Annotated in this window: 52 protein-coding genes, 1 tRNA gene and 1 other RNA gene (1 of these 54 running past the window's edge); 33 read left to right on the forward strand and 21 right to left on the reverse strand. The window is 45.5% G+C overall.

Features of this window, described 5'->3' with window-relative positions; translation table 11 throughout:
• Positions 1-170 (reverse strand): transposase (locus L1D55_RS06890; RefSeq protein WP_239917014.1); only part of this gene is annotated, 170 nt, incomplete at its 3' end.
• A gap of 16 nt (positions 171-186) precedes the next feature.
• Between L1D55_RS06890 and L1D55_RS06895 the strand changes: the two genes are divergently transcribed.
• Positions 187-1,635 (forward strand): TnsD family transposase, encoded by a 1,449-nt coding sequence (locus tag L1D55_RS06895; RefSeq protein WP_239916952.1) that lies wholly within the window; start codon positions 187-189, stop codon positions 1,633-1,635.
• Entirely contained in the window at positions 1,593-3,191 is a 1,599-nt protein-coding gene (locus L1D55_RS06900; RefSeq protein ID WP_239916953.1) for a Tn7-like element transposition protein TnsE, read from the forward strand. Before L1D55_RS06895 ends, L1D55_RS06900 begins: the two co-directional genes overlap by 43 nt.
• Positions 3,192-3,411: 220 nt before the next feature.
• On the opposite strand, the gene L1D55_RS06905 is transcribed toward L1D55_RS06900, so the two are convergent.
• From L1D55_RS06905 to rpsU, 6 genes are all read right to left on the reverse strand, one after another.
• The gene (locus L1D55_RS06905) at positions 3,412-4,680 is read right to left on the reverse strand and encodes an O-acetylhomoserine aminocarboxypropyltransferase/cysteine synthase (RefSeq protein WP_239916954.1); all 1,269 of its coding nucleotides are present in this window, start codon (positions 4,678-4,680) and stop codon (positions 3,412-3,414) included.
• Between the two features lie 213 nt (positions 4,681-4,893).
• Positions 4,894-4,969, reverse strand: a tRNA-Ile gene (locus L1D55_RS06910).
• Between the two features lie 163 nt (positions 4,970-5,132).
• A complete protein-coding gene (gene rpoD, locus L1D55_RS06915; protein ID WP_004740789.1) occupies positions 5,133-6,977 on the reverse strand; it encodes an RNA polymerase sigma factor RpoD in 1,845 nt (614 codons plus the stop codon).
• A 99-nt stretch (positions 6,978-7,076) separates the two neighbouring features.
• Positions 7,077-8,828, reverse strand: coding sequence for a DNA primase (gene dnaG / locus L1D55_RS06920; protein WP_004740788.1), 1,752 nt, complete (start codon positions 8,826-8,828; stop codon positions 7,077-7,079).
• A gap of 119 nt (positions 8,829-8,947) precedes the next feature.
• Entirely contained in the window at positions 8,948-9,391 is a 444-nt protein-coding gene (locus L1D55_RS06925) for a GatB/YqeY domain-containing protein (RefSeq protein WP_239916955.1), read from the reverse strand.
• Positions 9,392-9,416: 25 nt separating this feature from the next.
• Positions 9,417-9,632, reverse strand: coding sequence for a 30S ribosomal protein S21 (gene rpsU, locus L1D55_RS06930; RefSeq protein WP_004396009.1), 216 nt, complete (start codon positions 9,630-9,632; stop codon positions 9,417-9,419).
• A gap of 255 nt (positions 9,633-9,887) precedes the next feature.
• Here rpsU and tsaD point away from each other — a divergent pair, with 255 nt between their 5' ends.
• Both tsaD and L1D55_RS06940 read left to right on the forward strand, forming a co-directional pair.
• Positions 9,888-10,904, forward strand: a complete 1,017-nt coding sequence (gene tsaD, locus L1D55_RS06935; RefSeq protein WP_239916956.1) for a tRNA (adenosine(37)-N6)-threonylcarbamoyltransferase complex transferase subunit TsaD — start codon at positions 9,888-9,890, stop codon at positions 10,902-10,904.
• A 105-nt stretch (positions 10,905-11,009) separates the two neighbouring features.
• Positions 11,010-11,825 (forward strand): alpha/beta hydrolase, encoded by an 816-nt coding sequence (locus tag L1D55_RS06940; RefSeq protein WP_239916957.1) that lies wholly within the window; start codon positions 11,010-11,012, stop codon positions 11,823-11,825.
• A 43-nt stretch (positions 11,826-11,868) separates the two neighbouring features.
• Here the strand turns inward: L1D55_RS06940 and plsY are convergent, their stop codons facing one another.
• Entirely contained in the window at positions 11,869-12,465 is a 597-nt protein-coding gene (gene plsY / locus L1D55_RS06945) for a glycerol-3-phosphate 1-O-acyltransferase PlsY (RefSeq protein WP_239916958.1), read from the reverse strand.
• 138 nt (positions 12,466-12,603) lie between these two features.
• Between plsY and folB the strand changes: the two genes are divergently transcribed.
• Genes folB through L1D55_RS06960 form a run of 3 tightly spaced genes read left to right on the forward strand, consistent with a single transcriptional unit; the run spans position 12,604 to position 14,261 of the window.
• The gene (gene folB / locus L1D55_RS06950; protein ID WP_102425838.1) at positions 12,604-12,963 is read left to right on the forward strand and encodes a dihydroneopterin aldolase; all 360 of its coding nucleotides are present in this window, start codon (positions 12,604-12,606) and stop codon (positions 12,961-12,963) included.
• Positions 12,960-13,442 (forward strand): 2-amino-4-hydroxy-6-hydroxymethyldihydropteridine diphosphokinase, encoded by a 483-nt coding sequence (folK, locus tag L1D55_RS06955; RefSeq protein WP_004740782.1) that lies wholly within the window; start codon positions 12,960-12,962, stop codon positions 13,440-13,442. The genes folB and folK overlap by 4 nt, the downstream gene beginning before the upstream one ends.
• Before the next feature lie 15 nt (positions 13,443-13,457).
• Positions 13,458-14,261, forward strand: coding sequence for an undecaprenyl-diphosphate phosphatase (locus L1D55_RS06960; protein ID WP_239916959.1), 804 nt, complete (start codon positions 13,458-13,460; stop codon positions 14,259-14,261).
• A gap of 87 nt (positions 14,262-14,348) precedes the next feature.
• On the opposite strand, the gene L1D55_RS06965 is transcribed toward L1D55_RS06960, so the two are convergent.
• Positions 14,349-15,665, reverse strand: a complete 1,317-nt coding sequence (locus L1D55_RS06965) for a multifunctional CCA addition/repair protein (RefSeq protein ID WP_239916960.1) — start codon at positions 15,663-15,665, stop codon at positions 14,349-14,351.
• Between the two features lie 36 nt (positions 15,666-15,701).
• Between L1D55_RS06965 and L1D55_RS06970 the strand changes: the two genes are divergently transcribed.
• Together L1D55_RS06970 and L1D55_RS06975 are read left to right on the forward strand one after the other, a co-directional pair.
• Positions 15,702-17,366: an ExeA family protein gene (locus L1D55_RS06970; RefSeq protein WP_239916961.1), complete on the forward strand. Its 1,665-nt coding sequence runs from the start codon at positions 15,702-15,704 to the stop codon at positions 17,364-17,366.
• Positions 17,366-18,286, forward strand: coding sequence for a general secretion pathway protein GspB (locus L1D55_RS06975; RefSeq protein WP_239916962.1), 921 nt, complete (start codon positions 17,366-17,368; stop codon positions 18,284-18,286). The genes L1D55_RS06970 and L1D55_RS06975 overlap by 1 nt, the downstream gene beginning before the upstream one ends.
• A 124-nt stretch (positions 18,287-18,410) precedes the next feature.
• Here L1D55_RS06975 and L1D55_RS06980 read toward each other — a convergent pair whose 3' ends face one another.
• The 3 genes from L1D55_RS06980 to L1D55_RS06990 form a co-directional block, all read right to left on the reverse strand.
• The gene (locus L1D55_RS06980) at positions 18,411-19,022 is read right to left on the reverse strand and encodes a TIGR04211 family SH3 domain-containing protein (protein WP_004740777.1); all 612 of its coding nucleotides are present in this window, start codon (positions 19,020-19,022) and stop codon (positions 18,411-18,413) included.
• 205 nt (positions 19,023-19,227) lie between these two features.
• The gene (locus tag L1D55_RS06985; protein ID WP_239916963.1) at positions 19,228-20,490 is read right to left on the reverse strand and encodes an inorganic phosphate transporter; all 1,263 of its coding nucleotides are present in this window, start codon (positions 20,488-20,490) and stop codon (positions 19,228-19,230) included.
• Positions 20,491-20,618: 128 nt separating this feature from the next.
• Positions 20,619-21,299: a TIGR00153 family protein gene (locus L1D55_RS06990; protein ID WP_008222549.1), complete on the reverse strand. Its 681-nt coding sequence runs from the start codon at positions 21,297-21,299 to the stop codon at positions 20,619-20,621.
• A gap of 207 nt (positions 21,300-21,506) precedes the next feature.
• Between L1D55_RS06990 and L1D55_RS06995 the strand changes: the two genes are divergently transcribed.
• Positions 21,507-23,024: an inorganic triphosphatase gene (locus tag L1D55_RS06995; protein ID WP_239916964.1), complete on the forward strand. Its 1,518-nt coding sequence runs from the start codon at positions 21,507-21,509 to the stop codon at positions 23,022-23,024.
• 39 nt (positions 23,025-23,063) lie between these two features.
• Here L1D55_RS06995 and L1D55_RS07000 read toward each other — a convergent pair whose 3' ends face one another.
• A complete protein-coding gene (locus tag L1D55_RS07000; RefSeq protein WP_239916965.1) occupies positions 23,064-23,813 on the reverse strand; it encodes a potassium channel family protein in 750 nt (249 codons plus the stop codon).
• 96 nt (positions 23,814-23,909) lie between these two features.
• Between L1D55_RS07000 and L1D55_RS07005 the strand changes: the two genes are divergently transcribed.
• The 3 genes from L1D55_RS07005 to hldE all read left to right on the forward strand — a co-directional run bounded on the left by L1D55_RS07005 (position 23,910) and on the right by hldE (position 29,778).
• Complete coding sequence (locus tag L1D55_RS07005) at positions 23,910-25,166, forward strand: methyl-accepting chemotaxis protein (RefSeq protein WP_239916966.1); 1,257 nt, start codon at positions 23,910-23,912, stop codon at positions 25,164-25,166.
• 211 nt (positions 25,167-25,377) lie between these two features.
• The gene (glnE, locus tag L1D55_RS07010) at positions 25,378-28,227 is read left to right on the forward strand and encodes a bifunctional [glutamate--ammonia ligase]-adenylyl-L-tyrosine phosphorylase/[glutamate--ammonia-ligase] adenylyltransferase (RefSeq protein ID WP_239916967.1); all 2,850 of its coding nucleotides are present in this window, start codon (positions 25,378-25,380) and stop codon (positions 28,225-28,227) included.
• A 120-nt stretch (positions 28,228-28,347) separates the two neighbouring features.
• Entirely contained in the window at positions 28,348-29,778 is a 1,431-nt protein-coding gene (gene hldE / locus L1D55_RS07015) for a bifunctional D-glycero-beta-D-manno-heptose-7-phosphate kinase/D-glycero-beta-D-manno-heptose 1-phosphate adenylyltransferase HldE (protein ID WP_048658013.1), read from the forward strand.
• Between the two features lie 89 nt (positions 29,779-29,867).
• Here the strand turns inward: hldE and tolC are convergent, their stop codons facing one another.
• Positions 29,868-31,187 carry an outer membrane channel protein TolC gene (gene tolC / locus L1D55_RS07020; RefSeq protein ID WP_239916968.1) on the reverse strand — a complete coding sequence of 440 codons (1,320 nt, stop codon included), beginning with the start codon at positions 31,185-31,187 and terminating at the stop codon, positions 29,868-29,870.
• Between the two features lie 227 nt (positions 31,188-31,414).
• On the opposite strand from tolC, the gene nudF reads away from it, so the two are divergent.
• From nudF to parC, 6 genes are all read left to right on the forward strand, one after another.
• A complete protein-coding gene (gene nudF / locus L1D55_RS07025) occupies positions 31,415-32,044 on the forward strand; it encodes an ADP-ribose diphosphatase (RefSeq protein WP_004740769.1) in 630 nt (209 codons plus the stop codon).
• A gap of 4 nt (positions 32,045-32,048) precedes the next feature.
• Positions 32,049-32,489: a DUF1249 family protein gene (locus tag L1D55_RS07030; RefSeq protein ID WP_004740768.1), complete on the forward strand. Its 441-nt coding sequence runs from the start codon at positions 32,049-32,051 to the stop codon at positions 32,487-32,489.
• Positions 32,490-32,548: 59 nt separating this feature from the next.
• On the forward strand, positions 32,549-33,373 hold the full coding sequence (gene cpdA, locus L1D55_RS07035; protein WP_239916969.1) for a 3',5'-cyclic-AMP phosphodiesterase: 825 nt from the start codon (positions 32,549-32,551) through the stop codon (positions 33,371-33,373).
• 15 nt (positions 33,374-33,388) lie between these two features.
• Positions 33,389-33,994 carry an esterase YqiA gene (gene yqiA / locus L1D55_RS07040; protein WP_128162709.1) on the forward strand — a complete coding sequence of 202 codons (606 nt, stop codon included), beginning with the start codon at positions 33,389-33,391 and terminating at the stop codon, positions 33,992-33,994.
• Between the two features lie 240 nt (positions 33,995-34,234).
• Positions 34,235-36,115 (forward strand): DNA topoisomerase IV subunit B, encoded by a 1,881-nt coding sequence (parE, locus tag L1D55_RS07045; RefSeq protein WP_239916970.1) that lies wholly within the window; start codon positions 34,235-34,237, stop codon positions 36,113-36,115.
• A 3-nt stretch (positions 36,116-36,118) separates the two neighbouring features.
• Positions 36,119-38,377 carry a DNA topoisomerase IV subunit A gene (gene parC, locus L1D55_RS07050; protein WP_239916971.1) on the forward strand — a complete coding sequence of 753 codons (2,259 nt, stop codon included), beginning with the start codon at positions 36,119-36,121 and terminating at the stop codon, positions 38,375-38,377.
• Positions 38,378-38,481: 104 nt separating this feature from the next.
• Here parC and degS read toward each other — a convergent pair whose 3' ends face one another.
• The 3 genes from degS to zapG all read right to left on the reverse strand — a co-directional run bounded on the left by degS (position 38,482) and on the right by zapG (position 41,645).
• On the reverse strand, positions 38,482-39,546 hold the full coding sequence (gene degS, locus L1D55_RS07055) for an outer membrane-stress sensor serine endopeptidase DegS (protein WP_128162050.1): 1,065 nt from the start codon (positions 39,544-39,546) through the stop codon (positions 38,482-38,484).
• A 160-nt stretch (positions 39,547-39,706) separates the two neighbouring features.
• Positions 39,707-41,062, reverse strand: a complete 1,356-nt coding sequence (locus L1D55_RS07060; protein WP_239917015.1) for a DegQ family serine endoprotease — start codon at positions 41,060-41,062, stop codon at positions 39,707-39,709.
• Between the two features lie 127 nt (positions 41,063-41,189).
• On the reverse strand, positions 41,190-41,645 hold the full coding sequence (gene zapG / locus L1D55_RS07065; protein ID WP_004740761.1) for a Z-ring associated protein ZapG: 456 nt from the start codon (positions 41,643-41,645) through the stop codon (positions 41,190-41,192).
• Between the two features lie 219 nt (positions 41,646-41,864).
• On the opposite strand from zapG, the gene zapE reads away from it, so the two are divergent.
• From zapE to sspB, 8 genes are all read left to right on the forward strand, one after another.
• Positions 41,865-42,968, forward strand: a complete 1,104-nt coding sequence (gene zapE, locus L1D55_RS07070; protein ID WP_171366900.1) for a cell division protein ZapE — start codon at positions 41,865-41,867, stop codon at positions 42,966-42,968.
• A gap of 247 nt (positions 42,969-43,215) precedes the next feature.
• A complete protein-coding gene (rplM, locus tag L1D55_RS07075; protein ID WP_004740759.1) occupies positions 43,216-43,644 on the forward strand; it encodes a 50S ribosomal protein L13 in 429 nt (142 codons plus the stop codon).
• A gap of 15 nt (positions 43,645-43,659) precedes the next feature.
• On the forward strand, positions 43,660-44,052 hold the full coding sequence (rpsI, locus tag L1D55_RS07080) for a 30S ribosomal protein S9 (RefSeq protein WP_004740758.1): 393 nt from the start codon (positions 43,660-43,662) through the stop codon (positions 44,050-44,052).
• A 330-nt stretch (positions 44,053-44,382) separates the two neighbouring features.
• Complete coding sequence (petA, locus tag L1D55_RS07085; RefSeq protein WP_004740757.1) at positions 44,383-44,973, forward strand: ubiquinol-cytochrome c reductase iron-sulfur subunit; 591 nt, start codon at positions 44,383-44,385, stop codon at positions 44,971-44,973.
• The gene (locus L1D55_RS07090) at positions 44,973-46,238 is read left to right on the forward strand and encodes a cytochrome bc complex cytochrome b subunit (RefSeq protein ID WP_128162044.1); all 1,266 of its coding nucleotides are present in this window, start codon (positions 44,973-44,975) and stop codon (positions 46,236-46,238) included. The genes petA and L1D55_RS07090 overlap by 1 nt, the downstream gene beginning before the upstream one ends.
• Complete coding sequence (locus tag L1D55_RS07095) at positions 46,235-46,972, forward strand: cytochrome c1 (RefSeq protein WP_128162042.1); 738 nt, start codon at positions 46,235-46,237, stop codon at positions 46,970-46,972. The genes L1D55_RS07090 and L1D55_RS07095 overlap by 4 nt, the downstream gene beginning before the upstream one ends.
• Positions 46,973-47,069: 97 nt before the next feature.
• Positions 47,070-47,705 carry a stringent starvation protein SspA gene (gene sspA, locus L1D55_RS07100; RefSeq protein ID WP_004740754.1) on the forward strand — a complete coding sequence of 212 codons (636 nt, stop codon included), beginning with the start codon at positions 47,070-47,072 and terminating at the stop codon, positions 47,703-47,705.
• A 5-nt stretch (positions 47,706-47,710) separates the two neighbouring features.
• Complete coding sequence (sspB, locus tag L1D55_RS07105) at positions 47,711-48,205, forward strand: ClpXP protease specificity-enhancing factor (RefSeq protein WP_275665265.1); 495 nt, start codon at positions 47,711-47,713, stop codon at positions 48,203-48,205.
• 99 nt (positions 48,206-48,304) lie between these two features.
• On the opposite strand, the gene L1D55_RS07110 is transcribed toward sspB, so the two are convergent.
• Genes L1D55_RS07110 through L1D55_RS07125 form a run of 4 tightly spaced genes read right to left on the reverse strand, consistent with a single transcriptional unit; the run spans position 48,305 to position 51,722 of the window.
• On the reverse strand, positions 48,305-48,910 hold the full coding sequence (locus tag L1D55_RS07110; RefSeq protein WP_239916973.1) for a BON domain-containing protein: 606 nt from the start codon (positions 48,908-48,910) through the stop codon (positions 48,305-48,307).
• A 16-nt stretch (positions 48,911-48,926) separates the two neighbouring features.
• Positions 48,927-49,517, reverse strand: a complete 591-nt coding sequence (locus L1D55_RS07115) for a phosphoheptose isomerase (protein ID WP_004729817.1) — start codon at positions 49,515-49,517, stop codon at positions 48,927-48,929.
• Positions 49,518-49,519: 2 nt separating this feature from the next.
• On the reverse strand, positions 49,520-49,918 hold the full coding sequence (locus L1D55_RS07120; protein WP_239916974.1) for a YraN family protein: 399 nt from the start codon (positions 49,916-49,918) through the stop codon (positions 49,520-49,522).
• Positions 49,905-51,722 (reverse strand): penicillin-binding protein activator, encoded by a 1,818-nt coding sequence (locus L1D55_RS07125; protein ID WP_239916975.1) that lies wholly within the window; start codon positions 51,720-51,722, stop codon positions 49,905-49,907. Before L1D55_RS07125 ends, L1D55_RS07120 begins: the two co-directional genes overlap by 14 nt.
• A 61-nt stretch (positions 51,723-51,783) precedes the next feature.
• On the opposite strand from L1D55_RS07125, the gene rsmI reads away from it, so the two are divergent.
• The 6 genes from rsmI to murE all read left to right on the forward strand — a co-directional run.
• The gene (gene rsmI / locus L1D55_RS07130; protein WP_239916976.1) at positions 51,784-52,650 is read left to right on the forward strand and encodes a 16S rRNA (cytidine(1402)-2'-O)-methyltransferase; all 867 of its coding nucleotides are present in this window, start codon (positions 51,784-51,786) and stop codon (positions 52,648-52,650) included.
• A gap of 229 nt (positions 52,651-52,879) precedes the next feature.
• Positions 52,880-53,319, forward strand: an RNA gene (gene rnpB / locus L1D55_RS07135) — RNase P RNA component class A.
• A 228-nt stretch (positions 53,320-53,547) separates the two neighbouring features.
• Positions 53,548-54,498 (forward strand): 16S rRNA (cytosine(1402)-N(4))-methyltransferase RsmH, encoded by a 951-nt coding sequence (gene rsmH, locus L1D55_RS07140; protein ID WP_239916977.1) that lies wholly within the window; start codon positions 53,548-53,550, stop codon positions 54,496-54,498.
• Positions 54,499-54,501: 3 nt separating this feature from the next.
• Positions 54,502-54,819 carry a cell division protein FtsL gene (gene ftsL, locus L1D55_RS07145; RefSeq protein WP_017062901.1) on the forward strand — a complete coding sequence of 106 codons (318 nt, stop codon included), beginning with the start codon at positions 54,502-54,504 and terminating at the stop codon, positions 54,817-54,819.
• Positions 54,816-56,573, forward strand: a complete 1,758-nt coding sequence (locus tag L1D55_RS07150; RefSeq protein ID WP_008223684.1) for a peptidoglycan glycosyltransferase FtsI — start codon at positions 54,816-54,818, stop codon at positions 56,571-56,573. The genes ftsL and L1D55_RS07150 overlap by 4 nt, the downstream gene beginning before the upstream one ends.
• An 18-nt stretch (positions 56,574-56,591) precedes the next feature.
• Positions 56,592-57,671, forward strand: the 5' portion of a protein-coding gene (gene murE, locus L1D55_RS07155) for a UDP-N-acetylmuramoyl-L-alanyl-D-glutamate--2,6-diaminopimelate ligase (RefSeq protein ID WP_239916978.1). Its footprint extends 405 nt past the window's final position; the window shows 1,080 of its 1,485 coding nt (coding positions 1-1,080); the start codon lies at positions 56,592-56,594; the stop codon falls past the right edge of the window.

Below are 57,671 nucleotides of genomic sequence, written 5' to 3' on the forward strand. Positions count from 1 at the left end.
GTCGTGATAGCTAAATCACTGAACCGACGCGGCCTCCCACGCTTATTCTGTTTGCTTTGCGCCCACCCGCTTATTGCTTCTTCATCAATCCAAAAGGTCAGAGAACCACGGTTAATGAGTGATTGGTTGTATTGCTTCCAGTTGGTTGTTTTGTAACGAGGCTTAGGCATAGGACTACGAGAGAGAGTGGAGGTAGCTGATCAGATCGTAGGTTCTGGATTTAGTTCCATTGAATTACGCAACAAAGCCCAAATTTCCGGGCAATATCCATCAGTTTTGAATATTACGGCTGCTTCACTGATATACCAGCACACGCTTTTCCCTATTTATGCGCCTTTTATTGAAGAAAGCAAAAGACAGGCCGGCATGCGCTGGATGGCAAATCAATCCAAAGGGCTCATACACTTGGTTTTCGGAATTGCTGCTTCAATTGTTAAGCAGCCGAAGTTACTCAGATATTGTCCCCAGTGTTTTGATGAGCAACTAGCCCAATATGGAGAGCGGTATTGGATACGTGGCTGGCAAGTGTCAGGAGCTACATGGTGCCAAAAACACTCCACCCCTTTGTATGAATTTTCTATTCAACCACGCTACGAACATCGGCATGAATTTTATGCAGCGGACACAACACCAGATGACAGACCATTAAGGCATCATAAAAAAGAAGCTTTACGCATTAGCCATGTTGTCGAACAACTTCTGCAAATGGAACCACAAACATCACCAACTTCTCATCAATGGAGCTGCTATTACCATGATTTAGTCGTGCTAGCCGGTTGTAACAGAGGTTCCAATGTAAAACATGATGAAGTTCGGGAGCGTATCCATTCGTTCTGGAGTAGAGGTTGGTTGTCGGATAACCAACTTACACTGACGAAGCGAGATACCTGCTGGTCCAGAACTATTTTACGAAAGCACCGAAAATCCTTCAGCTTTATACAACACCTGATCATTCAGTCCAGTTTACTAGACCGAGATATTTCACCATCTGACATCTTGGCTAATGTAAAGCGTTACCCGCAAAAGCAAAGAAATGTCCATCTAGTGGTTTTGCAGAAGCAGATTAATAGAGGCAAAAGAACTCAATGGCTGAAGCTGTTGAAAGGGTGCGGGTGCAAACATGCTCGATTACATGGTTCGCAAGGTTTGTATATGTGGTTGTACCGACATGATTACGAATGGCTGATGAAAATTAACCGACGCTATGAGCATCCGATCATTTATGAAGATAGGCGAGTAGATTGGCCTAAGAGAGATCGTTCGCTAGTTCGTCGATTATGTCAGTTACGACAGGAGTGTGAACAAGATGATTATTCTCCCCGTATGACGAGTACTTTCTTGCTGTCAAAACTAAAGCTGGGTGCAATGCCAGAGAGGAAATTTCGGTATCTACCTTTAACTAAGCAGTTTCTTGCCAAGTATTCTGAATCGGTTGCTCAATACCAAATTCGACGATTGAGCAATCAGTACATCTCACTCTATTTACAAAATATTCAGATTGAACGGTGGCGTTTACTGCGAGGCTCTGGACTGAGTAAAGAGCGTTTAACTCCACTGGCTAGATGTTTTTTAACAGGAATAACGGAAGGTATATGGGCGATTACAGATTTAAGCACATCCCAGAAGATGCGTTAGTGTTGGGCGTTGGTTCGCTGTTTAAGAAAAATAGCAATGTGTTTTGGGGAGTTAACCTCAGCTTTTCAAAAAAACTTGATCGTCCATCAATACCCATTGCTGGTGTTCCATTGATTCGACGCTACAAATCATTGAGTGCCAATCAGTCTAATCAGCTAAAAGGAAGACAGTTAACTTTTACCATTAGGGATGCTCAGCTGTGGGGAAGAAAGCGTTTAAGGGACTGCCCTGCTTTTCGTTCAATGGGGAACGGGCACAATTCTGAACAGTGGTGCTTTGAATTTGATGTGCCTGATGGTCCAACTGTTTTCCTACCTCAGCTTGAATTGGCACGTGTTCTTTTTCTACATGATAACTATATGTCCAGAATCTGTTTGGAACACGGAAAACTGTCATCAGATTTCAATATCACCAATATAAACGGGCATTGGCAGATTGATGTGATGCCAAGTTCTAGCTACCCGATTGCCGCTTTTAATGATGAACGTTCACGACGATTCTTAAGTTGGATATTGATGGACCCTGAGGCTCGAACTTCATTTGAAAGTATTCACCAGACAATGATGAGAGAGTATACATCCAATGGACAGTATAAATTTTGGGATTTCTCTTTTACACCTCCTTGCTTAAATAGAACAAAACTAGAAGTGTCAGGGTGGCATGATTGGAACAGTAACAGCTTTTTTATATGGGAAATTAGAAGGGTGGAAGGTTTGCCATCGAGTATGCCTGATGAGCTAGATTTTTATCACCCTGATTTCAAAAGGCAGGTAACTGGTCAAGGTGGCGGAGCTAATTCAGGTCGGCCTAAACGTCCGGAAGAGCACGAACTTGATGATAAGGAAGAGGCTGACCCCGATAAAAAACGTGTTGTTTTAGATACAGAATCAGTTGGCTTGTCATTTCGTAAGCCATTCAAGACTAATCGAGTAACTGATAAAACTCGGAAGGCTAATCGCGGAAAGCCCGATGATAGTGATTCCAATGAACAACTTCCCAATAAGTTATCTCCAAATGGTGATAATGCTACAGGTACAATTGCCGGTGCTGATTATGACGTTTTGAATGACGAAAGTGATGACGCTCATCTGTATGCAAGTAAATTTGAGACTTTCTTTCAGGTGATTGATCGTTTGGAATTTAATTACGGATGTCAAACGTACCGCCATCCGCTGAGAAAATTGCCTAAATTGGCACGATGTACCAAACACATGATGGCGGATGATGCTAATCCGAGGTGTATGGCTGTCGTCAAAGTTACTTATCATGGGCAGGTGTATCATTTTGTTGAAGTTGATACCTCTGATGCGAAGAATTCGATATCGACCATGGTATTAAAGTTAAAAGATAATGTAGCGTTGCTTGAGCAGATCGCTGAGTTAGAAGTTCGACTGCTCAAGAAGTCGCTTGCTTGGCCGCGCGATTATATCTCTCTAATTTGTGGAGATGGTAACTTCAAGGGAATCTCTCATCCTCCTTGTAAACACAAAGGTTGTATCGACCCTGCTGATATTGATAAATGGGCAGGATGGTTTATGGGATGGTTAGATTATTAGTATGATACTTTAATACTTCGATTTTTACGAAGTAGAGCCATTTCTTTCTATCTAGTATGATACTTTATTTTTTTACTAAAACCGCAACCTCATTGCACAATGCGGCTTTAGAAAATTTTTAGTATGAAACTTTATTCCTCTCTCACAAGACGAAAGCCCATCATCATGATGGGCTTTTTTGTGCGTGCTATTTAGTAAATCTACATTCAGATTATAATACTTAGGCGTTAAGAGCTTGCTCTAGGTCTGCGAGGATATCTTCGATGTGTTCAATACCGACTGATAAGCGAATCATCTCTGGTGATACTCCAGCTTGTTTCTGTTCAGCTTCGCTTAGCTGACGGTGCGTTGTCGAAGCTGGGTGACAAGCCAGAGATTTTGCATCCCCAATGTTTACCAAGCGTTTGAATATTTGTAGCGCGTCATAGAAGCGAACACCTGCTTCATATCCATCCTTTAAGCCAAAAGATAGAATCGCCGATGGCTTACCTTGCATGTACTTTTCAGCAAGCGGGTAGAACTCTGAACTAGGTAAGCCAGCGTAACTTACCCAGCTGACTTTCTCATGTTGGCTGAGATACTCCGCCACTTTCAATGCGTTCTCTGTATGGCGCTCCATACGTAACGACAACGTTTCTAAGCCTTGCATCAGCATGAAGGCATTAATTGGTGACAAGGCTGCACCAGTATTCCGCAATGGCACTGTTCGTGCTCGGCCAATAAAGGCGGCCTCACCAAAGGCTTCTGTGTACACCACACCGTGGTAAGAGGGCTCTGGCTGATTAAAGACCGGGAATCGATCTTTGTGCTCTGCCCAAGGGAACTTACCTGAATCGATAATCACACCACCCAATGTTGTACCGTGACCACCCACGTATTTTGTCAGCGAGTGCACCACGATATCAGCACCAAATTCAATAGGCTTACACAAAACCGGCGTCGCTACTGTGTTGTCGACAATCACAGGGACACCTTGCGCGTGGGCAAGCTCAGCAACACGCTCTAAATCGATGATATTACCTGCAGGGTTACCGATACTCTCACAGTAAACCGCTTTGGTTTTTTCATCGATTAGCTCAGCCAAGCTTTCTGGTTTGTCGTCTTTGGCAAAACGAACTTCAATCCCTTGGTTTGGCAGCATGTGAGCAAACAAAGTGTAAGTACCACCGTAAAGCTGAGGTGTTGAGACGATGTTGTCACCGATTTGCGCCAATGTCTGAATCGCATAGTTGATTGCCGCGCTGCCCGCACTCACAACCAAGCCTGCGATCCCGCCTTCTAGCGCAGCCATACGTTTTTCCAACACATCGTTGGTTGGGTTCATAATGCGGGTGTAAATATTGCCTGGTACTTCTAGGTTGAACAGATCAGCGCCATGCTGTGCATCGTCAAATTCATAGGCGACAGTTTGGTAGATAGGGGTAGCAACGGATTTCGTGGTTGGATCGGTTTCGTAGCCGAAGTGAATCGAGAGAGTTTCGTCTTTCATGTTTCTTCCCTGAATGATTGAGCGATTTATGTACAACCATATTGCCGATTTTTTTATAAAAGAAAAGTAAGCTTAGTCACAGAGAGGCAATTGGCATTGTGTACTGTGGAGTTCACTCATTCAGGGATGTATTGAAATGAGTAGGGCATAAAGAATAGCGAGCTTAGAAAAGCAAAAAGCCAGAGCAGCGGAACTGTTCTGGCTTTTCTAATTTGGTGGCCCCTCCCAGATTTGAACTGGGGACCGAACGATTATGAGTCGTGCGCTCTAACCACTGAGCTAAGGGGCCGTAGGGCATAGATTATAGGGGAAGCATTCAGTGGTGTCTAGACACTATGAGGGGCAATTCCGCTTACATCTTAGCCACTTAAATCACACAGGTACAAAAAAGGTGAGCCATAGCTCACCTTTTCTTAATTATGCTTAAAAGCTAATCACATCAATGCGTGTGATTACTCGTCTAGGAAGCTACGCAGAGTTTCTGAACGGCTTGGGTGACGTAGTTTACGTAGTGCTTTTGCTTCGATCTGACGGATACGTTCACGAGTTACGTCGAACTGCTTACCAACTTCTTCAAGAGTATGGTCAGTGTTCATGTCGATACCGAAACGCATACGCAGTACTTTAGCTTCACGAGGTGTTAGGCCTGCAAGAACGTCTTTAGTTGCACCGCGTAGGCTGGTTGCCGTTGCAGAGTCTAGAGGTAGTTCTAGCGTTGTATCCTCGATGAAATCACCTAGATGCGAATCTTCGTCGTCACCGATTGGTGTCTCCATAGAGATTGGCTCTTTAGCAATTTTCAGTACTTTACGGATCTTGTCTTCAGGCATTTGCATGCGCTCAGCCAGCTCTTCCGGAAGTGGTTCACGACCCATCTCTTGTAGCATTTGACGAGAGATACGGTTTAGTTTGTTGATCGTTTCGATCATGTGAACCGGAATACGGATAGTACGAGCTTGGTCGGCAATCGAACGAGTGATTGCTTGACGGATCCACCATGTAGCGTAAGTCGAGAACTTGTAACCACGACGGTATTCAAACTTATCAACCGCTTTCATCAGGCCGATGTTACCTTCTTGGATTAGATCCAGGAATTGTAGACCACGGTTTGTGTACTTCTTAGCAATCGAGATTACTAGACGTAAGTTCGCTTCAACCATCTCTTTCTTCGCACGACGAGCTTTCGCTTCACCGATAGACATACGACGGCTGATATCTTTGATGCTTTGAACAGTCAGAGAGGTCTCTTTCTCGATCATGTCCAGTTTCTGGATTGAACGACGAATATCACCTTCGTGACGTTTGATCTTTTCTGCGTATGGCTTATCAGAAGCAAGAACTTCATCTAACCATGCTTCGCTTGATTCGTTGCCAGTAAATAGAGCAATGAAAGATTTCTTCGGCATTTTGCCGTACTCAACCGTTTGACGCATGATTAGGCGTTCTTGAGTACGCACACGATCCATAGAGTTACGCAGTTCGTTTACTAGGTAATCAAACTGTTTTGGTGTTAGGCGGAACTCTTTGAATACGTCTTGCATCATTGTTGTTGCAAGCATTGCTTTCGGGCTTTCATGGCCGTATTCGTTGATCGCTAGCTGACGGTTTTGGTAGCTAGTACGAAGCGCTGTGAACTTCTCAAGAGCAAGCTCAGGGTCGATACCTGTATCTTCTTCTTCCTCTTCAGCTTCATCATCAACGTCTTCTGCGTCTTCGTCATCCAGATCAGTTTCAGCAAGTTCTGAACCGATGTGAGTTGCTGTTGGTGCAGCGGTGCCATCGTCATCTGGGTCAACGAAGCCGTTGATTAGGTCTGTTAAGCGAATCTCTTCTGCTTGTACACGGTCAAACTGTTCCAAGATGTATGGAATAGTACCTGGGTACTCAGCAACAGATAGTTGAACGGTGTTGATACCATCTTCAATGCGTTTCGCAATGTCGATTTCGCCTTCACGAGTCAGTAGTTCAACTGTACCCATTTCACGCATGTACATGCGAACTGGGTCAGTAGTACGGCCAATCTCGCTTTCTACGCTTGAAAGCGCAGCAGCTGCAGCTTCGGCTGCGTCTTCATCTATATTGGCATCATCATCATTAAGCGCTAGATCATCAGCATCAGGTGCAGTTTCAACTACTTTGATGCCCATGTCGTTAATCATTTGAATGATGTCTTCTACCTGTTCAGAATCCACGATTTCTGCAGGTAGGTGGTCGTTTACTTCGGCGTAGGTCAGATAGCCTTGTTCCTTGCCTTTAATAACAAGTAATTTAAGCTGTGACTGCGGATTTTGATCCATAGATGATATCCAACTTCAGGTCTGGTGAAGGACGTTGCATTCTCAAATGCAAACCAATTATGTTAACAAATTTATTAAATGCTGACTAATCAAACAGGGTTACGCTTTTAGATCTAGCATTAAAGCTAGTAGCTCCCTTTTTTCTTCGGCTGATAAACCGACACTTCTTGCTTTGGCCTGCAGGTTTTCAATTTGTTTTTCAACGCACTGGGCAAGTATTTTGTCCAATGAGTCTAAAAATATGTCTTCTTGATTGTCTTCGTCGAGGGGGATTTCCCAGCTCGCGAGACGAGACAGAAGAGCCTCATGTTTATTATCTCGCCAGTGCTCTAATAACTGGCCGGTGTTGATATGGGGATGCGCGTGGCATTTATCAAGTACTTCGACGAATAAACTTAGTCCAGGCAATGGTAAGCCTTTGACACTTGATAAATCCGGTACCATATCAGCATAGCTCGGATTTTGGATAAGCAAAGCGATAACTTCACGCATTGGAGTTCGCTTGAGCTCTTTATGCGGTTGAGGTGTCGGGTTCTGTGTATGAACACGAGCACGTCTCAGTTGGTTATCAAATCCAGTTCGTTCATCCAATAATTTTTCGAGCAACTCTTGGAAATAACTGTCAGGAATTTTATTAATTAAGGCGCTTGCGTGCGCACGCAGTGCCGATTTTCCTTCGGTTGTGCCCAAGTTAAGTTTGTGTATTTCTATCAGGTTGTCGAACAAATAGGTCGATAGTGGCGTTGCATTTTGGACGAGCTGCTCAAAAGCGGCTTTACCATGTTCTCTAATATAGCTATCTGGGTCTTCACCATCGGGCAAGAACAGAAACTTGAGTGTGTTACCTGTTTTCAGGTACTCAAGTGCATTTTCTAGAGCGCGCCATGCGGCCTCTTTACCAGCTCGGTCACCATCGTAGCAACAAACCACAGTGCTGGTTTGTCTAAACAGCATTTGAATGTGGTCACCGGTTGTTGAAGTGCCTAGTGAAGCCACCGAGTAATCTACACCATATTGCGCAAGCGCCACGACATCCATGTAACCTTCAACCACAAGGACTTGAGGCGGTTCACGGTATGCCTGCAATACTTCATAAAGGCCATACAGCTCTTTGCCTTTATGGAAGATAGGCGTCTCTGGTGAGTTTAGGTATTTTGGTGTGCCGTCTTCTAAGACACGACCACCAAAACCAATTACACGACCACGACGATCTCGAATCGGGAACATGACACGGCCACGGAATCGGTCGTATCGGTTACCTTTATCATTCTCGATCAACATGCCGCCGGTCACGAGCATGTCTTGGGCTTCTTTTTGTTGGCCGAAGTTCTTACGAACTAAGTCCCACTCATCGGCCACGTAACCAATGCCAAACTTCTGGACGATTTCGCCCGATAGGCCACGATTTTTAAGGTACTCAATCGCAGGTTTATTGGCTGCTATTTTTAGCTGAGAACGATAGAACTGGCTAATGCCGCCCATCAAATCATAGAGGTTACGTTTTTGTTCAGTGTTGGCTCTTGGTGCGGTAGAGATCTCACCGCTACGTTGTTCTCTTGGAACATCGAGCCCTAAGAAAGAGGCGAGCTCTTCAATAGCTTCAACGAATTCAAGACGTTCGAACTCCATAATGAAGTCGATGGCGTTGCCGTGTACGCCACAACCAAAACAGTGATAAAACTGTTTCTCTTGGCTTACGCTAAAAGAGGGGGTCTTTTCGTTATGAAACGGACAACAAGCGCCGTAGTTTTTGCCTTTTTTCTTAAGTTTCACGCGTGCGTCTATGATGTCGACAATGTCGAGACGTGCTAGGAGATCATCGATGAAACTGCGCGGGATGTGTCCTGCCATAAAACCTTAGAAAAATGCACTAACTGAGAGTGTGGATAATAATAGTTTGAATGGGTTACAGATACAAACAAGCCGTGCGTTCCGAAGGATTGCACGGCTTGTTGCAATTTGATTTGGGATTAAGCGAGTTTAGAACGAACTAAACCACTAACTTTACCCATATCTGCACGCCCTTGAATTTGTGGTTTCAAGATAGCCATTACTTTACCCATGTCTTGCATGCCCGCAGGTTGAGCTTCTGAAATTGCGCTATCAAGTAGTGCGATTACTTCTTCTTCAGTAAGCGGTTGAGGCATAAAGCCTTCAAGTACAGCAATTTCTGCTTGTTCCACGTCAGCAAGATCTTGACGACCAGCTGATTCATATTGAGCAACAGAATCGCGACGTTGTTTAACCATTTTTACTAGTACAGCAAGAATGTCGTCATCGCTCAGAGTAATCTGTTCGTCGACTTCACGTTGCTTTACAGCAGCAAGAGCTAAACGGATAGTGCCAAGGCGCGGTTTGTCCTTGGCTTTCATCGCTAATTTTTGCTCTTCTTTGAGTTGTTCAATAAGAGCCATAACTCAGTCCTTATGGATTAAGTTATTAGTACAGGCGAACGCGACGTGCGTTTTCGCGAGCTAGCTTCTTAGCGTGACGCTTTTGAGCTGCTGCTTTAGCGCGTTTGCGAACTGTAGTTGGCTTTTCGTAGTGCTCGCGACGGCGAACTTCAGAAAGGATACCTGCTTTTTCACAAGAGCGCTTGAAACGACGTAGTGCAACGTCGAACGGTTCGTTTTCACGTACTTTAACTATTGGCATATGCCTTTCACCTCAGGGGTTATTCATTATCGCTGGCTACTGATGACCAAATCAGAAAAATTATCCGTAGACAACTTTCGATTAAGTGTGGTCTCTAACCAGCTTGATCAAAAATGGTGCGGAATTTTAATCCGATCAGAGTGGCTTTGTAAAGCACTTTGTCGATTATAGTCTGTACAATATTTGTTTGAAGAGCTTAGGCAGGGTAATATTGCGCTAATTTCCCATTTTAGACGAAAGCGTGCCGAGAAAATTATGCGCATTATTGGTATTGAAACCTCTTGTGATGAAACAGGAATCGCAATTTATGATGATGAGCAGGGCCTGCTTTCTCATCAATTATACAGCCAAGTAAAGCTGCACGCCGATTACGGTGGTGTAGTACCTGAGCTGGCATCACGTGATCACGTGAAGAAAACAATTCCGCTAATCAAAGCGGCTCTTAAAGAGGCAAACCTAACCTCTAAAGACATCGATGGTGTTGCTTACACGGCTGGCCCTGGCCTTGTTGGTGCGCTGCTTGTTGGTGCAACCATTGGTCGCAGCATTGCTTACGCTTGGGACGTACCAGCTGTGCCAGTTCACCACATGGAAGGTCACCTTCTTGCGCCAATGCTAGAAGATAACCCACCGCCGTTCCCATTTGTCGCTCTGCTTGTTTCTGGTGGTCACACCATGATGGTCGAAGTGAAAGGCATTGGTGAATACAAGATCCTTGGTGAGTCGATTGATGATGCGGCAGGTGAAGCGTTTGATAAAACAGCGAAGCTGATGGGCTTAGATTACCCTGGCGGTCCTTTGCTATCTCGACTTGCAGAAAAAGGCACGCCTGGCCGTTTTAAGTTCCCGCGTCCAATGACGGATCGTCCGGGCTTGGATATGAGCTTTTCGGGCTTAAAAACCTTTGCTGCGAACACGATTCGTGACAATGACGATAGCGAACAAACTCGTGCCGACATCGCGTATGCGTTCCAAGAGGCGGTTTGTGGCACCTTGGTAATCAAGTGTAAGCGTGCCTTGGAACAGACGGGCATGAAACGTATAGTGATTGCTGGTGGCGTAAGTGCAAACAAACAACTGCGTGTTGAACTTGAAGCACTTGCTAAGAAGATTGGTGGCGAGGTGTACTACCCGCGCACTGAATTCTGTACTGATAACGGTGCGATGATCGCTTATGCCGGTATGCAGCGCCTGAAAAATGGTGAGACTGCAGATCTTTCAGTTCAAGCCACACCGCGTTGGCCGATTGACCAATTAGAGCCAATTGCGTAGACATCAAAATGTTTCGATAAACGGTCGCCTTGTGCGGCCGTTTTTATATCTTAGCTTACCGACTATATGTTGATAAATAATTGCTGATAGAGATTAGGGAAGAAGATGAACAAGTTCACTGTAGATAATCAATCGATGGCGTACCTAGATGAAGGCGAAGGCCCAGTTGTTGTTCTAGGACACAGCTACCTATGGGATAGTGGGATGTGGAAGCCTCAGGTTGAAGCATTAAAATCTCAGTACCGTTGTATTGTGCCTGAGCTTTGGTCTCATGGTGAGTCTCAAGCGGCACCGAACGCAATGCGCAACCTAAAAGACTACGCTCAACATGTTTTGGCACTGCTTGACCATTTGAACATCGAAGAGTTTTCTGTGGTGGGTTTATCGGTTGGTGGTATGTGGGGCACAGAGCTTGCGGAGCTAGCACCGTCACGTATCAAATCTTTGGTACTGATGGACACTTTCGTCGGCTTAGAGCCAGAAGTCGCACACGCGAAGTACTTCAGCATGCTAGATACGATTTCTCAAACTAAGATGGTTCCTCAACCGATTGTTGAAGCGGTTGTGCCACTGTTCTTTGCTAATGATGCACAAACTAACACGCCAGCTTTGGTTGAAGGCTTTACTCAACAGCTATCGGCATTACAGGGCGAGCAAGCAGAACAAGTCGCTCGAATTGGTCGTATGGTGTTTGGACGTCGTGACATGATTGAAACGATTGAGAACTTTGCGCTACCTGTATTGGTTGCTGTCGGGCAAGAAGACAAACCACGCCCAGTACTTGAATCTTACCTGATGCATGATTGTATTTCGGGTAGTGAATTAGTGGTGATCCCTGGCGCGGGACATATTAGCTCGCTAGAGCAGCCAGAGTTTGTAAATACTATGCTGAAAGAGTTTTTAGGTAAGCACCTGCTGTAGTTTACCTATCGCTCAAAATGGTCGGCTTAACTTTAAATTAAGGTTAAGCCGATTTTTTTTGTCCGAGTTTTGGTTCACTGCCGTCCAGTAGGCGGCGGATGTTCTGGTGATGACGCAGCACGATCAAGCAACACAGCATAGCTACGGGTAGGGTGTATTGAGGTTTGACTAACCAAGCGTAGAAAGGGGCAAGCAGCACGGTCACCAATGCAGCCAGAGACGAGTATCGAAACAAAAGTGCGACTACTAGCCAAGTTGCCATGATCATTCCGGTTAGGTCGAATCCAATTGGAGCGATAGCACCCAGTGCCGTTGCGACGCCTTTACCACCTCTAAAGTGGAAAAAGATCGGGTACATATGGCCAAGACAAGCTGCAATCGCAACGATACCTAAGATGATTGAGTCGATACCGAGAAAGTAACCAAGCCAGACTGGAATGGTGCCTTTTAACATGTCACAGAGTAATACTGCTGCTGCAGCGCCTTTGCCACCGACACGTAATACATTGGTCGCACCTGGGTTGTTGGAGCCCACTGTTCTGGGATCTGGCAGCCTTAAGACTCGGCATATCAAGACCGCACTAGAGATTGAACCTAGCAAATAGGCAGCAATGATCATGATAAGTGCCAATGGGGTCATGTCTGTCCTTTAACGGTTATACGCCTAACGATGGGAAAATAATGCTCAATCCAAGAGTAATTGATATCATATCTCGAATTACGCAAATAATACGTTTTTTTCCCAAATTTGGGTATCCGACCTCTAAAAGGACAAGTCATGGCACTGGATAAAGTTTTCATTGAGCAGCTAGAAGTAATTACAACGATCGGTGTTTACGATTGGGAGCAAGAGATCAAACAAAAACTGGTGCTTGATATTGAAATGGCTCATGACAACCGCCCAGCAGGCAAGAGTGATGATGTGGTTGATGCTTTGGATTATTCGAAAGTGAGCACTGCAGTACTTGATCACATTGCGAATGGCCGTTTTCTACTAGTAGAGCGTGTTGCTGAAGAAGTCGCAGAGCTTATTATGACTCAGTTCTCTGTTCCTTGGGTTAAAATCCACTTAGCGAAGCCTGGTGCGGTTCCTCAAGCAAAAGCGGTGGGTGTGATCATCGAACGAGGTCAAGCATGACCATCGCCTATGTTGGTGTTGGCACGAACATAGACCGCGACAAGCATGCAAGGGTGGCATGGACAGAGCTTCAATCGTTAGGGACTAACCTTAAATGCTCTAAAATCTATCACTGTGAGCCTGTTGGTTTTAATAGCCATCCATTTTATAACTTTGTGATAGAGCTCGACACGCCACTTTCATTGACTGAATTTTCACAAGAACTTCGTAAAATTGAGTATAAATGGGGGCGTGCGCAAGATGCACACAAACTTCAGGACCGAAATTTGGATCTTGATATTGTGCTGTTTGGCGATGAGATATCTGAGTCTGCTCCAGAGTTACCGCGCAGTGATATCTATAAATATCCTTTTGTAACACAACCACTTTATGATCTTTGTCCTGCGAGAGTGATCCCGCAAGACGGAAGAACCGTCAGTGAAATATGGCAGAAGATGCAGCAGCTAGACTCGCTCTCTGTCGTAGATATAAAACTATAATTTTAAAGGTAAGTAATGAGTTATTTTGAAGCGTTTATATTGGCGTTGGTGCAAGGCTTTACTGAGTTTTTACCTATTTCCAGTTCGGCACACTTGATCCTTCCATCTGCGGTTTTAGGATGGGAAGATCAGGGCTTGGCTTTTGATGTCGCGGTCCATGTCGGTACTCTGGCCGCGGTCGTGATCTACTTCCGTAAAGAAGTGATTTCGTTGTTGAGTGCATTCTTTGGCTCAGTGTTTAAGGGCGACCGCAGCAAAGAAGCTAAATTGGCATGGATGATCATCCTTGCGACGATTCCTGCATGTATATTTGGCCTGCTGATGAAGGACATTGTTGAGCTTTACCTGCGCAGTGCATGGGTGATTGCGACAACGACAATCGTGTTTGGTCTGTTGTTGTGGTGGGTAGATAAGAACTCAAGCCTACGTGATGATGAGTACCAGGCAGGTTGGAAAAAAGCGTTGTTCATTGGTCTTGCTCAAGCCATGGCAATCATTCCTGGTACCTCTCGTTCAGGCGCTACAATTACAGCAGCACTTTACCTTGGCTTTACTCGTGAAGCGGCAGCTCGATTCTCTTTCCTAATGTCTATCCCAATCATCACTTTAGCTGGTGGGTACTTGGGTCTTAAGCTGGTGACCAGCGGCGATCCAATCCATGTGGGCACATTGCTAACAGGTATTGCGGTGTCTTTCATCAGCGCTTACATCTGTATTCACTTCTTCTTGAAGCTTATCTCACGCATGGGCATGACACCGTTTGTTATCTACCGCCTAATCCTAGGTTGTGGTCTGTTTGTTTTCTTAATGATGCAGTAACAGGCGCTGATAACAGTCTCGTCGTAGAATTGAAAAAGCCCGCTTAACTGCGGGCTTTTTAATACGTGCTTACTAGCAGATTGAAGATCAACTATGAGTGAGTTCTGATAGCGCGCCTTCAATGGCTACTGCTCTGCGCTTCTCTTGCTCTTCTCGAATATCTTTACCTTTAAAGCCATCGGCAATGATTGCTTTTACTTCAACTTGCAGCGCCGCTTGATAGGCCGCTTCAAAACGAGCCTTTTGAGGGTAAGGCTGATCTTCTAACCCTTTGCGGCCTGCGTGGTCAGCTTGGCAGCATAGCAAGATGTCGTTAAGGCGATCTGGTTTGCGCCAAACATCGAACTTGTTGAGAACCTTGAGGAAGGTGGTTGGCTTTAGCTCAGCCGCACGATGAATGTTTGAGTGCTGCTCACATACTAATAGTGCGAGGTCTCTGAATTCATTAGGCACTCTCACTCGTTCACACAGTTTTTTTATGATCTTAACACCTGTGTGGCAGTGCATCTTATGGCTTGGCCATTCAGCTTGTGGTGTCACGCCTTTACCTAAGTCATGCACTTGAGCGGCAAAGCGTACCGGCAGCGATGGGCTTAATAGCGCAGCTTGCTGAGCCACCATCAGAGTATGGATACCCGTGTCGATCTCAGGGTGCCACTTTTCCGGTTGAGGAACACCAAATAGAGCGTCAATCTCTGGCAAAACAACCGCTAATGCACCGCACTCTCTCAACACTGATAGGAACACTTCCGGATGTGGCGTACTGAGTGATTTGTGCCACTCTTGCCACACTCGTTCAGCAGTAAGGTGAGCAAGTTCATCTGATTCAACGATCGTCGCCATCATGGCCATGGTTTCAGGTGCGACGGTAAAACCGAGATGGTGAAGCTTGGCTGCGAAGCGCGCAACTCGCAGTACTCGAAGTGGATCTTCGACAAAGGCATCGGACACGTGTCTAAGAATACGATCGGAGAGATCTTGCTGGCCGTGGTAAGGATCGTGAAGGTTGCCGGTATCATCTTGAGCGATGGCGTTGATCGTTAGATCGCGACGCATGAGATCTTCTTCTAGGCTAACATCTGGTGCGAAGTAACATTCGAAGCCTGTGTAACCAGATCCTGATTTTCTCTCTGTGCGCGCCAGTGCGTGCTCTTCCTTGGTTTTGGGGTGCAAGAATACAGGGAAGTCTTTACCCACTGCAGTGAAGCCAAGGCTTTCCATCTCTTGAGGGGTACTGCCAACGACTACCCAATCTTTATCGTAGCTATCAATATTGAGTAGCTTATCTCGCACCGCTCCACCGACTAGATAGCGCTGTAGCCCATTCTCTTTTGGTAGGCTATCGTATATTTGCAACTTATCACCTCGAAATGTTTTATCACTGCTGGACTTTACGGCAAGCAATGGTACTTTCCATTAATCGTAATTATAGGGCAGCACATGTATAAGGAATATTTTGGCTTCGTTGAGATGCCATTTTCGATTGTACCAAATTCTCGCTACTTGTTTTTGAGTCAGCGCCACCAAGAGGCGATGCAGAACCTACAAGCCGGTTTAGGCGAGGGTGGGGGCTTTGCAATGCTCACTGGTGAGGTGGGAACCGGTAAAACAACGGTCGCTAAGGCGATGTTGTCCTCCCTTGATAGCCACACTCAAGCTGGCCTTATACTCAACCCTACATTTTCCAATACTGATTTGCTTGAAGCTATCTGTGATGAGTTCGAGATCGACTATCCGCAGCAGGCATCACTCAAACAGCTGAGTCAGGCGATTCACTATTTCTTACTGGATAGCCATGCGGAAGGTATTCAAACCTTATTGGTGATAGATGAAGCTCAGCACTTAGCTGCCGATGTGTTGGAACAGCTACGACTTTTAACGAACTTGGAAACTGACAGCCGTAAGCTATTAAAAGTATTGCTGGTTGGTCAACCTGAATTACAACAGCACCTGCAGACCACGCAATTGCGTCAATTAGCGCAGCGTATTACTGGGCGTTACCATTTGTTGCCTCTCAACATTCAAGAGACCGGTAAGTACATCGCGTTTCGTTTAGAGACGGCTGGTGGCGGGCAGATGCTGTTTTCGAATCGTTCCGTTAAGTTGATCGCTCAATATACTCATGGTATTCCAAGGTTGATTAACTTGGTGTGTGATAAGGCGCTGCAGCTAGCGTTTCATGATGGAGAGCCAACACCGAGCAATGACACGGTCAACAAAGCGTGTCAGCAGATCATGGCGTTTCAAGCCGAGGTTTATCATGTCGAAAAGCCTCGAGTAGCGAGCGCGCTACCAAAACTAGTTAAATACGCGAGTGCTACTACCTTGAGTGTTGCGTTTGCGATGGCAACCTTTCACTTCGCTCCAACCTACATTGATTCGTGGCTAACAATCCAGCCCTCGAATGAAGCCCAAACACTAAGCTCAGTAAAAATGCAGCGTTCGTTAGTCGCCGATGAACCTAAGGTTGAGCTAGAAAAAGATAAGTTCGCACTGCCAGCACATATTCAGCAACACTTGATGCAAGGAACTAACCGTTCGCTAGCGATCAAGGACTTATATACGCTTTGGGGATACCAATCCTCCCTGCGTGACGGTTTATGTCTGAGTGAGCCACAAAGTGTGTTCGTATGTGAGCAACAACAAGCAAGTTTAGATGACCTTCTAGAGTTAGGCGTCCCTGTGGTATTGAACTTAAATATAGAGCAAGAGCCTGTGTTTGCTGTGCTCTATGGCGCATCACAAGACGCTGTCGAGTTACTGGTGAACGAAAAACTGTTAGTCATGCCGAAGCAATCTCTAGATAAGGTCTGGCACGGTGATTATGTCGCGATTTGGAAACAGCCATTGCGAGAAACGTTAAAAGAGGGTTATCAGGGGGAAGCTGTTGCTTTGCTTGATTTGTTGCTTTCTGAGGTTCTTGGAGAGGTTGTATCTGGTAGTGATGTATTTGATTACGAATTAAAAATGAAAGTCGAAGCATTTCAAACTTGGCAGGGCATGTCGGTCGACGGTATTGCTGGTCAACGAACTTTAGCAAGGTTACAAAGATTAGCTCAGCTAGACTCTCCGAAGTTAATGTCATTAAGCGGAGGAGCGAGCTAATGTCACGCATTATGCATGAGTTGAATCAGTCCTCAGACAAATCTAGCTTCAAGGGCTACCAAAACCATCAAGTGCCGAGTTCAGCAAAGGGTATAAGCAACAAGCGCGGTTCGTCGTTGGCTTTGGGGCTACTTGTTTTACTTGTGCCTTCTTTGTTGGTAGGCGGTGTCTTGGTGTATCAATCTTACCATCAACAGCAAACGGCTAACCAAGCTGCTATTAGTTCGAGTTCAGAATCAGAACCCCAGCCTGTTCAAGCCAAAGATGTCGAAACGGTTGATTTGAATGCCGAAGAAGAAGTCGAAGATGAACCTCTGTTTGTGGTGCGTCCAGCGCCGACCGGCAAGACGCTAAAATCGTTACCTCGCCAAGAGGTTTATGCTCAGGTTAATTCTGATAGAACTCAACTGTCTGGTGGAATAATTGTGCCGGTAACCAAAGCAGAGAGCAGTGCGCGAGCGGTCGATGATTCTGAATCGTCATTCGTTGAGCCGAAAGTTGAACCTGGTGTCAGCAATGAAAGTAATCATCAGCAATCAGACAGCGACCTATTGCAAGGGCTAGACTTGACCGAGTTACCGCCTGATTTGGCATTGAAGCTAGAAGCGATTATGGATCAGCAGCCAAATGAGCCTGAGCCAATGGATTCGCGACCAGCAAGTCAGATGGAGCCTCAAGTGATCGAGCTCGAAAATCACGTTAACAGTTTGTCAGGTGTATTACCTAAGCTCGACTTGCAAACCCATATGTATTCAAGCAGTGAGAACAAGCGTTGGGTTAAAGTGAATGGGCAAGAGGTGTCGCAGGGAGATTGGATCGACAACGATGTGCAATTGCTCGAGATAAAGCCGCAATCTGTAGTTGTTGAATTTAACCAGCAGAAGATAGAAATTCCTGCTTTGTATGAGTGGAAGGGCTAACCTAAGGCTGCAACAAGCACTTTAATAACATGCTGTGATAAATAAAAAGGAGCACTTAGGTGCTCCTTTTTGGTATTCGAGATTGAATTTAGTTTGCTCAACGCAAAACAGTCAAACGAAACGCTTACGCCCAGCCGTTTGGTGACTTTTTACGACGAGGAATGATGTGTGGCAGAACAAGGCCTAGAAGTAGACCGATACCAGCAACACCACCACCGTACATAAAGTATTTCAATAGTAGGTCATCTTTCTGCGTGTCTAGCTTAGCGCGTAGCTCACGGTTTTCTGTTTGAGAGCTTGTTAGCTGTTGGCTAATCTCGCTGTAGTTCTGCTCAAGTTCAGCAATCTGTTTATTACGAGAATCTAGAGAACTTGCTAGGCCTGCCTTTTCGCTGTCAGCTGTTTGACGTGCATTAGCCAGCTTAGTTTTCACTTCTGTCAGTTCTTTTTCAAGCTTAGGCATGCGCAGAGCCATGCTTTCTCTTGTGCTTACAAATTTGCTCTCAACCCAACCTTTACGGCCACGGTTGTCTTGGATCTGAGTGTAACCTGTGCTCTTGTTTGCTTGCAGGTAAGTGATCTTCTCACCAGCATCAACACTGCCGATGATACGGTAGGTGTTGTTTGGGCCAGAATGCATATAAGTAAATAGTTTGTCAGCAATATAACGGTCTTGTGCAAAGGCAGCTGGAGCCGCAAGCATTGCGAACAAAACTAAGCTAATCAGTTTTTTCACAGTAAATCCCTTAACGATTCAAGTTGGGTAGGCGGATGAGTCAGCCTCAATGAGCAAATAATATTTAGTTTCTTTATGCGGTGCAACAAAGAAGGGAGGCAAAGCCTCCCTTTCTGTGCGTTTGAGTCAATAATGACATGGCATTTACATATCGTTGCTGAAGCTCACACTATTCTGACGCTAGTCATCACTAACGCAGTCGCGATTACATAGTAAACGCAGCTTGAATTCCGTAGAAGAACACAACAGCAAGTAGAGCACCTGCAGGTAGTGTCACAATCCAAGAAGCTACGATATTACGTACAACGCCTAAGTTCAGTGCTGCGATACCGCGAGCAAAACCAACACCCAATACCGCACCAACAAGTGTTTGTGTCGTCGAGATTGGAAGGCCAGTACCTGAAGCTAGTACAACCGTACATGCAGTTGCAAGTTGTGCAGCAAAGCCACGGCTTGGTGTTAATTCTGTAATACCAGTACCAACGGTTGCCATTACTTTATGACCCATTGTTGCAAGACCAACAACGATACCGAAGCCACCTAGAGGAAGAATCCACCATGCGATAGTACTCTTACCTGTGATTTCACCCATGTGCTCAACCGTTGATACAACAGCAGACAGTGGACCAATCGCGTTTGCAACGTCGTTTGAGCCGTGTGCGAAAGCCATCGCACAAGCTGTGATAACCATTAGTACAGAGAAGATACCTTCAACGCCAGCAAAGCCGTGGTCTTCTTCGCGGTTAGCGAATTTCTTCTGGATGTATAGGTAACCACCAATCATTACAACAGCAGATACGCCTGCAGCCCAAACCCATGCTTCAGTGTTGCTTAGGTGAAGACCAACGTGCTTAAGACCTTTCTTGATTGTTACCAGTGCAATTACCATCGTTGTGATGAACATGTACACAGGCACGAAACGTTTAGCGTTGAATAGTGGGTTCTCAGTATCAAAGATCAGTCGCTGAGCACTCACAAAGATAACGTAAGCGAAGAAACCAGAGATGACAGGAGTAATAATCCAACTACCCACGATACCTTGAACGCTGCCCCAGTCTACCGCTTCAGTACCTACAGATACGCAAGCGAAACCGATGATTGCACCGATGATTGAGTGAGTAGTAGAAACAGGCCAGCCCATGTATGAAGCTAGAAGTAACCATGTACCAGCAGCAAGAAGCGCTGACATCATACCGAATACAAGTACGTCTGGTTGATGTGCGAATAGAGACGTCTCGATAACACCTTTACGGATCGTATCGGTAACTTCGCCACCGGCAAGATATGCACCAGCGAATTCAAAGATCATTGCGATAATGATCGCTTGTTTAACGGTTAGAGCTTTAGAGCCTACTGAGGTGCCCATTGCGTTCGCAACGTCATTTGCACCAATACCAATAGCCATCAAGAAACCGAAAGCTGCTGCAACAATAATCAGGACAGTGCCGTAGTTAGCAAGGATATCCATCGTAATACCTAGTTGTTTGATAACAAGCGGAACAAATTTAGACGCAAAAAACCGCTCAGCGAGAGAAATACTCAACGCATAAGTGGTTTGTTCAAAAAATGCTCTTCGTTATATGGTTAACGTATGATTTAAGATCGAGAAAGCATTACTTCAAGACGAGCGCCTACACGCTGTGCTTGATCTGCAATACCACCAACCCATTCAAGAATTTTGTATAAGAACATGATATCAACTGGATTCAGATCGCCTTCAATTGCCATTAGTTGTTGGCGTAGTTCAATCTGCATCGCATCCGTGTCATCTTCAATTACATCTAATTGATGAATCATTTCAGCAACGAGTGTTACTTCGCGGCCTTTAAAGCCAGTTTCAAGTAATTCGTCTAGTTCATTGATTACGTTTTGTGCTTGGTTCGCTGCATCTAGACAACGTTTAACGTAAGCGATGAAGTTTTCTTGTAGAGGAGCAGGAATGACAAGTTGACGACCATATACACGGCCAGCAATGTCTTTCGCTAGGTTTGCTAGTTTGTCTTGCTGAGTTAATAGCTCCAACATGTCGGTGCGATCAACAGGCATAAACAAACCACGAGGAAGTTTAAGGCGAATTTCACGTTTTAGTACGTCAGCTTCTTTCTCAAGGTGAGAAATCTGAGCTCGAATTTCAGCTGCTTTTTCCCAGTCACCCTTTGAAGAAACTTCAAAGAAATTAACCAGGTGAGAACAACATTCGTTCACGCATACTACGTGACGCTGCAAAGGTTTAATTGGGGACTTTGCAAATAACCCCATAATTGTATTTACTGGCATGGTCATCCAACCTAATAAATAATAACCTTAAAACAACATACACCATATTCATGGTGAAATGTTAAGCGATGGCTACAAAGTCGCGCATGTTAACCTAATCAATCTCTCATTAAAACTGTTTTAGATCATCATAAGGGCGATATTTCTGACTTGCCGACTTTGAAAATTGGCAATATCCTGTCCCTATCTTCACAGAAAGGTATAACTATGGAAACCGAGATAGAACTGAAGTTTTTTGTTTCTCCTGATTTTTCAGAGACTTTACGCAATAAAATTGCTGAAACTAAAGTACTTCAGCACAGTTGTCGTGAGCTAGGTAACATCTACTTTGACACCCCTGACAACTGGCTACGCAAGCATGATACCGGCTTGCGCATTCGACGCTTTGATGACGTATTTGTACAAACGGTAAAGACAGCTGGTCGCGTTGTTGCAGGTCTACACCAAAGGCCTGAATACAATGCAGAACACGACAGCAATCAGCCCAAGCTTGCCTTGCATCCAGAAGATATCTGGCCTGAAGGTAAAGATATCGAAACACTGGAAGCCGAGCTTACTCCACTCTTCTCTACTAACTTCACACGAGAGCAGTGGCTGATTGGTATGCCTGATGGTAGCCAAGTTGAGGTTGCCTTTGACCAAGGTTTCGTTGAGTCAGGCGATCAGCAAGAGCCGATTTGCGAGGTTGAACTCGAACTTAAATCCGGTCAAACCGATGCTCTGTTTACACTGTCTCGCCAATTCTGCGAACAAGGTGGTATGCGCTTAGGTAACTTAAGCAAAGCTGCTAAGGGTTACCGACTTGCTCAAGGTTATCAAGGCGATGAAGTTACTCCTTTGACCTTAGTTGATACTGACAAAACTGACACCGTTGAATCGTGTTTCATTCAATCTTTAGAGCATGCTCTCGCTCATTGGCATTACCACGAGCAAATTTTCACCGAGCGCCAATCGATTGAAGCTCTTCATGAGATCAGCCATTCACTGAGCTTTATCCGCCAGACTTTCACCATTTATGGCGGCATTGTGCCAAGACGTGCCAGCGCCATTTTGCGTCAAGAGCTGAAATGGTTAGAACAAGAGTTGGATTGGCTAAAAAGTTATGATCACTTTGAGGATTTGCTAGAAGATAAAGGCCACGTTCTGCGTAAGCTTGATGCTCGTAAGTTCTTAGTGGCAGAGCTAAAAGAGATGCAAGAGCAATTGCCAGATCGTGAAGAGTTACTGACTCTCTTGAGCTCTGCTCGCTACACCGGTCTTCTGCTTGACTTAAGCCGCTGGATTCTTACCCGAGGCTGGCAGCCATTCTTGGACGATAAAGCGCGTGAGCAAATGGGACGCGGAATTGAATGGTTCTCTGTTAAGCAGCTTGATCGCACCTGGGCGGAGCTGATGGAAGCCTTTCCACCAGAGCGCGTGATGACGAGCCAAGCCTACATCGACCAGCAGTATCGTTTGATGCGTAACCTTTACTCTGGTGTTGGCTTTGCGAGCTTGTACGATGACGATGAGCGTAATAGCTTCCGTTTACCTTGGGCAGACATGGTGCAAGGTATTGACGATTTGCTGATGCTGCGAACCTTACAGCCACTCACTGAAAAGTTAGAAGGTGACGAGAAGGATCAGTTAGAACGTTGGCTTGCTCGACAAGAAGTTTCGATTCTGCATGCGATGGAGCAGACTCGCCAAATCAGTGTTGAAGTTGAGCCATACTGGCAAGACTAGTCTCGACACTAATATCCATTTTTAAATAGGGCTTCGGCCCTATTTTTTTGTCTGTCGTTCAAGCGACTCGAGCCGTTCAAGTATCTGTTGTTGCTGTTTTAAAATCTTATCCAGCTTGCGTTCTTTGTTTTCTAACTGTTGGTTTTGAAGATCGGTTGGCTCGGTAATTAGCGAGGTGATTAGACCTGAGATCATACCAAACACGCCAACCCCACAGATGATCACAATTGACGCGATTAACTGACCTGCAGTGGTTACTGGATAGTGGTCACCATAGCCAACCGTACTGATGGTGACGAAAGCCCACCATAATGCATCATGGCCAGTCGTGATATTGGCATTAGGATCTTTGTGTTCCAATAGCAGGATCGTGCCAGCCCCGATCGTCAGTAAGATCACCAAAAGCAGAATGATGGAAGCGAAAGTGGTTTCTTTCCTATTGCGAAACAACTCTCTGAAAATACGTTTGCTCGAACGCAGAACCAAGATGACTCGCAGAATTTGAAAAATACGAGCGAAACGGAGCGCCTCGATCATTGGGATGCTTGCCAAGAAATCGATCCAGTGTACTTTGAGGTATTCTTTCTTATTTTGTGATCTGAATAGATCAATCGTGAGCTGAAAAAGAAAAACACTACAGATTATAAAATCGAGGCCGATAAGGACTTGTTTCGATTCTTTATCAATCGGCGCAAACAACAAGCCAGAGATCACAAATAACGCTAAGAAAGAGAGAATCAGTGATAATAAGCTCATCGGCTTAGGTGTGTCTTTGATACTATTTAACATTCATACGAGGCTCAAAATAAATCGCGAACCTGAGTAAATCAGCCATCTCGCGGGTATAGAAGCCATCAATATATAAGAGTTAATGGAGAACTGACAATGACTAAACTGTCATTCAAGCCGTGGGAAAGGGTAATCTCTGATATTCGTCTCGTTCCGAAAATGATCATGCTAATGGTGTTCAGTACCATCTTGATCATTGCTAAGCAGTTATGGGATGCGAGCACGTTTTACGATTCATTGCTTGCTGCAACGAACAATGCGCAGGTTGCACAGCAGCATTACGAGACTTACCTAGTTCAAGTCGCTTGGCAGACAGGCTTGATGATCATTGTGTTTGTGGTTCTTCTATTAGCGGCGGCTCGTGTGATGCTGCGTCAAACTCAATACCTCAGTGATGCTATCAAAACGATGGCAGATAAAAACCTATCTGTGCCGATTCACATGGATTGTAAAGATGAGTACGGCGATGTAGCACGTGAGTTAGAAAAAACACGAGTTCAGCTACATGATATGGTGAAAGCTCAATTGGCCTCTTCTGATGAGCTATTTGCTCTAACAGAAGTGATGACCATCAGCATGTCAGAGACCAAAGAGTCGGCTCAAGAAGAGTTTAACGAGATTGACCAACTGGCAACGGCAATGAGTGAAATGACCTCTACCGTTCAAACGGTTGCTGAGCATGCACAAAGCGCTTCTTCTCTTACTGAACAAGCATCAGGCCAAGCCTTGACGGGACAGAAGTTCGTTCAGGGCTCTGTATCTAAGATGAGTGAACTCTCTTCAGACATCGCAGCGTCTGCAGCTGCGGTAAACCAAGTTGAAGAGCGCGTTGATTCAATTGGTAGCGTTGTAGGTACGATTCAAGGCATTTCAGAACAAACCAACTTACTGGCACTAAACGCAGCGATTGAAGCGGCGCGTGCAGGTGAAGCCGGTCGTGGTTTTGCTGTGGTTGCTGATGAGGTTCGTAACCTTGCGCAGCGCACTCAGCAAGCAACTGTCGAGATTCAAGATATGATCAGCCATCTACAAAGCAGTGCGAACTCTGCGGTAGAGTTGATGGAAAAGAGTGTTGTTGAAGCGGCTGAAGGCGTAGACCTGGTGACCAACGCAGGCTCTGAGCTTGACGGCATCGTAAGCCAAGTGAACCAAATCAATGACATGAACTTCCAGATTGCGACGGCTGCAGGCCAACAGAGCAGCGTTGCAGAAGAGATGAGTGTTAACCTAACCAATGTTCGCGAGCTTGTTGAAGCTTCGGTTGTAGTGGTTGGTGAGTTGCTGGAAACTTCTCAGATAATGCAAAGCAACGCAGAAGAACTGGACGGAAAGATTAAGCAATTTAAGGTATAGCCTTACTTGCTCAATCCCCGTTGTTAGTGCCTGTTTTCTAGAGAGAAAGGTCTAACTCGATAAGTTAACCGATAAAACGCCCACATTACTGATGTGGGCGTTTTTTATTGGCGTAACTTTGGTATAACTTATGTTTAGCTATGAAAACTCTTTATTGAAAAACCGACCCAACAAATTGATTGTTCGCGAGCAGCTTATACAAGGAAGAAACATGCCATTGCCTTCTCAACTCATCACTCATTCGCAGTCAGCTTTTGAGCAATTATTAGAGCACCAAAGTGAAGCCATTAATGCTTGGCCTGAGCCGCTAATTGAAGATCTTAAACATGTCTTAGGGTTAAGCTGCTTCATTGGTGATTGCTTACAACGTGATACGACCTTGTCGACGACCTTACCGGAGATGCTGGCGTGTGAGGAGCGTGCTGAAGGGTATCGTGGACGATTGGCTGAGCTGCTTTCTGATTGCACAGACGAAATGAGCGGCCAACGAGTGCTGCGTCAATTCCGTAATCGAGAAATGACCTATATTGCATGGCGTGACTTTATGGGCTCTTGGGAGCTTGAACAGAGCTTAAGTCATCTCTCTATGTTAGCTGAAGCGATGATCTTCGAGACTTATCAATGGCAGTACGATATTTGCTGTAAAGAGTGGGGCACACCTTGTAATGAACAAGGTGAAGCACAACCGATGCTTATCATTGGTATGGGCAAGCTCGGTGGTGGTGAGCTCAACTTCTCATCTGATATCGACCTGATCTTTACTTATCCTGAGAATGGCGAGACTCAAGGGGCAAGGCGCAGTATTGCCAATGCACAGTTCTTCACTCGCTTAGGGCAACGTATTATCAAAGCACTCGATCAACAAACCTTTGATGGGTTCTGCTATCGAGTCGACATGCGCCTACGTCCGTTTGGTGAGAGTGGACCATTAGTAATGAGCTACGCTGCACTGGAAGATTACTACCAAGAGCAAGGGCGAGATTGGGAACGCTACGCTATGGTTAAGGCTCGCGTGATGGGCAGTGAGATGTACCCACAGTATCAAGAGCTGCGCAAGATGCTACGCCCGTTTGTATTCCGTCGTTATATCGATTTCAGTGCGATTCAATCTCTGCGCCGTATGAAATCGATGATCAGCAGTGAGGTGCGTCGTCGTGGCTTATCCAATAATATCAAGCTCGGCTCAGGCGGTATTCGTGAAGTTGAGTTCATTGCACAAGTCTTTCAACTGATTCGTGGTGGCCGAGAGCCAAGTCTGCGTGGCCGAGGGCTTTTAGAGACCTTAACCGCCATTGATTCTCTGCATCTGCTAGAACCCCAAGAAGTGGCCGACTTGCGCGATGCTTACCTATTTTTACGTCGCCTAGAGAATTTATTACAGGCGATGGCTGACAAGCAAACCCAGACACTACCGGATGGTGAGTTAGAACAACTTCAGCTTGCGGTTGCCATGCAATTCAATGATTGGGAGAGTTTGATTACAGCCACTCGCACCCATATGGCGAATGTACATAGTGTGTTCGAAGAGCTGATTGGGATTGATGAAGAAGACGCTAACCCAATCGCGAGTCACTTCAGCGAGTTGTGGGATATGGCCCATAAGCCGGATGTTATCGAGCATGTATTGCAGCATGATGTTGCTATCGCCAACCCACCAGAAGCGGCGAAAACCATCATTCAATTTAAAGCGGATATCGCTAAGAAAACTCTTGGCCCGCGTGGACGTGAAGTTCTCAATCGACTGATGCCGAAAGTCTTTCAGGCCTTGTATACCGCTAAAGACGCTGAGTTTGGTTTATCGCGTGTACTGCATTTACTGCATAAAATTGTCACGCGCACCACTTATCTTGAGTTACTCGATGAACACCCTGCCGCGTTGACTCAACTTGTTCGTTTGTGTACCGCGAGCCCGATGATCTCAGAACAGCTTGGGCGTTACCCAATTCTGTTAGATGAACTTATCGATCCTCAGCAGCTCTATAACCCAGTGCCGCTTGAGTCTTACAAGACAGAATTACGCGACTATCTTGCTCGTATTCCTGAAGACGACATGGAGCAGCAGATGGAAGGCCTGCGTCAGTTTAAGCAGACTTGTATCCTGAGAATTGCCGCGGCTGATATAGCGGGTGTGCTGCCAGTTATGAAGGTGAGTGATCACCTAACTTACTTAGCGGAAGCGATTGTTGAAGCTGGCGTGAACCAAGCTTGGTTACAGGTGTCGGCTAAGTTTGGTGAGCCTACTCACCTAAAAGACCGTGAAGGTCGCGGCTTTGCTGTTGTCGGCTACGGTAAAGTGGGGGGCTGGGAGCTTGGTTACAACTCAGACCTCGATATTGTGTTTATGCACGACTGCCCGGTACACATCTATACTGATGGTAAGAAAGAGATTGATGGACGCCAATTTTATCTAAGGTTGGCGCAGCGTATTATTCATATATTCTCGACTAGAACCGCGTCGGGGATCCTGTATGAAGTCGATACTCGCTTGCGTCCATCGGGAGCTTCGGGCTTGTTGGTTAGTCCAACCGATGCCTTTGATGAGTATCAACATAACGATGCATGGACATGGGAGCATCAAGCACTGACTCGAGCTCGTATGATCTACGGTGATGAGCAATTGGCTTCCGCATTCAATAAAACACGTCATGAGGTGTTGTGTCTGCCGCGTGATGAAGCCACGTTGAAAAAAGAGGTGGTGGATATGCGAGAAAAAATGCGCGACCACCTTGGCGGAAAAAAAGCCGATCGATTCATGCTCAAACAAGACGCTGGTGGCATTACTGATGTTGAGTTTTTGGCGCAATACTTGGTGTTACGCTACAGCCACGAGAAGCCAAAACTGACACGTTGGTGTGACAATGTCAGAATCTTTGAGAGCTTGTTATCACAAGGAATCATGGATGAGCAACAAGGCATGGCATTGACTCATGCATACACAACGCTACGCGATGAAATACATCACCGTAATCTCCTCAACCTAGACGCGGATGTGGCGATTGATAAGTTCGGAATGGAAAGAGAACATGTGGTTCAAGCATGGAAGCAGTGGATGGAAGCGTAACTTGTCTTGCGCTTAACTATCACAGTGCCTATCGAGATAGGCTTTACTCATTTTTCTATGGTTTAGCCACTGTAATCAGTGTGCTAGACTCTAGCCAGATTCGATTTTTGGAGCTCAACAATGAAACCAATTCTACCTGACTACAGCCAATCAGGTGTTCTTATTGTCGGTGACGTCATGCTTGATCGTTACTGGTATGGTCCAACTGGCCGTATTTCACCAGAAGCACCAGTGCCTGTGGTAAAAGTAGAAAATAACGAGGAGCGCCCTGGTGGTGCTGCTAACGTAGCAATGAACATTGCTTCGCTTGGCGGTCATGCTCATGTTGTTGGTTTAACTGGTAAAGATGAACCAGCTGAGGTGCTGAAAAATACCTTGGGTGCGCTGAAGGTTAAGTGTGATTTTGTTGAGTTAGAAGACTACCCGACCATCACCAAACTACGAGTGATGAGCCGTGGTCAGCAGTTGATTCGTCTTGATTTTGAAGACAAATTTGAAAACACCAATCCAGAGCTTATTCTGTCTCGTATGGAGCAAGCGCTGCCAAATGTGCGCTCGGTGATCTTGTCAGATTACGCGAAGGGTGCATTAGAGCATGTACAGAGCTTCATTCAAAAAGCACGTGCAGCGAATGTTCCAGTATTCATCGATCCAAAAGGTGCTGATTTAGAGCGCTACCGTGGTGCGACTTTACTTACGCCAAATATGGCTGAGTTCGAGCTCGTTGCTGGTAAGGTTAAGTCAGAAGAAGATCTAATCGAGAAGGGCATCGCCTTGATCGAAAAGTATGACTTTGAAGCCTTATTGGTGACTCGCAGTGAGAATGGTATGACGTTGCTTCGCAAAGGTCAGGCGCCATTCCACCTGCCAACTCAAGCGAAAGAAGTGTACGACGTGACTGGTGCAGGTGATACGGTTATTTCCGTTCTTGCTGCTTCTGTTGCTGCAGGCAAGCCATTAGATGAAGCCTGTGCATTAGCAAATGCTGCCGCAGGTGTTGTAGTTGGTAAGCTAGGCACATCAACCTTGTCGACAATTGAACTGGCGGAAGCGATTCACGGCAGCCAAGATACAGACTACGGCGTGATCTCGGAAGCGGCACTGGTTGAAGCGGTGAAGCGCGCTCGTGCTAAAGGTGAGAAGGTTGTAATGACTAATGGTTGCTTTGATATTCTGCATGCCGGTCATGTTTCTTACATGAACCACGCGGCTGAACTCGGAGATCGTTTGATCGTTGCGGTTAATACCGACGAGTCTGTTAAGCGTTTGAAAGGTCCAGGTCGCCCTGTCAATCCTACCGATCGTCGTATGGCGGTATTGGCAGGTTTAGGTGCGGTTGATTGGGTTGTTCCTTTCTCTGAAGACACACCTCAACGTTTGATCTCTGAAGTGCTACCAAGCATTTTGGTAAAAGGTGGTGACTACAAACCTGAAGAGATCGCTGGTGGTGCGGAAGTGATTGCTGCGGGTGGTGAAGTTAAAGTACTTAACTTTGAAGATGGTTGTTCGACAACTGAAATTATTAAAGCAATCAAAGGTGGCCGAGGCTAATTTTTAGCTCTGGCTACCCAGTTTAATGGATAATAAAAATGCCGCTCAATGAGCGGCATTTTTGTAGCTGTAGCTAGCATAATTTAGAATTACTTGCTTGCGACTTTTAGACCTGCGTTTACATCAACGATGTCTTGCTCGCTTAGCGTACCAACGGCTTGACGTAGCTGAAGCACACTTAGGATGTAGTTGTAACGAGCGTCTGAAAGGTTTTTGTTCGCATCGTAAAGACGACGAGTCGAATCTAGTACGTCAACGATAGTACGAGTACCTACATCGAAACCAGCTTCTGTCGCTTCTAGAGCTGACTGAGCAGACACAACAGATTGTTCGTAAGCGCGTAGAGCACCAATTGAAGCACTGATGTTGTTGTTGAATGCACGCACGTCTTTAACAACGCTACGGTAAGTTGCTTCTAGATCTTCACTTGCTGCAACGTAGTTGTATTCAGCCTGTTTAGTTAAAGAAGTTGTGTTACCACCCGTGTATAGAGGCACAACTAAGTTCAAACCAATGTTCAGGTTATCTGCATCGTAATCGTTTTGGCTGTTAGAGCTGTCAGTTTGTTCTGAAAGGCCATAGCTACCATCTAGCGTTAGGCTTGGCAGGTGACCAGAGCTTGCTAGAGAGATGTTGTCTTTTGCTACGTCTTGAGAGATACGCGCAGCGAGTAGGCTAAGGTTCTTCTGCTCAGCTTGTTCAACAAGTGCTGCAGCTGATTCTGAAGACTTGCTCGCTGAGAAGCGGTCCGTATCTAGGATACTTAGCTGAGAGTGCTCTTGGCCTGTAATTTCACGTAGACCTTCGTAGCTGTTAGTCAGTGTGTTCTCTGCCAATACTTCATCTGCTAAAACGCCATCGTACTGAGCTTGCGCATCATGTACATCGGTAATTGCAGAAAGACCAACTTCAAAGCGCTGCTTAGTTTGCTCAAGCTGACGAGCAACGGCTGCTTTTTCAGCACGAACAAACTCTAGGTTATCTTGTGCACGAAGTACGTCGAAGTAAGCTGTCGCTGTACGTAGAATCAACGCTTGTTGCTCTGCCGCGTATGCTGAATCAGCCTGACGAGCCGACTTCTCGGCGGTATCTAGAGTGATCCATGAAGAGCGTTGGTATAGCTCTTGGCTAAACCCAATGCCAACACCCCATTGGTTGTTGTCATTGCTCATATCACTACGATCACCACGGTTGATGTCGTAGTTTGCTGTTAGGTTAATTTGCGGTAACAAAGAGCTACGGCTTGACGTTACTGCTTCAAAAGCGGCATCGCGCTGCGCTGCTGAACGAAGAAGCTGTGGATCGTTCTGTTTTGCTTGGTCATAAACTTTAGCTAGCGTATCAGCGAAAGCTGATGAACTCAGGCTGCCAATTGCTGCACTGATAAATAGTGGAAGCAGTTTTTTCATTTTCCTATTCCTGCCTTTAATAGAATTTTCTTTAAAAGAGTTTAACCCAGTTTGGTGGTAATTTACTCGAAACTTTGCACTTTTTTACATTTAACTGTCCACTTGTGCAATATTTATTTTTTAAAACTTAACTTTAATTGTAAGTTTTATATAAAAAGTTGAACCTTATCCTTGGTAGTTAACTCGGACAATGAGTAAACTATAAAGATCACTTAGTGAGGTACCAAATGCAACAGTCTGACAATCAACGACATGAGTTTACTCCACAAGATGTGGAAATAGTCTCAAAAGAGACGCTGTTTCGTGGTTTTTTTAAAATGGTTAAGTACACATTTAAGCATAAGCTGTTTGAGGGAGGCTGGAGCCAACCAATTGAGCGTGAAATGTTTGAACGTGGTCATGCTGCCGCTTTGTTACCTTATGATCCCGTGCGTGATGAAGTCGTGATCGTCGAACAGATCCGTGTTGGTGCTCTCGAACATGAGCACCCGTGGCAATACGAAATTGTTGCCGGGATTATCGATACCGATGAATCACCACAAGATGTGGCTCGTCGTGAAGCGATGGAAGAAGCAGGAGTCGAAGTCGGATCTGTGCTGCCTATCACTTCGTATTACCCTTCATCAGGCGGCTGTTCAGAGAGGCTTGATGTTTTTGTTGGTTGTGTCGATGCCACGACAGCCAAAGGGGTACACGGGTTAGATTACGAAGGTGAAGATATTCGTGTACAGGTGATGAGTCGTGAAGCGGCTTATCAACTGGTTAAAGATGGTGTGTTTGAAAATGGGGCCACGATCATTGCGCTGCAGTGGCTACAATTGAACTACCAAGAATTACAGTCAGAGTGGGTAGCTTAACGTTATGCCAAATATAGCGGTCAAGAAACCGTATCATGTTGATCTTGCTGAATTGATGCGAGTCTATGAGACGAATTATGCCAAACTAAACGCTTTACTACCGGTTGGGCATGAGGTTGGTGATGTCCGCTGTTACCAAGCCGTTAATATGGTGTATCAATTGACAGTGAATGAGGTCACAAAATACACCACATTAATAGATATATGTCAGAGTGACGCGATGCCAGTGTTTCCTTTGCCAAAAATGTCTGTCAGGCTATATCACGACGCTCGAGTTGCAGAAGTGTGCGCCAGTGGGGATTTTTCGCGAGTTAAAGCGAAATACGACTATCCCAACACTAAGCTTCTGCAAAAGGATGAGAAATTTCAATTGAATAAATTTCTTGGGGAATGGTTAACGTTTTGTTTAAAAACTGGTATCAGCCGTAGCCCTATTGCCTTTTAATTGAGCTTATTTAAGAACACTTTTAACGTCTAAACAGTAACGTATCTGGATTTGTTATTTTGGAATTATCACACACTTCAAAATTTGATGAGAGCAGTATTAAGCTTGTGCAGCTAACGGATACGCATTTATTTGCGCCGAGCAATGGCAGCTTACTAAGCATCAACACTCAAGATAGCTTTCGTGCTGTAGTCGATGGCATTGTTAGTCAAGGCTTTGACTATCAAGCGATCTTAGCGACTGGTGACATTTCTCAAGATCACAGCGCAGAGTCATACCAGAAATTTGAATCAGGGATTCAACCATTAGAGAAGCCGTGTTACTGGCTACCTGGAAACCATGATTTTAAGCCTAATATGGGCAGTGTTTTACCATCACCACAAATTCAGTGTGTTGAACATGTATTGCTAGGCGAGAGCTGGCAAATGATTATGCTGGACTCTCAAGTTGTCGGTGTTCCACATGGGCGCCTGAGCGATCAACAACTTGAGTTGCTTGAGCAAAAGCTGGCGGAATTCCCTGAACGCAATACTTTGGTTTTGTTGCACCATCATCCTTTGCTGGTGGGCAGTGCATGGCTCGATCAACACAATTTGAAAGATGCTGAACAGTTCTGGGATGTGGTTCAACAGCATTCTAATGTCAAAGCGGTATTGTGTGGTCATGTTCATCAAGACATGAACCGAGAGCACCATGGTGTACAAGTTATGGCAACTCCGTCGACTTGTGTTCAGTTCAAACCGAACTCAGATGATTTCGCTGTAGATACCTTATCTCCTGGTTGGAGAGAGATTGAATTGCACCAAGACGGTACGGTGAGCACTCAAGTTCGTCGCTTGCCTAACGGACAGTTCTTACCTGATTTTGAAGCCGCTGGTTATTAGTGAAGGTTGCTAATGATGTCTGAATCTATCGAGCAAACAGCAAAACCATCACTGCTTCTCTATATTCATGGTTTTAACAGCTCATCTCGCTCTCACAAAGCGACGGTGATGACAGAGTATTGCGCCGAGCATCGTGCGGATATTAAGGTACTAACCCCTCAATTGCCTAGTTTCCCGCAGCAAGCTGCACTTTACCTTCAGCAGCTGGTGGAACAATATAAAGATCAGTACCAGATCGCACTGGTTGGCAGCTCGTTAGGTGGCTATCTTTCAACTTGGCTCAACAGCCACTATGGCTTTAAAGCGGTTGTAGTAAACCCTGCGGTGAAACCATATGAGTTACTTGTCGACTACTTAGGTGAGCAAGTAAACCCATACACAGATGAACGATATGTCTTAGAAACTAAGCATATCGATGAGTTGAAGGCGTTAGATGTTCCGGCTATCACAAAGCCAAGTGACTTCTGGTTACTTCAACAAACGGAAGATGAAGTTCTGGATTACCGACAAGCGGTAGAGAAGTATCAAGGTGCAACCCAAACAGTAGAAGAGGGTGGGGATCATAGCTTTGTTGATTTTGAACGCTACCCACAGCAAATCATCACCTTTCTAAACCTATAACCTGTTTTCTTCACTGAGTCGTTGTCTCTCTTTTTGCCTGTTATTTCATCTATCAATGGTGAAATATCATAGTTTGATGTCTTAGTTTTTGAACTAGCTTGACATCATTAGTCAGCTTCCAGACTATATTCCCCAATACTTCGCTCGTTCGCTCAGCTATGACGGTTCATAGTAATGATTCTGCTTTAGTGAAACTGGAGCCAGCGAACTGACGCAAACTTTTTGAGTAAACTCCGTATTATGACTGAACAATATAATGCAAAAGACCTCGAGGTACTTGAAGGTCTCGATCCTGTGCGACACCGCCCAGGTATGTATACCGAGACAGAAAGACCGAACCACCTTGCCCAAGAAGTCATTGATAACTCGGTCGATGAAGCACTAGCTGGACACGCTAAGAAAATCAAAGTTGTGCTTCATACTGACCAATCATTAGAAGTTACCGATGATGGTCGTGGTATGCCTGTCGATATCCACCCTGAAAAAGGCATCTCAGGTGTTGAGCTGATTCTAACCAAGCTCCACTCAGGTGGTAAGTTCTCGAACAACAACTACAAGTTTTCTGGTGGTTTGCACGGTGTAGGTATCTCGGTAGTAAACGCGCTATCTAAACGTGTTGAAGTTACGGTTCGCCGTGAAGGTCAAGTTCACGAGATCGCACTAGAAAACGGTAAAGCGGTTACTGAACTGACGGTTACTGGCACTTGTGGTCATCGCAACAGTGGTACATCAGTGCATTTCTGGCCTGATCCTAAATACTTCGATAGCTCTAAGTTTTCAACGCTTCGCCTGATCAACAATCTACGCGCGAAAGCGGTACTTTGCCCGGGGTTAGAAATTACCTTCAGCGACAAAGTGAACAACGAAGAACACAAATGGTTCTATGAAGATGGCCTAAAAGACTATCTTGCTGAAGGCGTAAAAGGTTATACCTTACTGCCTGAAGAACCTTATGTTGGCGAATTTGTTGCTGAAACGGAAATGGCGAACTGGGCGATCATCTGGCAGCCAGAAGGCGGCGACATGATCACCGAGAGTTACGTTAACTTGGTACCAACTAAACAAGGCGGTACGCACGTAAACGGTCTACGCCAAGGTCTATTAGATGCAATGCGCGAGTTCTGTGAATTCCGTAATCTATTACCTCGTGGCGTAAAGCTAACGGGTGATGACATCTTTGACCGCTGTTCATACGTGCTATCGGTGAAGATGCAAGATCCTCAGTTTGCAGGTCAAACAAAAGAGCGTTTATCTTCTCGTCAAACTGCTGCATTTGTTTCTGGTGTGGTAAAAGATGCCTTCAGCCTATGGTTGAATGAAAAGCCACAACTGGCAGAGCAGTTAGCGGAAGCTTGTATTGCCAACGCACACCGTCGTATGCGCGCGAGCAAGAAAGTAGTACGTAAGAAAGTTGCGTCTGGCCCTGCACTGCCGGGTAAGCTGACCGACTGTTCAGTTCAAGACTTGAATCGCACTGAAATCTTCTTCGTGGAAGGGGACTCGGCGGGTGGTTCTGCTAAGCAAGCTCGCGATCGTGAGTTCCAAGCGGTAATGCCACTACGCGGTAAGATCCTAAATACGTGGGAAGTGTCTGCTGACCAAGTATTAGCGTCTCAAGAAGTTCACGATATCTCAGTGGCTTTGGGTATTGATCCAGACAACGACGACTTATCAGGCCTGCGTTACGGCAAGATCTGTATCCTTGCCGATGCGGACTCGGATGGACTTCATATCGCAACACTACTATGTGCACTATTCACTCGTCACTTCAGCGCTCTTGTTGAAGCGGGTCATATCTATGTAGCAATGCCGCCACTGTATCGTATCGACTGTGGTAAAGAGGTGTTCTACGCACTGGATGACGATGAAAAAGATGGCGTACTTGAACGTCTGTCTAAGAAGAAATCCAAAATCAACGTACAACGATTCAAAGGTCTGGGTGAGATGAACCCACTTCAGCTACGTGAAACTACCATGGATCCAAATACTCGTCGCCTTGTTCAATTAACCATTGACGACAACGAAGCGACACTAGAGATGATGGACATGCTGCTAGGTAAAAAACGCGCTGATGATCGCCGTACATGGCTACAGACTAACGGTGATATGGCCGAGGTATAATGGATGTCTAACGAAATTACATTTGATGGCGTTGAACAATTGCCAATGCGCAAGTTCACCGAAGACGCCTACTTAAACTACTCAATGTACGTAATCATGGATCGTGCATTGCCTTATATCGGTGACGGCCTTAAGCCTGTACAGCGTCGTATTATCTATGCGATGTCTGAGCTTGGTCTATCTGCCGCTTCGAAATATAAAAAATCAGCACGTACCGTTGGTGACGTACTAGGTAAGTATCACCCACACGGTGACTCTGCTTGTTACGAAGCCATGGTTCTAATGGCGCAGCCGTTCTCTTACCGTTACCCGTTGGTTGATGGTCAAGGTAACTGGGGTGCTCCTGATGACCCGAAATCATTCGCAGCGATGCGTTATACCGAAGCAAAACTGTCTAAGTTTGCTGAGGTACTACTTGGTGAATTAGGCCAAGGTACGGTTGAGTGGCAACCTAACTTTGATGGCACCATGAAAGAGCCACAAATGTTGCCTGCGCGTCTTCCTCATATCCTACTTAACGGTATTACTGGTATCGCTGTAGGTATGGCGACAGATATCCCACCACATAACGTGCGTGAGATCGCTGATGCGACGATTAAGCTCATTGATAGCCCGAAAGCTGAGCTATCGGAGATCATGGAAAGCGTACAAGGCCCTGACTATCCAACAGAAGCTGAGATTATTTCTCCGAAGTCGGATATCGAAAAGATCTACAAAACGGGTCGCGGTAGCATCAAGATGCGTGCAGTTTGGCATAAAGAAGGCTCTGATATTGTTATCACGGCTCTGCCTCACCAAGTGTCGGGCGCTAAGCTACTTGAGCAAATCGCTAACCAGATGCGCGCTAAGAAGCTGCCAATGGTTGATGACCTGCGTGATGAATCGGATCACGAGAACCCAACGCGTATCGTTGTGGTGCCTCGTTCGAATCGTATCGATTGTGATCAGTTGATGAGCCACCTGTTTGCTTCAACGGATCTTGAGAAGAACTTCCGTGTTAACTTGAACATGATTGGCCTAGACAGCCGCCCTCAAGTTAAAGGTTTGGTTCAAATCCTGAAAGAGTGGATTGAGTTCCGTCGCACAACGGTTCGCCGTCGTCTACAACACCGTTTAGATAAAGTGCTAGCGCGCCTACACATCTTGGAAGGTTTGTTGGTTGCTTATCTCAACCTTGACGAAGTAATTGAGATCATCCGAACTGAGGATGACCCTAAAGCGGTTCTGATGGAGCGCTTTGGTATTACTGAAATTCAAGCTGACGCTATTCTTGATACTAAACTTCGCCACCTTGCGAAGCTGGAAGAGATGAAGATCCGCGGCGAGCAAGATGAACTAGAAAAAGAGCGTGAGAAGCTAGAGAAACTACTGGGCTCTGAGCGTCGTCTTAACACACTTATCAAGAAAGAAATCCAAGCGGATGCTGAGAAATACGGTGATGACCGTCGTTCTCCATTAGTTGAACGTGCTGAAGCAAAAGCGATGACTGAGCGTGATTTGGTACCTAGTGAACCAATCACAGTTGTGCTTTCTGAAAAAGGTTGGATTCGTCATGCGAAAGGGCATGAGGTTGACGCTGAAGGCTTGAACTACAAATCAGGTGATAAATTCCTAGCGAGCGCTAAGGGTAAGAGTAATCAACAAGCGGTGTTCCTTGGCAGTGATGGCCGAAGCTACTCCCTTGAGTCTCACTCATTACCATCTGCGCGAAGTCAAGGTGAGCCTATTACCGGTCGCTTGAATATCAGCGCGGGCACTTCTATTCGACAAGTGGTGATGGGAGAAGATGAACAGCTATGGTTAGTTGGCTCTGATGCGGGTTACGGCTTTGTTTGTAAGGGTAGCGATCTGCTGTCTAAGAACAAGAGTGGTAAAGCTCTGGTTAACCTACCGCAATCTTCAGAAGTGATGGCGCCTAGTCCGATTGCTGATTTGGAAAGTAACCAGATCCTAGCGATTACTAACCAAGGCCGTATGTTGTTGTTCCCAATTAAAGACTTACCTCAATTGAGCAAAGGTAAGGGTAACAAGATCATCAACATCCCTTCTGCGAAAGCCAAAGAGCGTGAAGAGTTTGTATCACACTTGATGGCTATTCCTGAGAATGCAACGCTGACCATCTACGCGGGTAAACGTAAGCTTGGCTTGAAACCGGCTGACCTTGAAAACTTCCGTGGTGAACGTGGTCGTCGTGGTGGTCTACTGCCAAGAGGCCTACAGCGTGTGACTCGCATTGATATCGAAGAGCCAAGTGAATCGTAAAGACACTTGATGCTATCTTCGGATAAAAGAAAACCCAGCCTGTGAGCTGGGTTTTTTGTATTTGTCTGTCAGTTGTTTTGAATCGCTTACTTGTAGTTTTTACTCTACAGGCGAGTATCTTCAGCAATCGTTACTTTAAGGGTCTTGCTTTCACCTTGGCGCAAGATGCCGACATCGATCACCGTACCTGGGCGTAAATCAGTAACGATGTCCATCACGCTTTGGCGACCATTCACCTGATTGTTGTTGATGCTGACAATAATGTCTTGAGCTTCAAAACCGGCATCCGCGGCCGGACCATTTGGATCGATACCTAACACCACAATCCCACCGATATTCTTAGTACCCAACATGCGAGAAGTGACTGAGTTAATATCTTGCCCGTCGATACCGATATAACCGCGAATCACGCGACCATCAGCAATGATCTTTTCCATGATTTTATTGGCTAGTGGGTAGGGGATAGCAAATGAAATACCGTAGGTTTCCATGTCGGTCGCTTGTTGGAAAGAAGCTGTATTGATGCCAACCAATTCACCTTGTGAGTTCACCAGTGCACCACCAGAGTTGCCTTCATTGATCGCCGCATCGGTTTGGATAAAGGCTTGATGACCGTCAGCACTGATCGAAGAGCGTCCTGTCGCCGAGATGATGCCGAAGGTGGTGGTTTGACCTAGGTTGTACGGGTTACCGATAGCCAGTACCACATCGCCAACGTTAGCTTTGTAGTTCGGGTTGAGTGGAATTACAGGGAGGTTGTCGCCGCTGACTCTGAGTATCGCGATGTCAGTACGTTTATCTGAGCCGACTAATTGTGCCGCGGCAACTCGGCCGTCTTGAAGCGCAACAACAATTTGGTCAGCTTGAGCCACAACGTGGAAGTTGGTAATGATGTAGCCTTTTTCGCTGACGATTACCCCTGAGCCTAAGCCTTGTGTGAGGAGTTTGTTGCGATCACTTTCTGCGTATTTACGGCTATAAATATTAACCACCGCTGGCGCAGCGCGGCGTACAGCTTGGTTAAATGAAATCTGAAGAGAGCCAATATTATCGACTTTGGGATTAGTCACATCTGCGACAATCGCTGGCCTTAAGCTAGGGAAGGCTAGAAGAATCAGCGCCGCTGAAACGAGTCCAAGGGAAATAGAACGAAATAGAAAGGACAGCATGTTTCCCTCTTCGACAGGTAAGGTATTAAGCCTCCACGCATGGGTGACTAGTTTGAATTACTTGTGAAGCATAGCATTTTGATTCATCTAAATAAAAGGGAGACTGAGTAAGTTTAAAGCAAACTTACAAAGTCTCCCTGTGTTTGTGTCGGCGAAATAGCTATCGAATTACGAGGTAGATGGTTCTATCGCCTCGCTGGATATTGAGTGCTAATACGCCTGGTTGTTTTTCAACAATCGCTCTAAATTCAGCGAGGTTCTTAACCGGCTGACGGTTCACTCCGATGATGATGTCATCTTTTAGAAGTTGATAAGCTTCTGCTGGTGAACCTTGAGCAACGCTTGATACTTTCACGCCTGTTGCAGGGTCATTGCTAGTGGTGTTGGTAAGCTCGGCGCCAGTTAAACCTTCGTGAAGCTTCTCGGCTTTTGTTTTGCTATTGGTTGATTCACCAAGCGTTACATCGAAGGTTTTATTCTTACCATCGCGAACGACACCTAACTCGATCTCTTTACCTGCCCCGAGCGTTGCGACTTTCGCTCTTAATTCACTGAAGGTATCGATGCGTTTACCATTAATAGAGACAATAATGTCCCCCGCTTTTAATCCAGCATCATCAGCGGCACTGTCTGGCACGACTTGGCTAACGAAGGCGCCTTTACTGGACTCGTAACCTAATGCTTCTGCAAGTTCTGAGGTGATTTCACCACCTTGAACGCCAAGCATGCCGCGTTTAACTTCACCGAAATCGATAATCTGTTCTGTCAGGTTTTTCATCATGTTGGATGGAATTGCAAAGCCGATACCGACATTACCTCCGTTGGGGCCAAGAATGGCTGTGTTGATACCAATCAGTTCACCGTTTAGGTTCACTAGCGCGCCACCTGAGTTACCGCTGTTAATAGCGGCATCAGTTTGAATGAAGTTCTCAAAGTTCTCGAGGTTAAGGCCGCTTCGGCCAAGTGCAGAAACGATACCTGATGTCACGGTTTGGCCAAGTCCAAATGGGTTACCAATCGCGACAGTGAAATCACCGACTCTCAACTTATCGGAGTCTGCGAGTTTTATCTGAGTCAGGTTCTTGGCTTTTTCTAATTTTAAGAGGGCAATATCGGACATCTGGTCACCGCCGATAAGCTCAGCATCGTATTCTCGACCGTCATAAAGTCTTACTTTGATATCGTCTGCACCATCAATTACATGGTAGTTGGTGACGATATGACCTTTCTTGGCGTCAATGATCACGCCTGAGCCTAAACCGCGAAATGGACGCTCACGAGTTTGCTCTGGGCCAAAAAAGAATTGGAATTGTTCAGGGATTTGCTGACGTTGTACCTGTTTGCCTTCAACGGCGATACTAACCACAGCGGGGGTCACTTGTTCAAGCATAGGCGCAAGGCTTGGTAATTGTTCATTACCCACACTTAATGGAAGTGCGGCGGTTGCTTGAATGGGGGTGATGATTGAACTTAAGCTTAAAGTCAGTAAAGATAAAGCAAGCAAAGGTTTTTTCATCATAAACTCCTCTCTAGTTAAGGTCTTACCCCTCTCATTACGTCTAAGACGTATGAGAAGTTTCAAATGACCTGAGTGAAAGTTATGACTCAAAAACCTTTGTAAAGTTCACCTAAGTGTTAAATGTTTATGATGCTTTTGCAGTGACTACATCAGGAGCATCAATGATTTCTTTCTTCTGCTCGGTAAATAAACCAGTCGCACCATTCGCGTAATCTTTAGGTTGCTCTTCCAGTGCTGCTTCTTTGTTTGCCGATTTTTCTTGTGGCTTTTCTGAATGAGCGGCCGCTGTCTTCACAAACGGGTTGTCTTGCTCTGGTAGGTTAGGGATCAGCTCCGAGCTGGTTTTTTCCATGTGTTGGTACAGTTTTGTGTAGTCCTTACCTAAGGTGTCCAACATCTCTGCTGATTTCGCAAAGTGATCAGCCAGCTCTTGTCGCTGCTGTTCAAGGGCAAACTTTGCGCTATCTAATTCTTTCTGTACGTTCTTTTGCTTCTTGTATTCAGGTGTCATGAGACGAGAAATAGCGACCCCTAGAATAACTCCGACTAGTAAACCGGCAATGGCATACATCCAAGGCATAACAGCTCCTTATTATTGTTTTTTAACATGTTTGTTACTGCTTAGTTACACGTGCTACGGCTCCATGGTACTATGAGAAAGCTGCAGTATAAAGAGAAATGCATGTGCGCTACTTAGCAGTTTAATGCTGCATTATTCGCCGCATAATGTCACGTCCCTTACTGTTTGAGCTTAATTTTATTCGCTGTCTGATATCGCTTTCATTGTGGAAATGTCGTCATGAATCCCGTCAAAAAATACGAACAAGATATAAAAGAGCATGGATTTCAAAGAGATCCAGCACAAGAGCAAGCCGTTAAATCTTTAGATGAACTTTTTCATCAGTTCCAAGATTATGTGAATACTCCTATTCCTCAATTGACTCGATTTCAGAAATTGCTCGGTAAAAAACCAGAGCTACCAACGCCACCTAAAGGGCTCTACTTTTGGGGCGGAGTAGGGCGCGGTAAAACTTATCTGATGGATACGTTCTACGATGCCTTGCCGACCACTAAAAAAATGCGAGTGCACTTTCATCGTTTTATGTATCGAGTGCATGACGAATTAAAGGCGCTGGGCAATGTGAGCGATCCACTGCCTTTGGTTGCCGATAAGTTGAAGCAAGAGGCTGATATTATCTGTTTCGATGAGTTTTTCGTTTCAGATATCACCGACGCAATGATCCTAGGTACCTTATTCCAAGAGTTATTCGCACGAAACGTTATCTTGGTTGCGACCTCAAATATTCCTCCTGCGGATCTGTATCGTAATGGTCTGCAACGTGCGCGTTTCTTACCTGCGATTAAGCTGATTCAAGACAACTGCCATATTCTCAATGTAGACAGCGGCATTGATTATCGTCTACGTACCCTAGAGCAGGCTGAGATATATCATTATCCACTCGATAGCCAAGCGAACATCAATCTTGAAAAGTACTACAACCAACTGGTTGGGGAAGATAAAGAGAGACTCAAGCAGATTGAAGTGAATCATCGTCAGTTAGACGTTATAGAAGCAAGCGATGGCGTGTTGCATGGGACTTTTGCTCAGCTTTGTCAGTCGGCCCGAAGTCAGAACGACTACATTGAACTGTCTCGCGTTTATCACACGGTTCTCTTGGCTGATGTCCTTCAGATGGGCGCGACTTCTGATGACGCTGCAAGACGTTTTATCGCATTAGTGGACGAGTTCTATGAGCGTAATGTAAAGCTGATTATTTCCGCCGAAGTAGAGCTAGAAAATTTATATACCCACGGCCAGCTAGAGTTTGAATTTAAACGTTGTCAGTCGCGTTTAATAGAAATGCAGAGCCATGAATATTTAGCAAAAGAGCACTTGAGTTAGATAGGATTATCTCGATTGAGAAGTATAAATAAAAAAATCGTGATTTTGTTCAAAAAGAGGTGATTTTTTCTTCGCTCTTCTCTATAATCCTGCGACCTACCGTTACTGCGGGCCTCTAACGATGAGTTAAATCACGTTATGCCAAGAGTTTTCCAACACTCGAAGGGGTGATGAATGGTGACTCTTAGACAGTGGGAATACGCGAGTATTCCTTAAGTGTAAATTTTTTAAATAGGTAATTATTAGCATGAAAACTTTCGTTGCTAAACCAGAAACTGTAAAACGCGACTGGTATGTTGTAGACGCTGAAGGTAAAACTCTTGGTCGTCTAGCAAGTGAAATCGCTTCTCGCCTTCGTGGTAAGCACAAAGCAGAATACACTCCTCACGTAGACACTGGTGATTACATCATCGTTGTTAACGCTGAGAAAGTTGCTGTAACTGGTAACAAAGCTAAGGGTAAGGTTTACTACCGTCACTCTGAGTTCCCAGGCGGTCTTAAGTCTATCACTTTCGAAAAGCTGATCGACAAGAAGCCAGAAATGGTTCTAGAACTAGCTGTTAAAGGTATGCTACCACGTGGTCCTCTAGGCCGCGCTATGTACCGTAAGCTAAAAGTATACGCTGGTGCTGAGCACAACCATGTTGCTCAACAACCACAAGTACTAGACATCTAATTGGGGATTATGAAAATGGCAGAGAATCAATACTACGGCACTGGTCGTCGCAAAAGCTCAGCAGCTCGTGTTTTCATCAAACCAGGTTCTGGTGAGATCGTAATCAACAAGCGTAGCCTTGATGTTTACTTCGGTCGTCCAACTTCTCGTATGGTTGTTAAGCAACCTCTTGAGCTAGTTGAACTAACTGAGAAACTTGACCTTTACATCACTGTTTCTGGTGGTGGTATTTCTGGTCAAGCTGGCGCAATCCGCCACGGTATCACTCGCGCTCTTATGGAGTACGATGAAACTCTACGTCCTGCTCTACGTGCAGCTGGCTACGTTACTCGTGACGCTCGTTGCGTTGAACGTAAGAAAGTTGGTCTACGTAAAGCACGTCGTAAACCTCAATTCTCTAAGCGTTAATTTTTCTTTACGAAAAAGTATACGCTTCCAGTTTTATTACTGGAATTGTGGTTCAAAGCTCGGCTATATGCCGGGCTTTTTGTTTTTCTACCCCCGCTAAACGCTTTCCCCCTCTCGTTTTATTTCCAAATTCTTATATTTTGAAAGCTTTTGTAACCCAATGTGCGCTTTGCCTCATGATTGTTACAAAAAGGTAGCTTTATCTTGTCAAAAAGTAGGGTTTTATTTATCATTTGCCGTCAATAAATAGAACTAAATACATATTTTGTTAGCCATGCTCTTTAATCGGAATAATTTCAATCCACAAGGAGCAAATGGGAGAATGTTTGGATGAGCAACGCGCCTTTAAATAACGGTCGCAGGCGTTTCTTAACCGCAACAACAGCCGTTGTTGGTGGTTTGGGAGCTGCTGCTGTAGCCGTGCCTTTTATTAAATCATGGAATCCGAGTGCCAAGGCGAAAGCTGCGGGTGCACCGGTGGAAGTGGAAGTCAGCAAGTTAGAACCGGGACAAATGGTTCGTGTCGAGTGGCAAGGTAAACCTGTATGGGTTGTACGCCGTGCTGAGTCGGTACTAGAAAACCTAAAATCTATCGGTGGTCAACTTCGTGATCCTCAATCTGAAGCTGAACAACAACCAGAATACGCACAGAACGAATTCCGTTCAATTAAGCCGGAATTCTTCGTTGCTGTTGGTTTCTGTACGCACTTAGGTTGTTCTCCGACTTACCTACCTGATTCTTTCGCAGAACAAGTACAAGGTGTTAAGTCTGGTTTCTTCTGTCCGTGTCATGGTTCGAAATTTGATATGGCTGGTCGAGTATTCCAAGGCGTACCTGCACCACTGAACCTTGTTGTGCCAAAGCATATGTATTTAAGCGACACCAAGATCCTGATCGGTATTGACGAGGGAGATGCATAATGCAAGGACTACTAGACTGGGTTGAAAAACGCATACCCGCGATGAATGCTTACAAAAAGCACTTATCTGAATACCCAATGCCTAAGAACTTTAACTTTTGGTACCTTTTCGGTTCTTTGGCAATGTTGGTATTGGTTAACCAAATCCTTACGGGTATTTGGTTAACAATGAACTACGTACCGTCTGGTGATGGTGCGTTTGCTTCAGTTGAATACATCATGCGTGACGTAGAATACGGTTGGTTATTACGTTACATGCACTCGACGGGTGCTTCTGCATTCTTCGTAGTTATCTACCTGCACATGTTCCGTGGTCTAATCTACGGTTCTTACCAAAAACCTCGTGAGCTACTTTGGATCTTCGGTATGTTGATCTTCTTGGTGCTTATGGCTGAGGCTTTCATGGGTTACCTACTACCATGGGGTCAAATGTCTTACTGGGGTGCTCAGGTAATCATTTCTCTGTTTGGTGCGATTCCTGTTATCGGTGATGACCTAACGCTTTGGATCCGTGGTGACTACATCATCTCTGGTGCAACGCTGAACCGTTTCTTCGCACTTCACGTTATCGCGCTACCAATCGTACTTCTGCTGCTTATCGTACTTCACGTACTAGCACTGCACGAAGTGGGTTCGAACAACCCAGACGGTATCGAGACTAAACTTCCTAAAGGTACAATGGGCGACGACTACAAAACTCAGTTCCCATTCCACAAGGATTACACTAAGAAATACGACATCATCGACTCTATTCCTTTCCACCCATACGGGACTGTGAAAGATATGGTAGGTGTTGCTGGTTTCCTATTCTTCTTCTGTTACGTGCTGTTCTTCAACCCAGAAATGGGTGGATACTTCCTTGAGCCGCCTAACTTTGAAGCTGCGAACCCACTGAAGACACCTGAGCACATCGCTCCTGTATGGTACTTCACACCGTTCTACGCAATCCTACGTGCGGTTCCAGATAAACTGCTAGGTGTTGTAGCGATGGGCGCATCAATTGTTGTGCTATTCCTACTACCGTGGTTTGACCGTTGTAAAGTACGTTCGTACCGTTACCGTAGCAAATTGCATTTGATTAATATCATCCAATTCACAATAAGCTTTATTGCGCTTGGTGTACTTGGTGCGCTTCCAGCAACGCCAACATACACGCTATTAGCACAAATCTTTAGCTTAGGTTACTTCATGTTCTTCGTTCTACTGTGGTTCTACAGTAAAAATGAAGCGACGAAACCATTACCAGAAAGGGTGACATTCAAATGAAAAAGTGGATTGTAATTTTATTTGCTATGTTGCCGTCTTTGGCGATGGCAGCGGGTGCAAACGTACCATTAGACAAAGCGAACAATGACTTAACGGACAAAGCTTCATTGCAAAATGGCGCTAAGATGTTCATGAACTACTGTTTCGCTTGTCACTCAACGCAGTACCAACGTTATGAGCGTGTTGCGAATGATTTAGAGATCCCTGTAGATCTAATGAAGGAAAATCTGATTTTCGACCCAGAAGCGAAAATTGGTAGCTTGATGGTTAATGCTATGCCAGCTGAGCAAGCGGCAAGTTGGTTTGGTGCTCCGCCACCAGATCTAACTTTGGTTGCTCGTGTTCGTGGTGCAGATTGGCTATACACGTACCTTCGTACTTTCTACGAAGATCCATCTCGTCCATTTGGTGTGAACAACATTGTTTTCCCAAGCGTAGGTATGCCGCACGTACTTGAAGAACTACAAGGTATCCCAACGCCAATCTACGAAACTCACATCGTAGATGGTGAAGAGGTTGAAGTGGTTGTTGGTACTGAAACTGACGGTTCTGGTGAGCTAAGTGCTGGTGAGTACGACGACGCAGTTCGTGACCTAGTAAACTTCCTTGTTTACTCAGGCGACCCTGTGAAACTTGAGCGTCACGCAATGGGTTGGTGGGTAATGGCTTTCTTAGTACTGTTCACGATCATCGTGGTTCTACTGAAGAAAGAGTATTGGCGTGATGTGCACTAATTGTGCTATAATACCGTGCTAATTCCCAAATTATGTTAATGTTCAATGGAGGCTTTAGGCCTCCATTGTTTTTATTTAAAGTGTACTGGAGGGCTCCATGGCTGTAGCTGCCAATAAACGTTCTGTAATGACTCTTTTCTCAAGTGCTTCTGATATGTATAGCCATCAGGTGCGCATCGTTCTTGCTGAAAAAGGCGTAAGTGTTGAAGTTGAGTTGGTTGATGAAAAAAATCTTCCAGCAGAGCTTGTTGAACTGAACCCGTACAAATCAGTACCAACTCTTGTTGATCGCGAGCTTGCTCTTTACGACTCTAAGATCATCATGGAATACCTAGATGAGCGTTTTCCTCATCCACCATTGATGCCTGTATACCCTGTTGCTCGTGGTAACAGCCGTCTAATGATGTACCGTATTGAGCGTAACTGGTACTCAGTTGCAGAGAAGATTGTTAAAGGCAATGCTGAAGAATCTGAAGCAGCACGTACTAAACTACGTAACGATCTACTGACTCTTGCTCCTATCTTTGCTGAGTACGAGTACTTCATGAGCGAAGAATTCAGCCTAATCGATTGCTACCTTGCTCCGCTACTATGGCGTTTACCTGAGCTTGGTATCGAGCTAATTGGCCCTGGTTCTAAAGAGCTTAAAGTTTACATGAACCGCGTATTTGAACGTGATTCATTCCTTGCTTCTCTAACAGAAGCTGAGCGCGAGATGCGACTAGTTCGCTAAGCGTTATGGATATTTCAAATATGACACCACGCCGACCATACATGCTACGTGCATTTTATGATTGGCTGGTTGATAACGAATTAACTCCGCACCTTGTTGTTGAAGCAACATTACCTGGTGTGCGAGTTCCAGAAGAGTTTGTTCAAGATGGTCAGATTATTCTGAACATCGCGTCTCGCGCGGTTGGGCAACTTGAGCTGGGTAACGAAGCAGTAACGTTTAGTGCTCGTTTTAGTGGTCGTCCTCATTCTGTGATCGTTCCACTTTATGCTGTACAAGCGATTTACGCTCGTGAGAATGGTGCTGGTACCATGTTTGAACCTGAAGAGGCTTACATGACTTCGCTTGAAGAAGGGATTGAAGAAGGTCCTTTCGAAGAGCCAGAAAAAGGCCCATCTTTGAGTGTTGCAACGGCTGAACCAGAAGCTGAAGAGCCAGACTCAGATCCTGAGCCTCCTCGCCCAGCGAAAGGTCGCCCAAGCCTTCGTGTTATCAAATAACGTTAGTTATAAATAACGATTCAATAAAAAAGCAGCGACTCACCGCTGCTTTTTTCTTTTCTGTTTCCTGCTGAACTCTGTACAGTTTCAGCTTAATCGCTAGTTAACGGCTGTCTCGTCTTCACCATATTCAAATGCTCGGATTACCTGCTTCACACCTGAAATGTTGCGTGCTACTTCGGTCGCGATATCTGCATGTTCACGAGATACTAAGCCCAGTAAGAATACTTCTGAATCTTCAGTGATCACTTTCACTTTGATGCCGTTAAGCTCAGAGTTAGCCAGCAGAGCTGATTTCACTTTAGTGGTAATCCAGCTGTCTTTGCTGATAGCGCTAACTGATAGAGGTTCTTTCACGCGAATCTGGTTGTGAATCGTTTCAACACCAGGTACATCTTTCGCTTGGCTTTCAAAAGAGCGGCGTTCAGCATCTGTTGTAGCTTGACCCATTAACACCACAGAGCCGCGGTAAGAGCTGGCAGTAACACGAACGCTACCACGGTATGGCTGTTTATTGGTGATTGCTGCGACTTCAAATTCGATATTGTTGTCGTTCCAAATCTCTTTGGTGGTACGAGTGTCAGTGACAATGTTTGCTGTGGTTGCTGCACCAGCAATGAAAATGCCAGCACAACCAGATAAAGATAGTGTAAGTAGCGAAACACTAATCAGCTTGAATAGCGTCTTAGAGGTAAATAATTTCATTGTGATGCTCCGTATATCACTCTTCGTGAGCAGGGAAGAGTACTTGATCGATAAGGTCACATAGGCAGTGCAGTGTCACCATGTGCACTTCATGAATACGTGCAGTACGGTGTGATGGGATGCGAATCTCAACATCGTGCTCACCAAGCAAACCTGCCATTTCACCACCGTCTTTACCGGTAAAAGCGATGATCGTCATGTCACGAGTTACCGCTGCTTCCATCGCTTTGATGATGTTTTTGCTGTTACCGCTAGTAGAGATAGCCAGTAAAATATCACCCGTTTGACCAAACGCACGTACCTGCTTAGAGAAGATCTCTTCGTAGTGGTAGTCGTTTGCAACCGCAGTAAGCGTGGTGTTATCAGCGGTAAGAGCCATTGCTGGTAGGCTAGGGCGCTCGGTTTCAAAACGGTTAAGTAGGCACGATACAAATTGCTGAGCGTTTGATGCAGAACCACCATTACCACAACATAGGATTTTGTTTCCGTTGAGTAAGGTCGCAACCATAGCTTGAGCTGCGTGCGTGATTGCGTCTGGTAGTGCTTCTGCAGCCGCAATTTGGATTTGAATACTTTCTGTAAAACTTTCTTTAATGCTGTCTAGCATGTTTATCCTTGGGTAATCGCGTTTTGAATCCAGTTGATATGATCATCTGGCCCTTCAATGGCAATGATATCAAACCTGAAATCTGTGGAGTGTACCGACAAGCCTTGCTGCATCAGCCACACTTGGGCTGTTTTGAGTAGCCGTTGTGACTTCTTCGCTGTCACCATCTCAGCGGCATGTCCGTAGCGAGTTTGCTTACGGTATTTTACCTCAACAAACACAATCGTATTGTTATGGCGCATTATAAGATCAATCTCGCCACATTTTGCTATGAAGTTTTGTTGAATTAACGATAAACCGTGGCGGGTCAGATAGGCCTTTGCCACGGCCTCGTATTGATCACCCACTTGTTTATGGGTGACCGTTGCTTTGGATAAGAACGTTCGGCTAAAAAGCCCCATGCTCTGCCCAGCTGATTTCACGTTGTACTACACAGTTGTTGTCGATGGTTAACACGCCAGTTTCACCCGGAATGCTGTAACCTTGCACGGCTTTCATCTGTGGTAGCGCATCCATTAGGTAGTATGCATCCATACCCAACGCTTGCAGACGTTTCTGGCCGTTTGAATGTGCAGGCCATAGTTCGTTAAGCTCTTTGTTCAGCTCACCTTTGTTTTCAACCAGCAGTGGGATATCGCTGTAGAATACACCTGTTAGGTCTTCATACTGCTTATCACCGCTATTACTGCGTGAGTTAGAGAATAGAGCAGGTTGGCTCGCGTCTGGGTTGATCGCAACTTCAATGAAAGGCTTGATCAGCGTTAGCTCTGAGTTCTTAGCCACGATGTAGACAGAATCGATATCACGACGACTGCGTGGTTCGGTCTCTAGGTCTAGATCAAGTAGGTTATCCATTTGCGCGATACGCTGTTGGCTCTCTTGTAGACCGAAGACTTGATTCACGTTACGTTGAAGTTGGCGCTTATCAGAGAAGAAGCTAATTGCCACATCGTTGTTGCTGTATTTCTTCCACTCTTCCTTAAACGCTTGCTCAACACGATCACCAAGGCGTCCCTTCGGAGCCAGAATCAGTGGGTATTTGTAGCCTTGAGCAAATAGGTGTTTCGCTGCTTGAGCAACCTCTTGCTCAGGTGATAGAGCGAGGTAACAAATATTGGTGTCAGGTTCTAGCTGAGTTGGAATATTCAAAGCTAAAGCCGGGATTGAATTCTCGTGGTTTTTCTGTGCTTGCTGAAGCTTAGTGATGTTGCTCTTAATCAGAGGACCAACGATGAAATCAACATTGTTCTCTTCTAGCGTCGCTTTAATCTCAGCGGCACTTTGAACATTGGTATCCATAACCGTTAGCGTTGCATCTTCTTCACGCTCTTTGTCATTCATCATCGCAAAGATGAAACCATCACGTACCAGTTGTGCTTGCTTGCCATATTTACCCGTTAGCGGCAGCAGCAGTGCAGTACTTGTTGGTTTGCTGATCTCTAACGCTAGGATGTCAGTGATTGCTTGCGGTGTGTAAGTCGCCGCTGGGTGCTGAGGGTTTTCGGCTAACCAATCAGACAAGGTCTCTTGTAGGTTTGGAAGGTTCGAGTTAAGCGTCTTCATATAAATAGCGAGCTGTAACCAACCGGCTAAAACGTCTTCCGTCGGCGACGTTTTTAGCTCTAGAATCTCATATTGAGAGTAGCTATTTAGATTTTGCCAGATTCGACCAGCGGTTTGCTGTTGGATCTCGTCGTTATCTTCTGCGTACTCAGAATAAAGAACAAGTTCACGGCTCGCCTCGAAATACTCGCTTCGCATCTCTGAAATATTCGCGCGCAGCTCGTGGTAATCTTTCCACTGCTCGTTTGGCAGTTTCCACCAAGGCTGGAAGTTTAGTTGGCTGTACGCTTGATCCGGCTGTGAGTTATTCACCAACAGTTGAGCTCGAGCGAGTTGCCATTCTGCTTGCTGAACTTCAGTGAGCTCTTGTTTTGCTAAGCGTTTGATAAGCAGAGTCGCTTGGTCGGTTTTGCCAGCTTGCACAGAAGCTTTAAGCGCCATGATTAACCAGTCGTTTTGTAGGCTTCCTTTACTACTATCCGCTTGCATCATGTAACTTTCAGTGGATTGCACTGGATCTAGTGTAATATCTACGCTTGTTGGTGCTTGCGGACCTGAAGAACAAGCCGCCAATGTAATTGCCAATGCAATTGGAGTTAGTAAGCGTGGTACACTGAGTCTCTTATGGTTCATCGTTGCCATGAGTTCTTTAAATTCCGTATAAATTTGTATCTATATTAATCGTTGAAGTGATGGTAAACAAATGACAGATAACAAAACCTTGCTCACAGAGAGCCCAACTCTCTACATTGTGCCTACCCCAATCGGAAATTTGGGAGATATCACTCAAAGAGCAATTGAAATTTTATCAAGTGTCGATGTTATTGCAGCCGAAGACACACGCCACACGGGTAAGCTGCTTGCTCACTTCAATATATCAACCAGAACGTTCGCTTTACATGATCATAATGAACAAACTAAAGCTCAAGTTCTAGTCGAAAAGTTATTAGAAGGTCAGTCTATCGCATTAGTCTCTGATGCGGGTACACCTTTAATCAGTGACCCAGGTTACCATCTTGTATCACAATGTCGTCAAGCGGGTGTGAGAGTTGTGCCACTTCCTGGTGCTTGTGCGGTGATTACCGCGTTAAGTGCGTCAGGTTTACCATCGGATCGTTTTAGCTTTGAAGGCTTCTTACCGCCTAAGAGTAAAGGTCGTAAAGATAAGTTCCTAGAGATCGCAAAAGCAGAGCGCACGTGCATCTTCTACGAATCACCGCACCGTATTTCTGACTCTCTTCAAGATATGCTTGAGATTTTAGGTCCTGACCGTGAAGTTGTGTTGGCGCGTGAGTTAACTAAGACTTTCGAAACTATTCAAGGCCTGCCTCTTGGTGAGCTGATTGATTGGATTGAAGAGGACGCAAACCGTAAGCGCGGCGAGATGGTTCTTTTGATTCATGGCCACCGTGAAGAAGTGAGCACAGAACTACCAGATGAAGCGACTCGCACGCTGGGAATTCTGACCAAAGAACTGCCTCTTAAAAAAGCGGCGGCAATGACAGCAGAAATCTACAACCTGAAAAAGAACGCGCTGTACAAATGGGGCCTAGAGCACCTGGATGGCTAATGTTTCTTTAAGCAGTTAACACAAATATAGATAAAAGAGCCCGTAATGAGCCTCTTTTATCTGTATCTCTCATCACAGCACTCTAATCCGCTCTTAGCTCTTTTTTCATCTCGAATCTCGCCACCCGTATCCGCTCTTTAGGTCAATTCCCCATCAGTTAATCATTGGTTTGCACCATATTTGTGATCTCGCTAGACACTGCACACTAATCTCTATACAATCCGCCCTCGGAGTTGAACGGGTAATCGCTGCTTTGCCGATGTCCTTCGGGAGACTGACGTTGAGGTCCTTCGGGAAACTGACGTTGAAGTCCTTCGGGAGACTGGCAGAGGGGAGGAACGTCCGGGCTCCATAGAGCAGGGTGCCAGATAACGTCTGGGGGGCGTGAGCCCACGACAAGTGCAGCAGAGAGAAGACCGCCGATGGCCTCATTTCTTCTGAAGGGGCACAGGTAAGGCTGAAAGGGTGCGGTAAGAGCGCACCGTGCGACTGGTAACAGTTCGTAGCAAGGTAAACTCCACCCGGAGCAAGATCAAATAGGCCCTCACATTGCGTTGCTCGCGTATGGGGGCGGGTAGATTGCTTGAGCCTGTGAGCGATTGCAGGCCTAGACGAATGGTTACCGCCGCGCAAGCGGAACAGAACCCGGCGTATGTGTCAACTCCACCCATTTTAAGAACCCATCATTACTTAACGGTAGTGATGGGTTTTTTGCTTTATATTGACGTAAATTATTTAGATTTCCTTAAAATCCGTCATCTTGGTATGAGCTTGGGTCAAAAATTCCCAAAGCCTGTACACAATATGGTGGAGATACAGCGTGAAATCAGTACACTAAAACGTTAACAGAACAAATTATTGCCGAACTAATGGCTCAATCCACTCACTGAGAAGACTATGACAGAAGCATTCAAACATATTTCAGTATTGCTTAACGAATCTATTGACGGACTTGCGATCAAACCTGACGGTACCTACATCGATGGTACTTTTGGCCGTGGTGGTCACAGCCGTACAATCCTGTCTAAACTGGGCGAGAATGGACGACTATTTAGTATCGACCGCGATCCACAAGCGATTGCAGAAGCACAAAAAATTGATGACCCTCGCTTTACTATCATCCACGGTCCATTCTCAGGCATGGCTGAATACGCTGAGCGTTATGATTTAGTAGGTAAAGTTGACGGTGTTCTGCTGGATTTAGGCGTTTCTTCTCCGCAACTTGATGACGCTGAACGTGGCTTCAGTTTCATGAAAGATGGCCCACTAGATATGCGTATGGACCCAACTTCGGGTATCCCTGTATTTCAGTGGCTACTAGAAGCGGATCTTGATGATATCACTTGGGTGATTCGTGAGTTTGGTGAAGATAAGCACGCCCGTCGTATCGCAAAAGGCATCATTGCTTATCAAGAAAATGAAGAGAATGAGCCGTTAACTCGTACTGGTCAGTTGGCTAAGCTTATCTCTGATGTTGCACCAAAAAGCTTCAAAGAGAAAAAGCACCCAGCAACACGAGCTTTCCAAGCATTCCGTATCTACATTAACAGTGAACTGGAAGAGATCGACACGGCACTAAAAGGAGCAGCAAGTATTCTTGCTCCAGAAGGTCGCCTGTCTGTTATTAGCTTCCACTCACTTGAAGACCGTATGGTGAAGCGCTTTATTCGTAAAGAGAGCCAAGGCCCACAAGTGCCTCACGGCCTCCCTTTAACGGAAGAGCAGATCAAAGCACTAGGCAGTGCTGTTCTTAAGCCGGTAGGTAAAGCGATCAAACCATCGAAAGGCGAAGTGGATGAGAACACTCGTTCACGTAGCTCAGTATTACGAATCGCAGAAAAGCTATAGTCAATGAAGACCTCCAAGCCGAACTTAGCCAAGATAATATTTTTTGATTTGATCTCCGTGGGTAAAGTCCCATTGGTGTTGCTTATCTGTATCTTCGCGAGCGCGATGGGGGTCGTTCTCACGACACACATGTCACGTCAGGCAATCACGCAAAAAGACATGGCATTGAGTGAGCGTGAACAGCTTGATAATGAATGGCGAAATTTAATGCTTGAAGAGACGGCTTTGGCTGAACACAGTCGCGTTCAAGCATCGGCAAAACGAGAGTTAGACATGAAACGTCCAGACTCCGACAAAGAAGTTGTGATCACACTGAAATGACCGGAAAAAAGGAAAAAGCACCCGCGAAAGCCGTTAAGAAACCAACGAAAGAGCGAGTGAAGAGCGAAAAGGACTCGGATCCAATTCTGATTAAATGGCGTTTCAACGTCGTTATTGCCTTTGTGTTGGTTGCCTTTTCTGTATTAGTCGGTCGTGTGGCTTACATCCAAGTAATTGAACCAGATAACTTAATTCGTCAGGGTGACCTTCGTTCTGTACGTGTTAAGGCAATTCCTTCTGCCCGCGGTATTATTTCCGACCGCAATGGCGAACCACTTGCTGTTAGTGTGCCTGTTGAAGCGGTATGGGCTGACCCGAAAACCATTTTCGATAAAAATGGCATGGCCCAAATTGATCGTTGGTATGCGCTAGCTGATGTACTCGGCTTAGATCGACAATCGATGATCAACAAGATCTCCAGCGACAAGTCTCGTCGTTTTATCTACCTACAAAGACAAGTTAGCCCCGCGATGGCTAAATACATCCGCGACTTAAAGTTGGTGGGTATTGGTCTTAAAGCAGAATCACGTCGTTATTATCCTGCTGGTGAAGTCAGCGCGCATCTTATTGGTGTGACCGGAATTGACGGACACGGCCTAGAAGGTGTCGAGCGCAGTTACGATAAGTGGCTAACGGGTGAAGCAGGTAAACGTACAATCCGTAAAGACCGTTACGGGCGAGTGGTTGAAAACATTGCACTAGAAGAGCGTGAAGAAGGTAAACCACTCGAATTAACCATCGATCAGCGCTTACAAGCCATCGCCTATCGAGCGATTAAACAGGCGGTAGCCGATCACAAGGCGACATCTGGCTCTGCAATTTTATTAGACGTAAAAACGGGTGCGGTTTTGGCCATGGTCAACGCGCCGTCTTACAACCCAAACAATCGTGCTGATTTACAAAGCTTTAAGATGCGTAACCGCGTAATCACTGATGCTTTTGAACCAGGTTCGACGGTTAAGCCTTTTGTCGTTCTAGCCGCTCTCGAAAATGGCACGGCAGATGCTGATACTGTGATTGATACGGGCAACGGCATCATGCAAATCGGTGGTAGCCGTGTACGTGATACTTCCAAAGTTGGTAAGGCAGACTTGGCGTTAATCCTTAAGAAGTCGAGTAACATCGGTGTGGCGAAATTAGCCCTGGATATGCCGCTTGAAGCGCTACTGGGTATGTACAGTTCAGTAGGCCTTGGTGAGATGTCTGGGCTGAACTTAGTCGGTGAAACTGCCGGTATTTTCCCGAACCGTCGACGTTGGTCTAAGTTTGAAATTGCGACCTTATCCTTTGGTTATGGCCTAGCGATTACTCCACTTCAACTGGCTCATGCCTATGCGACGTTAGCGAATCACGGTGTTTACGAACCTATCCATATCGTTAAAAGCAACGACCAAGATTTCTCAAAACAGATCATCAAGCGCGAAAATGCTGAGTTGGTTTTGAACATGCTAGAAGGCGTAACCCAAAAGGGCGGTACAGCGACAAGAGCTGCCGTGCCGGGTTACCGAGTAGCAGCAAAAACAGGTACATCTAGAAAAGCTATTTCCGGTGGTTATGGAGACGAGTACTTCGCCTATACCGCTGGTGTTGCTCCGGTGAGTGATCCAAGAGTCTCTTTGGTTGTGATGATCAATGAACCTCAAGGTGACCTCTACTATGGTGGCTCGGTTGCAGCCCCTGTTTTTTCTGAAATCATGAAGGGCGCACTGCAAATTCTGAATGTCCCTGCTGATGAAAACAAGTTTCAAGAATAGAGCTAATCAGGATTCAATATGAGTAATAGCCTCACGCTGTCATCTTTACTTTCTCCTTGGGGAGATTTTAGTGCTCCCGAGTTAGCGTCGATTGAGGTTGAGCAATTGGAGCTCGACAGTCGTGCCATCAAGGACGGTGATATCTTTGTTGCCATTGTAGGGCACGCCGTCGATGGTCGTCGTTTTATCGACAAAGCCATTGTTCAAGGTGCAAAGGCAGTCATTGCACAAGCAAGTGATGACAAAGCGCACGGCTTGGCTGAATGGTTAAATGCAGTGCCTGTGGTTTATGTATCAGAGCTAAATTCAATTCTCTCTGAACTTGCAGGTCGAGTTTACTCTTCTCAAGCAACCAAGCTTATTGGCGTGACTGGCACCAATGGCAAAACCACCATCACTCAATTGATTGCTCAGTGGCTAGACCTAGTGGGTCAACGTTCTGCGGTAATGGGCACCACGGGTAACGGTTTTCTAGATAACCTCAAAACGGCGGCTAATACGACCGGTAGTGCGATTGAAATACAGCGTACACTGAGTGAGTTAGCTGAAGACAACGCCGCTTATACCGCGATGGAAATCTCTTCTCATGGTTTGGTTCAAGGCCGAGTCAAGGCGTTGGACTTTGAGGTTGGTGTATTTACCAACCTGAGCCGTGACCACTTGGATTACCACGGTACGATGGAAGAGTACGCACTGGCTAAGAAGAGCTTGTTTACTCAGCATAAGTGTAAGCACGCTGTGATTAATGTGGACGATGAAGTCGGTAAAGCTTGGATGGCAGATCTGTCTAATGCGGTAGCCGTGTCATTGCTTCCGCTATCGGGCTACCAGCAGTCAGTATGGGCTTCGGATGTTGCTTATGCTGAGACGGGTATCAAACTCGCTTTTGATGGTAGCTGGGGGCAGGGGCAACTGTCTGTTCCTTTAATTGGCCAGTTCAACGCATCAAATGTATTGGTTGCTTTCGCGACATTACTTTCACTAGGCATCGACAAGCAAACTTTGATCGACACAGCACCTCAATTGCAACCGGTTATTGGTCGCATGGAATTGTTCCAAGTACCAAACAAAGCAAAAGTAGTGGTCGATTACGCGCAT

Origin of the sequence: Vibrio sp. Isolate22 (assembly GCF_022398115.1) — a bacterium.
In the GTDB taxonomy this organism is placed as follows: Bacteria; Pseudomonadota; Gammaproteobacteria; order Enterobacterales; family Vibrionaceae; genus Vibrio.

Bases quoted from the DNA above. Each gene is read 5' to 3' on its own strand.
- L1D55_RS06900 (WP_239916953.1), top strand. From the start codon at position 1,593: ATGGGCGATTACAGATTTAAGCACATCCCAGAAGATGCGTTAGTGTTG.
- L1D55_RS06905 (WP_239916954.1), bottom strand. From the start codon at position 4,680: ATGAAAGACGAAACTCTCTCGATTCACTTCGGCTACGAAACCGATCCA.
- rpoD (WP_004740789.1), bottom strand. From the start codon at position 6,977: ATGGATCAAAATCCGCAGTCACAGCTTAAATTACTTGTTATTAAAGGC.
- dnaG (WP_004740788.1), bottom strand. From the start codon at position 8,828: ATGGCAGGACACATCCCGCGCAGTTTCATCGATGATCTCCTAGCACGT.
- L1D55_RS06925 (WP_239916955.1), bottom strand. From the start codon at position 9,391: ATGGCTCTTATTGAACAACTCAAAGAAGAGCAAAAATTAGCGATGAAA.
- rpsU (WP_004396009.1), bottom strand. From the start codon at position 9,632: ATGCCAATAGTTAAAGTACGTGAAAACGAACCGTTCGACGTTGCACTA.
- tsaD (WP_239916956.1), top strand. From the start codon at position 9,888: ATGCGCATTATTGGTATTGAAACCTCTTGTGATGAAACAGGAATCGCA.
- L1D55_RS06940 (WP_239916957.1), top strand. From the start codon at position 11,010: ATGAACAAGTTCACTGTAGATAATCAATCGATGGCGTACCTAGATGAA.
- plsY (WP_239916958.1), bottom strand. From the start codon at position 12,465: ATGACCCCATTGGCACTTATCATGATCATTGCTGCCTATTTGCTAGGT.
- folB (WP_102425838.1), top strand. From the start codon at position 12,604: ATGGCACTGGATAAAGTTTTCATTGAGCAGCTAGAAGTAATTACAACG.
- folK (WP_004740782.1), top strand. From the start codon at position 12,960: ATGACCATCGCCTATGTTGGTGTTGGCACGAACATAGACCGCGACAAG.
- L1D55_RS06960 (WP_239916959.1), top strand. From the start codon at position 13,458: ATGAGTTATTTTGAAGCGTTTATATTGGCGTTGGTGCAAGGCTTTACT.
- L1D55_RS06970 (WP_239916961.1), top strand. From the start codon at position 15,702: ATGTATAAGGAATATTTTGGCTTCGTTGAGATGCCATTTTCGATTGTA.
- L1D55_RS06975 (WP_239916962.1), top strand. From the start codon at position 17,366: ATGTCACGCATTATGCATGAGTTGAATCAGTCCTCAGACAAATCTAGC.
- L1D55_RS06985 (WP_239916963.1), bottom strand. From the start codon at position 20,490: ATGGATATCCTTGCTAACTACGGCACTGTCCTGATTATTGTTGCAGCA.
- L1D55_RS06990 (WP_008222549.1), bottom strand. From the start codon at position 21,299: ATGCCAGTAAATACAATTATGGGGTTATTTGCAAAGTCCCCAATTAAA.
- L1D55_RS06995 (WP_239916964.1), top strand. From the start codon at position 21,507: ATGGAAACCGAGATAGAACTGAAGTTTTTTGTTTCTCCTGATTTTTCA.
- L1D55_RS07000 (WP_239916965.1), bottom strand. From the start codon at position 23,813: ATGTTAAATAGTATCAAAGACACACCTAAGCCGATGAGCTTATTATCA.
- L1D55_RS07005 (WP_239916966.1), top strand. From the start codon at position 23,910: ATGACTAAACTGTCATTCAAGCCGTGGGAAAGGGTAATCTCTGATATT.
- glnE (WP_239916967.1), top strand. From the start codon at position 25,378: ATGCCATTGCCTTCTCAACTCATCACTCATTCGCAGTCAGCTTTTGAG.
- hldE (WP_048658013.1), top strand. From the start codon at position 28,348: ATGAAACCAATTCTACCTGACTACAGCCAATCAGGTGTTCTTATTGTC.
- tolC (WP_239916968.1), bottom strand. From the start codon at position 31,187: ATGAAAAAACTGCTTCCACTATTTATCAGTGCAGCAATTGGCAGCCTG.
- nudF (WP_004740769.1), top strand. From the start codon at position 31,415: ATGCAACAGTCTGACAATCAACGACATGAGTTTACTCCACAAGATGTG.
- L1D55_RS07030 (WP_004740768.1), top strand. From the start codon at position 32,049: ATGCCAAATATAGCGGTCAAGAAACCGTATCATGTTGATCTTGCTGAA.
- yqiA (WP_128162709.1), top strand. From the start codon at position 33,389: ATGTCTGAATCTATCGAGCAAACAGCAAAACCATCACTGCTTCTCTAT.
- parE (WP_239916970.1), top strand. From the start codon at position 34,235: ATGACTGAACAATATAATGCAAAAGACCTCGAGGTACTTGAAGGTCTC.
- parC (WP_239916971.1), top strand. From the start codon at position 36,119: ATGTCTAACGAAATTACATTTGATGGCGTTGAACAATTGCCAATGCGC.
- degS (WP_128162050.1), bottom strand. From the start codon at position 39,546: ATGCTGTCCTTTCTATTTCGTTCTATTTCCCTTGGACTCGTTTCAGCG.
- L1D55_RS07060 (WP_239917015.1), bottom strand. From the start codon at position 41,062: ATGAAAAAACCTTTGCTTGCTTTATCTTTACTGACTTTAAGCTTAAGT.
- zapG (WP_004740761.1), bottom strand. From the start codon at position 41,645: ATGCCTTGGATGTATGCCATTGCCGGTTTACTAGTCGGAGTTATTCTA.
- zapE (WP_171366900.1), top strand. From the start codon at position 41,865: ATGAATCCCGTCAAAAAATACGAACAAGATATAAAAGAGCATGGATTT.
- rplM (WP_004740759.1), top strand. From the start codon at position 43,216: ATGAAAACTTTCGTTGCTAAACCAGAAACTGTAAAACGCGACTGGTAT.
- rpsI (WP_004740758.1), top strand. From the start codon at position 43,660: ATGGCAGAGAATCAATACTACGGCACTGGTCGTCGCAAAAGCTCAGCA.
- petA (WP_004740757.1), top strand. From the start codon at position 44,383: ATGAGCAACGCGCCTTTAAATAACGGTCGCAGGCGTTTCTTAACCGCA.
- L1D55_RS07090 (WP_128162044.1), top strand. From the start codon at position 44,973: ATGCAAGGACTACTAGACTGGGTTGAAAAACGCATACCCGCGATGAAT.
- L1D55_RS07095 (WP_128162042.1), top strand. From the start codon at position 46,235: ATGAAAAAGTGGATTGTAATTTTATTTGCTATGTTGCCGTCTTTGGCG.
- sspA (WP_004740754.1), top strand. From the start codon at position 47,070: ATGGCTGTAGCTGCCAATAAACGTTCTGTAATGACTCTTTTCTCAAGT.
- sspB (WP_275665265.1), top strand. From the start codon at position 47,711: ATGGATATTTCAAATATGACACCACGCCGACCATACATGCTACGTGCA.
- L1D55_RS07110 (WP_239916973.1), bottom strand. From the start codon at position 48,910: ATGAAATTATTTACCTCTAAGACGCTATTCAAGCTGATTAGTGTTTCG.
- L1D55_RS07115 (WP_004729817.1), bottom strand. From the start codon at position 49,517: ATGCTAGACAGCATTAAAGAAAGTTTTACAGAAAGTATTCAAATCCAA.
- L1D55_RS07120 (WP_239916974.1), bottom strand. From the start codon at position 49,918: ATGGGGCTTTTTAGCCGAACGTTCTTATCCAAAGCAACGGTCACCCAT.
- L1D55_RS07125 (WP_239916975.1), bottom strand. From the start codon at position 51,722: ATGGCAACGATGAACCATAAGAGACTCAGTGTACCACGCTTACTAACT.
- rsmI (WP_239916976.1), top strand. From the start codon at position 51,784: ATGACAGATAACAAAACCTTGCTCACAGAGAGCCCAACTCTCTACATT.
- rsmH (WP_239916977.1), top strand. From the start codon at position 53,548: ATGACAGAAGCATTCAAACATATTTCAGTATTGCTTAACGAATCTATT.
- ftsL (WP_017062901.1), top strand. From the start codon at position 54,502: ATGAAGACCTCCAAGCCGAACTTAGCCAAGATAATATTTTTTGATTTG.
- L1D55_RS07150 (WP_008223684.1), top strand. From the start codon at position 54,816: ATGACCGGAAAAAAGGAAAAAGCACCCGCGAAAGCCGTTAAGAAACCA.